Origin of the sequence: Microvirga sp. HBU67558 (assembly GCF_018069605.1) — a bacterium.
Taxonomy (GTDB): Bacteria; Pseudomonadota; Alphaproteobacteria; order Rhizobiales; family Beijerinckiaceae; genus Microvirga; species Microvirga terrae.
The window spans coordinates 1-46,494 of sequence record NZ_JAGPUP010000525.1 but is presented as its reverse complement, the minus strand read 5'-3'; the positions used below and the strand labels follow the sequence as shown (position 1 = coordinate 46,494).

The 46,494-nt window shown below is 65.6% G+C and carries 34 protein-coding genes, 1 tRNA gene and 1 pseudogene; 12 read left to right on the top strand and 24 right to left on the bottom strand.

The features are described 5' to 3' along the window. The first annotated feature begins 377 nt into the window (after window positions 1–377). The 3 genes from lipA to KBI52_RS16715 are packed head-to-tail and all read left to right on the top strand — an operon-like array spanning window position 378 to window position 2,375. Window positions 378–1,337 carry a lipoyl synthase gene (gene lipA / locus KBI52_RS16725; protein WP_173948249.1) on the top strand — a complete coding sequence of 320 codons (960 nt, stop codon included), beginning with the start codon at window positions 378–380 and terminating at the stop codon, window positions 1,335–1,337. 28 nt (window positions 1,338–1,365) lie between these two features. Beyond that, window positions 1,366–1,890, top strand: coding sequence for an AAA family ATPase (locus KBI52_RS16720; RefSeq protein WP_173948250.1), 525 nt, complete (start codon window positions 1,366–1,368; stop codon window positions 1,888–1,890). 2 nt (window positions 1,891–1,892) lie between these two features. Beyond that, complete coding sequence (locus tag KBI52_RS16715) at window positions 1,893–2,375, top strand: type II toxin-antitoxin system RatA family toxin (protein WP_210808810.1); 483 nt, start codon at window positions 1,893–1,895, stop codon at window positions 2,373–2,375. Here KBI52_RS16715 and KBI52_RS16710 read toward each other — a convergent pair whose 3' ends face one another. Together KBI52_RS16710 and KBI52_RS16705 are read right to left on the bottom strand one after the other, a co-directional pair. Beyond that, on the bottom strand, window positions 2,376–2,864 hold the full coding sequence (locus KBI52_RS16710; RefSeq protein WP_173948252.1) for a CinA family protein: 489 nt from the start codon (window positions 2,862–2,864) through the stop codon (window positions 2,376–2,378). It abuts the gene before it with no gap. Continuing rightward, window positions 2,861–4,054: a bifunctional 2-C-methyl-D-erythritol 4-phosphate cytidylyltransferase/2-C-methyl-D-erythritol 2,4-cyclodiphosphate synthase gene (locus tag KBI52_RS16705; protein WP_210808808.1), complete on the bottom strand. Its 1,194-nt coding sequence runs from the start codon at window positions 4,052–4,054 to the stop codon at window positions 2,861–2,863. Before KBI52_RS16705 ends, KBI52_RS16710 begins: the two co-directional genes overlap by 4 nt. Before the next feature lie 110 nt (window positions 4,055–4,164). On the opposite strand from KBI52_RS16705, the gene dusB reads away from it, so the two are divergent. The 7 genes from dusB to hflX all read left to right on the top strand — a co-directional run bounded on the left by dusB (window position 4,165) and on the right by hflX (window position 13,358). Continuing rightward, window positions 4,165–5,184 carry a tRNA dihydrouridine synthase DusB gene (gene dusB / locus KBI52_RS16700; protein ID WP_210808807.1) on the top strand — a complete coding sequence of 340 codons (1,020 nt, stop codon included), beginning with the start codon at window positions 4,165–4,167 and terminating at the stop codon, window positions 5,182–5,184. Beyond that, entirely contained in the window at window positions 5,181–6,284 is a 1,104-nt protein-coding gene (locus KBI52_RS16695; RefSeq protein WP_210808805.1) for a nitrogen regulation protein NR(II), read from the top strand. The genes dusB and KBI52_RS16695 overlap by 4 nt, the downstream gene beginning before the upstream one ends. 9 nt (window positions 6,285–6,293) lie before the next feature. Further along, on the top strand, window positions 6,294–7,760 hold the full coding sequence (gene ntrC / locus KBI52_RS16690; protein ID WP_173948256.1) for a nitrogen regulation protein NR(I): 1,467 nt from the start codon (window positions 6,294–6,296) through the stop codon (window positions 7,758–7,760). A gap of 116 nt (window positions 7,761–7,876) precedes the next feature. Continuing rightward, entirely contained in the window at window positions 7,877–10,108 is a 2,232-nt protein-coding gene (locus KBI52_RS16685; RefSeq protein WP_247654446.1) for a PAS domain-containing sensor histidine kinase, read from the top strand. Next, the gene (locus tag KBI52_RS16680; protein WP_173948258.1) at window positions 10,105–11,475 is read left to right on the top strand and encodes a sigma-54 dependent transcriptional regulator; all 1,371 of its coding nucleotides are present in this window, start codon (window positions 10,105–10,107) and stop codon (window positions 11,473–11,475) included. Before KBI52_RS16685 ends, KBI52_RS16680 begins: the two co-directional genes overlap by 4 nt. Window positions 11,476–11,707: 232 nt before the next feature. Then, window positions 11,708–11,962: an RNA chaperone Hfq gene (gene hfq / locus KBI52_RS16675; RefSeq protein ID WP_009491222.1), complete on the top strand. Its 255-nt coding sequence runs from the start codon at window positions 11,708–11,710 to the stop codon at window positions 11,960–11,962. A 1-nt stretch (window position 11,963) separates the two neighbouring features. Continuing rightward, window positions 11,964–13,358, top strand: coding sequence for a GTPase HflX (gene hflX, locus KBI52_RS16670; RefSeq protein WP_210808803.1), 1,395 nt, complete (start codon window positions 11,964–11,966; stop codon window positions 13,356–13,358). On the opposite strand, the gene mazG is transcribed toward hflX, so the two are convergent. Then, window positions 13,353–14,198 (bottom strand): nucleoside triphosphate pyrophosphohydrolase, encoded by an 846-nt coding sequence (gene mazG / locus KBI52_RS16665; protein WP_173948260.1) that lies wholly within the window; start codon window positions 14,196–14,198, stop codon window positions 13,353–13,355. The two genes, hflX and mazG, sit on opposite strands and share 6 nt — an antisense overlap. Window positions 14,199–14,333: 135 nt before the next feature. Here mazG and KBI52_RS16660 point away from each other — a divergent pair, with 135 nt between their 5' ends. After that, entirely contained in the window at window positions 14,334–14,777 is a 444-nt protein-coding gene (locus tag KBI52_RS16660) for an OsmC family protein (protein ID WP_210808801.1), read from the top strand. Window positions 14,778–14,802: 25 nt separating this feature from the next. After that, on the top strand, window positions 14,803–15,858 hold the full coding sequence (locus KBI52_RS16655) for a histone deacetylase family protein (RefSeq protein ID WP_210808799.1): 1,056 nt from the start codon (window positions 14,803–14,805) through the stop codon (window positions 15,856–15,858). 167 nt (window positions 15,859–16,025) lie between these two features. On the opposite strand, the gene KBI52_RS16650 is transcribed toward KBI52_RS16655, so the two are convergent. From KBI52_RS16650 to KBI52_RS16550, 21 genes and pseudogenes are all read right to left on the bottom strand, one after another. Further along, window positions 16,026–16,376: a hypothetical protein gene (locus KBI52_RS16650; protein WP_173948263.1), complete on the bottom strand. Its 351-nt coding sequence runs from the start codon at window positions 16,374–16,376 to the stop codon at window positions 16,026–16,028. 94 nt (window positions 16,377–16,470) lie between these two features. Further along, window positions 16,471–17,268: an MBL fold metallo-hydrolase gene (locus KBI52_RS16645; RefSeq protein ID WP_210808797.1), complete on the bottom strand. Its 798-nt coding sequence runs from the start codon at window positions 17,266–17,268 to the stop codon at window positions 16,471–16,473. Further along, window positions 17,265–18,074, bottom strand: coding sequence for a TatD family hydrolase (locus KBI52_RS16640; RefSeq protein WP_173948265.1), 810 nt, complete (start codon window positions 18,072–18,074; stop codon window positions 17,265–17,267). Before KBI52_RS16640 ends, KBI52_RS16645 begins: the two co-directional genes overlap by 4 nt. A 58-nt stretch (window positions 18,075–18,132) precedes the next feature. Continuing rightward, the gene (locus tag KBI52_RS16635) at window positions 18,133–19,464 is read right to left on the bottom strand and encodes a family 1 glycosylhydrolase (RefSeq protein WP_210808795.1); all 1,332 of its coding nucleotides are present in this window, start codon (window positions 19,462–19,464) and stop codon (window positions 18,133–18,135) included. A 47-nt stretch (window positions 19,465–19,511) separates the two neighbouring features. Continuing rightward, window positions 19,512–21,062, bottom strand: coding sequence for a methionine--tRNA ligase (metG, locus tag KBI52_RS16630; protein ID WP_210808793.1), 1,551 nt, complete (start codon window positions 21,060–21,062; stop codon window positions 19,512–19,514). Window positions 21,063–21,108: 46 nt separating this feature from the next. Next, a complete protein-coding gene (locus KBI52_RS16625) occupies window positions 21,109–22,173 on the bottom strand; it encodes a DNA polymerase III subunit delta' (protein ID WP_210808791.1) in 1,065 nt (354 codons plus the stop codon). Further along, the gene (tmk, locus tag KBI52_RS16620) at window positions 22,163–22,837 is read right to left on the bottom strand and encodes a dTMP kinase (protein WP_173948269.1); all 675 of its coding nucleotides are present in this window, start codon (window positions 22,835–22,837) and stop codon (window positions 22,163–22,165) included. The genes KBI52_RS16625 and tmk overlap by 11 nt, the downstream gene beginning before the upstream one ends. Then, complete coding sequence (locus KBI52_RS16615) at window positions 22,837–24,048, bottom strand: D-alanyl-D-alanine carboxypeptidase family protein (protein ID WP_173948270.1); 1,212 nt, start codon at window positions 24,046–24,048, stop codon at window positions 22,837–22,839. Before KBI52_RS16615 ends, tmk begins: the two co-directional genes overlap by 1 nt. 126 nt (window positions 24,049–24,174) lie before the next feature. Continuing rightward, window positions 24,175–25,218: a septal ring lytic transglycosylase RlpA family protein gene (locus tag KBI52_RS34180; protein WP_315974851.1), complete on the bottom strand. Its 1,044-nt coding sequence runs from the start codon at window positions 25,216–25,218 to the stop codon at window positions 24,175–24,177. Between the two features lie 404 nt (window positions 25,219–25,622). Then, window positions 25,623–25,712: transfer RNA gene (locus tag KBI52_RS16605), tRNA-Ser, on the bottom strand. 111 nt (window positions 25,713–25,823) lie between these two features. Continuing rightward, on the bottom strand, window positions 25,824–35,009 hold the full coding sequence (locus KBI52_RS16600) for an Ig-like domain-containing protein (protein ID WP_210808789.1): 9,186 nt from the start codon (window positions 35,007–35,009) through the stop codon (window positions 25,824–25,826). A gap of 8 nt (window positions 35,010–35,017) precedes the next feature. After that, the gene (locus KBI52_RS16595; RefSeq protein WP_210808787.1) at window positions 35,018–36,466 is read right to left on the bottom strand and encodes an HlyD family type I secretion periplasmic adaptor subunit; all 1,449 of its coding nucleotides are present in this window, start codon (window positions 36,464–36,466) and stop codon (window positions 35,018–35,020) included. Beyond that, window positions 36,463–38,652 (bottom strand): peptidase domain-containing ABC transporter, encoded by a 2,190-nt coding sequence (locus tag KBI52_RS16590; protein WP_210808785.1) that lies wholly within the window; start codon window positions 38,650–38,652, stop codon window positions 36,463–36,465. The genes KBI52_RS16595 and KBI52_RS16590 overlap by 4 nt, the downstream gene beginning before the upstream one ends. Continuing rightward, complete coding sequence (locus KBI52_RS16585; protein WP_173948275.1) at window positions 38,649–40,313, bottom strand: peptidase domain-containing ABC transporter; 1,665 nt, start codon at window positions 40,311–40,313, stop codon at window positions 38,649–38,651. Before KBI52_RS16585 ends, KBI52_RS16590 begins: the two co-directional genes overlap by 4 nt. 346 nt (window positions 40,314–40,659) lie before the next feature. Next, the gene (locus tag KBI52_RS16580) at window positions 40,660–41,622 is read right to left on the bottom strand and encodes a catechol 2,3-dioxygenase (RefSeq protein WP_210808783.1); all 963 of its coding nucleotides are present in this window, start codon (window positions 41,620–41,622) and stop codon (window positions 40,660–40,662) included. A gap of 66 nt (window positions 41,623–41,688) precedes the next feature. Continuing rightward, window positions 41,689–42,822: a 5-methyltetrahydropteroyltriglutamate--homocysteine S-methyltransferase gene (locus KBI52_RS16575; RefSeq protein WP_173948277.1), complete on the bottom strand. Its 1,134-nt coding sequence runs from the start codon at window positions 42,820–42,822 to the stop codon at window positions 41,689–41,691. Window positions 42,823–42,845: 23 nt separating this feature from the next. Further along, window positions 42,846–43,580, bottom strand: coding sequence for an ABC transporter ATP-binding protein (locus tag KBI52_RS16570; RefSeq protein ID WP_173948278.1), 735 nt, complete (start codon window positions 43,578–43,580; stop codon window positions 42,846–42,848). Next, on the bottom strand, window positions 43,573–44,325 hold the full coding sequence (locus KBI52_RS16565; RefSeq protein WP_173948279.1) for an ABC transporter ATP-binding protein: 753 nt from the start codon (window positions 44,323–44,325) through the stop codon (window positions 43,573–43,575). Before KBI52_RS16565 ends, KBI52_RS16570 begins: the two co-directional genes overlap by 8 nt. Window position 44,326: 1 nt before the next feature. Next, a complete protein-coding gene (locus KBI52_RS16560; RefSeq protein WP_210808781.1) occupies window positions 44,327–45,364 on the bottom strand; it encodes a branched-chain amino acid ABC transporter permease in 1,038 nt (345 codons plus the stop codon). Between the two features lie 19 nt (window positions 45,365–45,383). After that, window positions 45,384–46,238 carry a branched-chain amino acid ABC transporter permease gene (locus KBI52_RS16555; RefSeq protein ID WP_210808779.1) on the bottom strand — a complete coding sequence of 285 codons (855 nt, stop codon included), beginning with the start codon at window positions 46,236–46,238 and terminating at the stop codon, window positions 45,384–45,386. Window positions 46,239–46,296: 58 nt separating this feature from the next. Further along, a pseudogene (locus KBI52_RS16550) lies at window positions 46,297–46,494 on the bottom strand (ABC transporter substrate-binding protein); the annotation flags it as partial.

Sequence of the window (46,494 nt, the reverse complement as noted above, 5' to 3'; positions counted from 1 at the left end):
ACGCTCCCCCGTCATCCGACCCTCCCGCGTCATGGCCGGCCTTGTGCCGGCCATCCCGATCGGAAAAGCGCCGCACCTCAGACAAGCGGGATCACCGGCACAAGGTCGGTGATGACCGTGAGGGGGCCAGGGCCAGCCATTCCAATCCGGATAGGCACCCGCCTCGCAGCAGCGCGACCACCCGGACAAGCCCGGTGACGGCGGGAAACGGATGGGACCCGCCACTCCTTTGCACGCTCTGCATCAACAGCAAGCCGGTCACGGTCCAACAATGCAGGCAGACCTGCCATCTGAGCATTTGCGAATGTCCGCCAGACGCCTTAAATCAGCGGCATATCAGGAAGGGCAGGGTTTCCTCGCCCAGGGATTGTAGCTTCATGGCCGTCGTTCTCGACCTTCTCAACAAGGACCAGCGCCCCCGCCATCCGGAAAAGGCGCATCGGCCGGATCAGCCCGTCCAGCAGCGCAAGCCCGAGTGGATCCGCGTGAAGGCGCCCGGTTCGCCGAAATGGGCCGAGACCAACCGGATCGTGCGCGAGAACAAGCTCGTGACCGTCTGCGAGGAGGCCGGCTGCCCCAATATCGGGGAGTGCTGGGAGAAGAAGCACGCCACCTTCATGATCATGGGCGACACCTGCACCCGGGCCTGCGCGTTCTGCAACGTGAAAACCGGCCTGCCGCAGGCCCTTGACCCGAACGAGCCCGAGAGCGTGGCCAAGGCCGTGGAAAAGCTCGGACTGGAGCACGTGGTCATCACGTCCGTGGACCGGGACGATCTGGCGGACGGCGGCGCGCAGCATTTCGCCGACGTGATCCAGGCCATCCGGGCGCGCAGCCCGAAGACCACCATCGAGATCCTGACCCCGGACTTCCTCCGCAAGCCGGGCGCGCTCGAAGTCGTGGTCGCGGCCAAGCCCGACGTGTTCAACCACAACCTCGAGACCGTGCCGTCCAAGTATCTGAAAGTCCGGCCCGGGGCCCGCTACTTTCACTCCATCCGCCTGCTGCAGCAGGTGAAGGAGCTCGATCCGACGATCTTCACCAAGTCCGGCATCATGGTCGGCCTGGGGGAGGAGCGGAACGAGGTGCTCCAGCTCATGGACGACCTTCGTTCGGCCGATGTGGACTTCATGACCATCGGCCAATACCTCCAGCCCACGAAGAAGCACCACCCGGTGATCCGGTTCGTGACGCCCGACGAATTCAAAGCCTTTGAAACCACAGCCTACGCCAAGGGTTTCCTCCTCGTCTCCTCGACCCCGCTGACGCGCTCCTCGCATCACGCGGGAGAGGATTTTGCCAAGCTGAAGGCGGCTCGTCTGGCGAAGCTCGGCTGAAACCTGACGGGCACGATTCGGACTTGGCATGCAGCGCATATTGGTGATCGGCAGCCCGGGCGCGGGCAAGAGCACCCTGGCGAGCCGTCTCGCGAGGCGCCTCGACCTGCCGCTGATCCACCTCGATCGGGAATATTTCGGGCCCGGCTGGACCACACCGCCTAGGGCTGAATGGCGTGAGAGGGTGAAAACCCTTGCGGCCCGGCCGGTCTGGGTCATGGACGGCAACTACGCCAGCACCTTCGCCATCCGTGTTCCCCGGGCGACCGCCATCGTCTGGCTCGACGTGCCGCGCTGGCGCTGCGCCTCGAGCGTGCTCTGGCGCGTCGTGAGGAACTACGGCCGCTCCCGGGCCGATCTCGGCGACGCCGGGCCCGAGCGGTTCGACTGGTCTTTCATGCGCTGGATCTGGTCCTATCCCCGGACGATGCGGCCGAAAACCGCCCGGATGCTGGAGCGTCTGCGCCCCGATCAGCGGGTTTACGTGCTGCGCTCCCGCTCCGAGATCCCGGCCCTCGAGGCCGCGCTTGCAACCGTCAAAGAGGCCGCCTGAGCATGCCGACCTTTCGCACCACGCGCACCGTCCAGCATACCCCGGCTCAGATGTTCGCCCTCGTGGCCGATGTGGAGCGCTACCCCGAATTCGTCCCGCTCTGCGAAGATTTGCGGGTCATGCGCCGGGTCCAGAGCGGGGAGGGCATTGAGTCGCTCGTCGCCACGATGTCGGTGGGATACAAGGCCATCAGTGAGACCTTCACCACCCGCGTGACCCTGGACGACCCGCGCCGGAAGATCACGGTCGAATACGTGGACGGACCGTTCAAGTATCTCGAGAACCGCTGGACCTTCCGCGAGGCACCGGGCGGATGCGAGGTCGATTTCTACATCAACTACGAGTTCAAGAGCTTCGCGCTCGGGCTTCTCATGGGCAGCGTCTTCGACAAGGCGTTCCGCAAGTTCACCGGAGCCTTCGAGGCGCGGGCGGACGAGATCTACGGGGCGCCGTCCGCATCCCGGGCCGGCGCCAAGTCCGCCTGATCAGCGCAGGGCCTGCTCCAGCAGGGACAGGGCGTCCTCGACGGCCCGACGACGCACGGTCTCCCGGCCGAGATCGCCGTAGCGGCGCTCGAGGTGCACCGTCCCGGCGCCTTTCCGCGCAAGGCCGAAATGAACGAGACCCACCGGCTTCGTGAGCGTCCCGCCGGTCGGACCGGCGACACCCGTGATGCCCACCGCCACGTCGGCCCGCGAATGGGCGAGGGCGCCCTCCGCCATGGCCCGTGCGACCTTCTCGCTCACGGCGCCCTCCGAGGCGATCATTTCGGCCGGAACACCGATCAGCTCCGTCTTCGCCTCGTTGGAATAGGTCACGAATCCGCGCTCCACCACGGCGGAGGAGCCCGAGATCTCCGTCAGCAGCGCCGCCACGAGGCCGCCGGTGCAGGATTCCGCCGTCGCGATCTTAAGGCCCCTCCCGCGATAGGCCTGCAGGAGCGCAGCGGCGCGGTTCATCAACTCAGGGATCATGCGTTCACCTCCGGCAGGCGGATCGTGGCGGCCGCCTGGGCGGCGATGCCCTCGCGGCGACCCGTGAAGCCAAGTTTCTCGGTGGTCGTCGCCTTGAGCGAGACCTGGTCGAGACGGAGGCCGGCGATCTCCGCGATCCGCTGCCGCATCGCCTCCCGATGCGGACCGAGCCGCGGCCTCTCGCACAGAAGGGTCGCGTCGAGATGGTCGACCATCCCGCCCCGGTGACGGACGAGTTCCACCGCATGAGCCAGGAACCGGTCGGAGGAGGCACCGCGCCATTGCGGATCGCTCGGCGGAAAGTAGGTGCCGATGTCACCGTCGGCCAGGGCCCCGAGGATGGCGTCCGTCAGAGCATGAAGGATCACGTCGCCATCGGAATGAGCGATGACGCCGCGGTCATGAGGAACCTTGATTCCCCCAAGCCAGACATGATCGCCCTCACCGAAAGCATGCACGTCGAAACCGGTGCCAAGGCGGGTCAGGTATGTCGTCTCTCGGCTTCTCATGCGCCGCTCGGCCTCTTGGAAATCGCCCGGATGGGTAAGCTTGATATTGCCGGGTTCCCCCTCGAAGACGTGAACCTTCAGCCCGGCCCATTCTGCCAGGGCACCATCGTCGCTAAAACTGTGAAGGTCCGCATCGGCCGCAGCACGGTGTGCCGCGAGGAGGAGCGGAAACTTGAAGGATTGCGGGGTCTGCACCGCCCTGAGGGCTGAACGATCCGGCGTGGAGACTACCTCGGACCGATCCCCGACGATCTTGATCGTATCCGTCACCGGCGTCCCTGGAACGGCCGCGCCCCAGAGATCGCCGGCCTCGATGGCTCTGTCGATCAGGTCGGAGCTTGCAAAGGGGCGGGCCGCGTCATGAACGAGAACGATCTCGGGGTTCGAGGCGGCCAGCGCGTCCAGTCCGTTGCGAACCGAATCCTGCCGCGTCGTGCCGCCATGGACGCATGGCAGAACTGTCGATTCGGGGGATGGCAACGCGCGAATCGCTGCCTCATAAAACGCCCGGTCGTCAGGATGGATCACAACTACGGTCCGGCTGATCCGCGGATGAGACGCAAAGGCGAAGAGCGTTCGTGCAAGTACGGATTGCCCTTGCACCAAGCGGTACTGCTTCGGGATTCCCTCACCCGCTCTCGATCCACGTCCTGCAGCAACGATGAGGGCGGCAACTGACATCCGGGCGAGCTCTCCGCGACGAAGGTTCTCCTAAGCATGAGGGGACAGGAAAGCAAATCCCCGTGAGAGGGGCTTGCACGGCCGGCCGAAATGGCTATTGATTAGGCACAATGGAATTTGATCAAAAATTAGGCGCAAAAGGTTTCCACATCGGTCCCCTCCGGATCGATCGGGCCGCCATTCTCGCACCTTTGTCGGGCGTCACGGATGTCGCTTTCCGGCGCATCGCCAAGCGCCTGGGGGCCGGGCTGGTCGTGTCGGAGATGGTGGCGTCGGACGAGCTGGTGCAGGGCTCGGAGGAGGCGCAGCTGCGCGCGGAAGGTGCCGGGATCGAGCCGCACGTGGTTCAGCTGGCCGGCTGCGAGCCGCGTTGGATGGCGGAGGCCGCCCGGGTGGCCGAGGGGGCAGGTGCGCGGATCATCGACATCAACATGGGCTGCCCGGCCAAGCGGGTGATCGGAGGCCTCGCGGGATCGGCCCTCATGCGGGATCTGGATCATGCCGCCCGGCTCATCGAGGCGACCGTGGCGGCGGCGAGCGTTCCCGTGACCGTCAAGATGCGACTCGGCTGGGATCAGGACACGATCAACGCCGCCGACCTCGCCCGTCGGGCTGAGTCCCTGGGCGTGAAAGCCGTGACAGTGCACGGCCGGACGCGGCAGCAGTTCTACAAAGGGCGGGCCGACTGGAAGGCCATCGCGGCCATCGTCGATGCCGTGAGCATTCCTGTCATTGCCAACGGCGATATCGGGTCGTTCGAAGACGCCAGGAATTGCCTGTCGGCCTCGGGGGCCACGGCCGTGATGGTAGGGCGCTCCGCGGTCGGGAAGCCCTGGCTCGTCGGCCAGATCGGCGCCGCCCTCCAGGGCGTGACCATCCCCGATCCATCCCCTGAGGCAATGACGGAGATCGCCGTCGAGCATTACGAGGGGTTGCTGTCGCTCTATGGCGAGAAGGTCGGCGTCCGGCACGCCCGCAAGCACCTGGCTGCCTATGCCGACGTGGCTGCGGCCGCAGGCTTCCCCATCGCGGCGAACCTTCGCACGGCTCTGGTGACCTCCGAGGAGCCCCGGACCGTGCTCGCGCTGCTGCGCTCGCTCTATGAGCATCGGGGCCGGGAGGCGGCATGACGGTGATGGCCATCAACGACCTCATCATGAACGCGCTCCCGATTCCGGTTCTGACCGTCGGGCCGGAGAACCGGATCGTCCATGCCAATGCCGCAGCCGAGTCCTTCTTCGAGATGAGCCTGCGCATGATGCTGCGCCAGAGGCTCAGCGACCTGCTGCCCTTCGGCTCGCCCGTTATGGCGCTGGTGGAGGATGTCCGCCAGCGGGGCTCCAGCGTCAGCGAGCACCGGGTCGATATCGGCAGTCCGCGCCTGGGAGCTGAACGCATCGTGGACGTCTCGGCCAGCCCACTCGGCGACGATGCCGACAGCGTCATCCTGATGCTCCAGGAAAGGACGATCGCCGACAAGATGAACCGCCAGCTGACCCACCGCGGCGCCGCGCGGTCGATCACGGCGCTGGGGGCCCTGCTAGCGCACGAGATCAAGAATCCGCTCTCCGGCATCCGGGGCGCGGCGCAGCTCCTCGAGCAATCGGCGAGCGAGGACGACCGCCTCCTGACGCGCCTGATCTGCGACGAGACCGACCGCATCGTGAAGCTCGTGGAGCGCATGGAGCTGTTCGGCGAGGAGAGGCCGGTCGAGCGTGGACCCGTGAATATCCACGGGGTGCTCGACCACGTGAAGCGCCTCGCGCAGTCGGGCTTCGCCCGGCACATCCGTTTCGTCGAGAATTACGACCCGTCCCTTCCGCCGGTGCTCGGCAACAGGGATCAGCTGATCCAGGTCATCCTGAACCTGGTGAAGAACGCCGCCGAGGCGGTCGGAATCGATACCCCGGACGGCGAGATCATGTTGTCGACAGCCTTCCGGACCGGTGTCCGGCTTCAGGTCCCCGGTTCCCAGGAGCGGGTCAGCCTGCCTATCGAACTGAGCGTCATCGACAATGGTCCCGGCATTCCCCCGGAGCTGATGAGCGACCTTTTCGATCCTTTCGTCACGACGAAGGTCCAGGGCAGCGGCCTTGGTCTCGCACTGGTGGCGAAGATCGTCGGGGATCACGGCGGCATCGTCGAATGCGAACCGGCACCCAGACGAACCACGTTCAGAATTCTCCTGCCTATGCACCGCGCCGGCGACGGCCGCGGGTCCGATTTGTGAGATTAAGCGATGCCGAGCGGACAGATCCTTCTCGCCGATGACGATGCAGCCATCCGGACCGTCCTGAACCAGGCCCTCTCCCGGGCAGGGTACGAGGTTCGCTCCACCAGCAACGCCGCAACTCTCTGGCGGTGGGTATCCCAGGGGGAGGGCGATCTCGTCATCACGGACGTGATGATGCCCGACGAGAATGCCTTCGACCTTCTGCCCCGCATCAAGAAGATGCGGCCGGACTTGCCGATCATCGTCATGAGCGCTCAGAATACCTTCATGACGGCCATCAAGGCCTCCGAACGCGGAGCTTACGAGTACCTGCCGAAGCCCTTCGACCTCAAGGAGCTCGTGGCGGTGGTCGGCCGGGCACTGTCCCGGCCCCGGAACGTTCCCACCGGGGCGAACCCGTCGCCGGAGAACGAGGACATCCCGCTCGTCGGCCGCTCGCACGCGATGCAGGAGATCTACCGCGCGCTCGCCCGTCTGATGCCCACCGACCTGACGGTGATGATCACGGGCGAGTCGGGCACGGGTAAGGAACTCGTCGCAAAGGCGCTGCACGATTACGGCAAGCGCCGGCAGGGCCCGTTCGTGGCCGTGAACATGGCGGCCATTCCCCGCGAGTTGATCGAATCCGAGCTTTTCGGTCACGAGAAGGGCGCCTTCACCGGGGCCACCGCCCGCAGCACCGGACGCTTCGAGCAGGCCGAGGGCGGCACCCTGTTCCTCGACGAGATCGGCGACATGCCCATGGAGGCCCAGACGCGGCTCCTGCGGGTCCTTCAGCAGGGCGAATATACGACGGTCGGCGGCAGGGTGCCGATCAAGACCAATGTCCGGATCGTGGCTGCCACGAACAAGGACCTGCGCGTGCTGATCCAGCAGGGCCTGTTCCGGGAGGATCTCTATTTCCGCCTCAACGTAGTTCCCCTGCGCCTTCCGCCCCTGCGCGAGCGCGTCGAAGACATCCCGGATCTGGCGCGTCACTTCTTCATGCTGATCGAGAAGGAGGGGCTCGCCCGCAAGCAGCTCGACGTGGAGGCCATGGACCGGCTGAAGCGCTATCGTTGGCCGGGCAACGTCCGGGAACTCGAAAACCTCGTGCGGCGCCTGGCGGCCCTCTATCCTCAGGATACGATCACCGGTGCCATCATCGACGCGGAGCTCGATTCCCAGCCGTTGCTGCCGCCGCAGCCTGCCGGGAAGCCGTCCCAGACATCCCAGCAGAGTTCGGAGGGGCTGTCGGAGGCCGTGGAACGGCACCTGAACGAATATTTCTCCGGCTTCCGGGACACCCTTCCGCCGCCGGGCCTCTATCACCGCATCCTCCGCGAAATCGAAGGTCCCCTGATCGGAGCGGCCCTCGCAGCCACGCGAGGAAATCAGATCCGGGCGGCCGAGCTTCTCGGAGTCAATCGCAACACCCTGCGCAAGAAGGTCAGGGATCTCGAGCTCATGGTGGTCCGATCCAATCGGGGCTGAGTGCTCCCGGCTGTAATAATTTGACCACAGTGTTGTGTTGGTGCATCACCCAGTGACGGGGTGCTGAACGGAAAGCGCCCCCTTGGGGGCCTCGGATCTTGACCGACCAGAGCACGATGGAACAGCACCGTTCGTCTGAAACGGGCCATAACTGGCTGATCTGGGTCGGTTATGTCGCCGTGCCGACGGCCCTTGCGTCGGCGCTGGTCACGTTCCTGATCCTTGCCGGGGCGACGCCGATCCCTCCCACGAACAGCATCGTCCAATGGGTTTTCATCCTGAACGGAGTTCTCATTGCCCTGCTGCTCGGGATCGTTGCCTGGCAGTCGCAGAAGCTGATTCGGGCAAGAATCCAGGGCGCGGCGGCTGCAGGACTTCATGTTAGGATCGTCGGACTTTTTACCCTCGTGGCTGGGGTGCCGGCTATTCTCATCGCGGGCGCAGCGTCGGTGTCGTTCGAACGAGGGCTCGACTCGCGATTAACGAGCAACATCAAAGATTTGATGACGAACACGGTTGCGATTGCTTATTCGTACCGCGAGATCCAATGCCGGACCCTTGCCCGCGAAACACAATTATTGGCCGCGGATTTGAGCCGCGCCATTGCGTTCTATAATACCGACCGCAACTTTTTCCGCGATTTCATGAGCTCGCGCGCCCGCTTTCTTGGACTCCCTGTCGCAATGGTCGTCGAGGCTAACGGCACAGTTCTGGAGAGGGCCCTCGGTAAACCGCTTCCGGATCTTCCCGAGCCGACCCAGGCGGACATCGAGGACGCCAATACTCAAGAGGCTCTCTGCCTCCTCCCCGGGACCGGCAACATTCTGCGCTCGGTCCTCAAGCTGAACGACGGAAGCGGTCGAACTCTATACGTGGCCCGGGAGGTTGACCGCCAGGCGATCGAGTTCCCGGCGGTCGCCGAAAACGGCGTGGCCTTTTACGCGGCTCTCGACCAGAGAAAGGCCGGGCTTCAGTTCGCCTTCGCGTCCATGTTCACGCTGATTGCGCTGATCGTGCTGCTGTCCGCGGTCTGGTTCGGGCTCAACTTCGCCAACCGTCTCGTCGCTCCCATCCGGCGCCTCATCCATGCGACCGACCAGGTGGCGACCGGCAACTTCTACGTCCAGGTTCCTGTCCGCCGGGGCGAGGGCGATCTTGGCCATCTGGGCGAGACCTTCAACAAGATGACCTCCGAGTTGCGCCGCCAGCATGACGGGCTGACAGCCGCCAGTGACCTGATGGATCGCCGGCGGCGGTTCACGGAGGCGGTTCTCGCAGGCGTCTCCGCAGGCGTGATCGGCGTCAACGCCCGGGGCCAGATCACCATCGTCAATCCGTCGACGGAGGCGCTGCTCGGCACATCCCACAAGGAATTGCTCGGCCAGCCGATCACCGCGGTACTGCCGGAGGTCGCCTCCCTGGTCGAGGAGATGAACCAGGGGCGTCAGCGCCTGATGCAGCAGCAGATTCACATCGCCCGGAAGGGCAGGGAGCGCACCATCAACGTTCGCGTGACCAGCGAACAGGCGCGCGGAGGCCTGAGGGATCTCGTCATCACTCTCGACGACATCACGGATCTCGTGGTCGCGCAGCGCACCTCTGCCTGGGCCGACGTGGCGCGGCGCATCGCGCATGAGATCAAGAATCCCCTGACGCCCATCCAGCTCTCGGCGGAGCGCATCCGCCGCAAGTACGGCAAGGTGATCACGACGGACCGGGAAGTGTTCGATCAGTGCACGGATACCATCGTGCGGCAGGTCGACGACATCAAGCGGATGGTCGACGAATTCTCGTCCTTCGCCCGCATGCCGAAGCCCACCATCGGCGACGAGGACCTGACGGAGACGATCCGACAGGTGGTCTTCATGATGAAGATCGCCCATCCGGAGATCGCGTTCATCGATCGGGTCCCGGCCGGCTCCCTGATTGCTCCCTTCGACCGGAGGCTCGTGTCGCAAGCGGTGACGAATATCGTCAAGAATGCAACGGAAGCGATTGCGGCGGTGCCGGAGGATGAGCGAGGCCAGGGGCAGATCTCAGTGCTGCTCGACGACACCCACCCGGATTATCTGATCCTGGCGATCACGGACAACGGCAAGGGGTTTCCCGTGGAAGGCCGCCAGCGCCTTCTCGAGCCCTACATGACGACGCGCGAGGGCGGAACCGGACTGGGGCTGCCGATCGTTGCCAAGATTCTGGAAGACCATGGAGGTGGCATGGAACTGGCCGACAATCCCGAGGGCAGGGGCGGGCAGGTTCGCATGTGGATCCCCAAGACGAAGCATGTTGCATCAGAAGAGGCATCGGCCGCTTCCAGCCGAAATGACTCTCGCAGGGCAAGCCAATGAGCGCTGATATTCTCGTCGTCGACGACGAAGTCGACATTCGTGAGCTGGTGGCCGGCATTCTCGAGGATGAAGGACACCGGACCCGGACTGCCGGCACGTCCGATGACGCCCTGGCGGCCATCGAGACTCGCCGTCCTCACCTGGTCTTCCTGGACATCTGGCTCCAGGGAAGCCGGCTCGACGGGTTGCAGGTTCTGGAAATCATCAAGTCCCAGCACCCGGATCTGCCCGTGGTGATGATCTCCGGCCACGGCAACATCGAGACGGCCGTGTCGGCCATCAAGGCCGGGGCCTATGACTTCATCGAAAAGCCCTTCAAGGCGGACCGGCTCGTCCTCGTTGCCGAGCGGGCGCTGGAGGCCTCGCGCCTGAAGCGCGAAGTGCGCGATTTGCGCTCGCGCTCGGTTCAGGCGAGCCGGATCGCCGGACGATCGATTGTCATTAACCAGCTCCGCCAGGCGGTGGAGCGAGCCGCGCCGACCAATGCGCGCATTCTGATCACCGGAGCACCCGGCTCGGGCAAGGAGCTGACGGCCAGGACCGTGCACGGCCTGTCCACACGTGCCAACGGTCCCTTCGTCGTTCTCTCGGCCGCGACGATCACGCCCGATACGATGGAAGCGGAGCTTTTCGGTACGGAAGGCGGCGAGGGCGGAGGACGCCGTGTCGGCGCGCTCGAGGAGGCCCATGGCGGCACCCTCTACATCGACGAAATCGCCGACATGCCGCGCGAGACGCAGAACCGGATCCTGCGCGTCCTGGTCGATCAGAACTTCCAACGGGTCGGCGGAACGACTCGGGTTCATGTGGACGTGCGCATCGTGTCCTCGTCCAGCCGTGACCTGCCTGCAGCCATTGCGGCGGGCCAGTTCCGCGAGGATCTCTTCCACCGGCTCGGCGTGATACCGATTCGCGTGCCGTCGCTCGCCGAACGGCGCGAGGACGTTCCCGAGCTGATCGAGTTCTTCATGGAGCAGATTTCGTCCACGACCGGCCTCCCGAAACGGCGCATTGCCGAGGACGCCATGGCGGTCCTGCAGTCGCACGACTGGCCGGGCAACGTGCGCCAGCTCCGCAACAACGTCGAACGTCTGATGATTCTCACCTCCGGCGACCCCGATGCCGAGATCACGGCCGACATGCTGCCAACCGAAATCGGCGCCCTGGTTCCGAGCACCCCGGGCGGGGCCGGGGGCGAGAAGCTCATGAGCCTGCCTCTGCGCGAGGCACGAGAGATCTTCGAGCGCGAGTATCTCCTCGCGCAGATCGCCCGCTTCAGCGGCAACATCTCGCGAACGGCGGAGTTCATCGGCATGGAGCGCTCGGCGCTGCACAGGAAGTTGAAATCCCTTGGGATCGGAAGCTGACGGGCTTCACTGTTACAGGGTGTGGCGGGCTCCCGGAGGTCGAGAAGAACCAAAACCTACAATCCACGGGAAAATATGCTCCGAGGGGGTAGAACTGTTGCGCCCCCCTTGCCGAACGCTGCCGTTCGCCCTGTAATAGATCTGCCGGTCACCGACCGCACGAAAGCGGACAACCATATTCAGGCGGCCCCATAGCCAAGACCGGCGGCGATGGGCTGGCGAGGCAACTTCAATGGCGGGCGATCGCGCGCAGAATCTTCAGGACACATTTCTGAACTATGTTCGGAAGCAGAAAATTCCCCTGACGATCTTTCTCGTGAACGGGGTGAAGCTTCAGGGCGTCGTGACCTGGTTCGATAATTTCTGCGTCCTTCTGCGCAGGGATGGTCATTCGCAGCTGGTTTACAAACACGCCATTTCCACCATCATGCCAGGACAGCCCGTGCAGTTGTTCGACCAGATCGACGAGGCTGGCGAGAAGGCTTGAGGTGACCGAACCACGCAGCCCGGGGGAAGAACGTCTCGCCCAGCTTGCCGAACCTGAAAAAGAGGTTGCAGCCGGCACAAGAACCCTTGTGATCGGCCCGTATCTGACTCGCAGGCGGCGCGCTTCGGTCGAGATGGACGGGGAGGGTGGCAACCCACGCTCTCCCGAGGCTCGCCTCGATGAGATCACCGGTCTCGCCCTTGCCATCGATCTGACCATTGTCCAGTCGCTGATCGCGCCTCTTGCGTCGCCGCGCCCCGCCACGTTCATCGGCAGCGGCAAGGTCGACGAACTGGCCGGTCTCATCCGGGCCGAAGAGATCGGGCTCGTGGTGATGGACTGCGCCCTCAGCCCGGTGCAGCAGCGCAACCTCGAGAAGGCCTGGAGCGCCAAGGTCATCGACCGGACCGGCTTGATTCTTGAAATCTTCGGACGGCGGGCCCGCACGAAAGAGGGCACCCTCCAGGTCGAGCTGGCCCATCTGTCCTACCAGAAGGGACGTCTGGTCCGTTCCTGGACCCACCTCGAGCGCCAGCGCGGCGGCTTCGGCTTCCTGGGTGGCCCGGGCGAGACCCAGATCGAGGCCGACCGGCGCCTGATCCAGGAGCGCATGACCCGGATCGAGCGGGATCTGGAGAGCGTCGTGAAGACACGCTCCCTGCACAGGACGAGCCGGCGGCGGGTTCCCTATCCGATCATCGCCCTGGTCGGCTACACCAATGCGGGGAAATCGACTCTGTTCAACCGCATGACCCAAGCCGATGTTCTGGCCGAGAACATGCTGTTCGCCACCCTCGATCCGACCTCTCGAGCCATCGAGCTGCCGCACGGGGAGAAAGCCATTTTGTCGGATACCGTCGGCTTCATCTCCGATCTGCCGACGATGCTCGTGGCCGCCTTCCGGGCCACCCTGGAGGATGTGGTCGAAGCGGATGTCCTGCTCCACGTCCGGGATGTATCCCACGGAGAGACCGAGGCTCAGGCCGGGGACGTCGCCGTCGTCCTGCGAGAGCTCGGGATCGATCCGGATGACACGAAGCGTGTCGTCGAGGTCTGGAACAAGGCGGATCTCCTGTCGCCCGAGGACCGTGAGCGGCTGGCCGCCACATCCCACCGAACGGACGAGGAGAGGCGGCCGATCCTCATATCGGCTCTGACCGGCGACGGCATTCCCGAACTCCTCGCCACGATCGAGCAGCACTTGGCCCTGGGGCGGCTGACCTACGAGGTCGACGTGGCTCCGGAGGACGGGCAGGGGCTTGCCTGGCTGCACGAGAACACGGAGATCCTGGAGCGCCGGACGAAGGAGAATGGGCACACCATCCTCCAGGTGCGGCTTGTTTCCGGCAAGGAACCCCGGTTCCTGAACCGGTTTCCCGAGGCGCGGGTCCTATAAGGCCGGACCGGATTTGCGCTCGGCGAGCTTCGCCGCCACCCAGAGCCGCTCCATCTCGTCGAGCGAGGCTTCATCGAGGCTCCTTTCCTGCGCCTCCAGGGCCTCCTCGATCGCCTTGAAGCGCCGCTCGAACTTGGCGTTGGTCCGCCGCAGGGCGCGCTCGGAATCGATGCCGAAATGCCGAGCCAGGTTGGTCACGGAGAAAAGCAGATCCCCAATTTCGTCTTCGATCCTGTCCCGGTCGCCGGATGAAGAAGCGTCCTTAACCTCCTCCAGCTCCTCGTGAATCTTGTCGATCACCTGCGTGGCTTCGGGCCAATCGAACCCGACCTTGGCGGCCTTGGACGTCAGCTTCTGGGCTCGCGTCAGAGCGGGCAGGGCCGTGGGAACTCCACCGAGGAAGCCCGCCTCGTGGGCCTCGGGCGAATGCCCCATTGCCTCACGGTCGGCGCGCCGCTCGGCCTTCTCTTCCGACTTGATCCTGTCCCAAAGGCGTTTCACATCCTCGGGCGACAGCTCCTTGATGTCTCCGAAAACGTGAGGATGACGCCTGATGAGCTTTCGCGTGATGGCTTCCACCACGTCTGGAAAGGCGAACGCACCCTGCTCTTCCGCCATGCGGGCGTGGAAGACGACCTGAAGCAGCAAATCGCCGAGTTCATCCCGCAGATCGGCCAGATCGCCGCGCTCGATGGCGTCGACCACCTCGTAGGCTTCCTCGAGCGTGTAGGGGGCAATCGATGCGAAGTCCTGCTCCAGATCCCAGGGACAGCCGGTCTCGGGCGTGCGCAGGGCCGCCATGATCTCGATCAGCCGCGTGATATCCGTGGAAGGCTTCATGATGGAATCCCTGGTCGTTGCGGCCGTGTCATAGCCTGAGGACAAAACGCCCGGCTAGCTGGAATTGCCCCATTGCCCTGCGTTAGCGGTATAAGGTGAGCAGGACACTTCAAGCACAGCAAGGACGAAAACCCAATGAGAGCGCGGGTCAAACTGGTCGACGGGATGATGTTCGTGGGTGAATCCGGCAGCGGCCACGCCGTGGTTATGGACGGAGCGCCGGAATATGGCGGCCGCAATGTCGGCATCCGCCCCATGGAGATGCTTCTGATCGGGTTGGGAGGCTGCACGGCTTTCGATGTGGTCCAGATCCTCAGGAAGGGCCGCGAGAAGGTCACGGATTGCGACGTCGAGGTCACGGCCGAGCGTGCCGAGACGGACCCCAAGGTCTTCACGGCGATTCATCTCGATTATCGGGTCAAGGGGAGGGACCTTGCGCCGGCCAAGGTCGAGAGGGCGATCGAACTCTCCAAGGAGAAGTACTGCTCTGCCTCGATCATGCTCGGCGCCGTCGCTAGGATCACCTATTCCTGGACGGCGATCGAGGAAGTCGGGGAGATGCAAGCCGCCTCCTCCTGAAACCCTCCTAATTCGAGCCACGAACATGAAGCTGTTCTTCTCGGAAGCCCAACTGGCTCATCAGCCCCGGCAATACATGGTGCACGGGAGGATCGTTGCGCCGTTCGAAAATCCGGACCGGGCGACAACGCTTCTCGAGGTTCTGGCAGCGCAGGGCCTGATCCCGGCCGATCCGGGCGATCGCGGCCCGGAGCCGATTCTTGCCGTTCATGCCGACCATTACGTGGATTTCCTTCAGAGCGCTTATGATCGCTTCCTGGAACTGCCGCATCATGGTCCGGAGGTGCTGCCGAACGTCCATCCCTATCGAGGCTCAGGCAGCGACCTGGAAGAACGCGGCAGGCCACGCCCGACCGGGATTCTCGGCCAGGCCGGCTGGTATGTGGGCGATATGTCCTGCGCGATCATGGCAGGTACCTTCCAGGCGGCCTACGCGTCCGCCCAAGCGGCAATTGCCGCAGCGGAAGCGGTGCTGGCCGGCGAGCGCGCTTCCTTCGCCCTCTGCCGCCCGCCCGGCCACCACGCCTATGCGGACCGGGCCTCGGGCTTCTGCTTCTTCAACAATGCCGCGATCGCGGCCACGCTGCTGCGCGGCCACTTCTCCAAGGTCGCGATCGTGGATTTCGATACGCACCACGGCGACGGGACGCAGGCGATCTTCTATACCCGCCCGGACGTCCTCTACGGCTCCGTCCACACCGATCCCACGGCTTACTACCCGCATTACGCGGGCTATGCGGACGAAACCGGAGCGGGGCCCGGCGAAGGCGCCAATCACAACCTGCCGCTCGCGCCCGGCGCCGATGACGAAGCCTTCATCGATGCCAACCAGCGCCTGGCGCTGGCCGTTCAGGCCCATGGGGCGGAGGCGCTGGTGCTCTCGGCCGGCTGGGACGCCCACCGGGACGACCCGTTGTCGAAGCTCGACGTCACGACGGACGCCTTCGCCAGGATCGGAGAGATCTGGGGCAAAATCGATTTGCCGACCCTGATCGTCCAGGAGGGCGGATATTCGCTTACCGCAGCGGCTGAGGCCGCGCCGGCTTTCATGGCCGCATTCCGAGCCAATGGCGCTGAATAGATCCGAGGACACGCATGAGGACACGCACTTCAGCCAGCGCCGACCAGCCGGCCATTCTCGACCATTAGGCTCAAGGGAAGGGCACGCGACGACGAGCCTGTCACCCCACATCTGTAATTCGCATAAGATATATTATGGAACTAACAACGATGCTCCTCGGGTCTCGACTACCGATCGGTATGTGAGTTCGCGCCAAGGGAGAAAAACCATTCAGCATATGGCGTATCGCGTACCAGCTGGCGATTGTAATCGGGCGCGCCGTCATCCCACCACACCGGACCACGCTCGCCGAGTGCCCGCTTCGCGGCATCGACCTGGGCACGCACGCCGGCCAATGCCACTGGATCGCCCCTGACGCTGCGGACTGCCCGCCGCGCCGTCATCAGCTCGCGGACAAGGCGTTCGCGCTCCTGAGGCTCCAGTTCCGGATTGCTCAGCCGCCACAACCGGCCGCGAACCACGAAATAGCGACCGTCCGGAGTTCGCGGATACTGAGGGTCTGATGGCGCACGACCCACTGGTCACCCCAATGAGCTGGCAGCATGGGAAGCTAGGGTGAAGTCCGCCAGTCCCGTCGTCACGGGCCGAGCCTCCGTCCTTGCAGCCCCACCATCACGTTGCCTCGATCTGGAGCCCATCATAGGCCGGTTCGATGTGCGGCGGCAGCTCGCGGCGGAGAGTCTCGTAATCCAGATCCGTGTGCAGGTTCGTCAGGATGGCCCGCTTCGGCCGAACCCTCGCGATCAGCTCCAATGCTTCCGAGAGCGAGAAATGCGTCGGATGCGGGGTGTAGCGCAAGGCGTCCAGGATCAGAACCTCCAGGCCCTCCAGGACCGACAGGCTCTCGTCCGGCATCTGGCTCACATCCGGCGCGTAGGCGATGCCGCCGAACCGGAATCCGAGGGCGTCGATGTCCCCATGGATCATCCGGAACGGCAAGGCTTCGACAGCGCCGCCGGCGCCCGGAACCGCGACCGGGATCCCGGGCTTCAGCCCGCGCATCTTCAGGATGGGCGGATAGCTGCTGCCGGCCGGCGTTTCGAAGCAGTAGCCGAATCGCATCTGGAGCAGCTCGCTGGTCATCCGGTCCGCGTAGACCGGGATCCGCTGATGCTGAACGATCGCAAGCGGCCGCAGGTCGTCGATTCCGTGGATGTGGTCCGCGTGCTCGTGGGTGATCAGAACGCCGTCGAGGCGCCGCACGTCGGCCCCAAGGAGCTGGTCGCGCAGATCCGGACCCGTATCGACCAGGACGGTCGTGACGCCATCCGGCCCGGTTCTTTCGACGAGAACGGAGCAGCGCCTGCGCCGATTCCTCGGATTGTTCGGGTCGCAGGCTCCCCAGCCGACTCCCACGCGTGGGACGCCTGCCGAGGATCCGCAGCCGAGAATCGTCAATCTCAATGTCATGATGCGAGCGCCCGCCCGGATGCTGCATCGGCGGAGGCCGCCTTGGAGAACAGGCGATAGAAGTTGGCTGTCGTCAGCGAGGCGACTTCCTGCTCGCTCACACCAACGACTTCGGCAAGAACCCGGGCCGTATGCGCCACGAAGGCCGGTTCGTTGGTCTTTCCACGATGCGGCACGGGAGCGAGATAGGGGGCATCCGTCTCCACGAGCAGGCGATCGTGCGGAACGGCAGCGGCGATCCGGCGGATCTCCTCCGAATTACGGAACGTCAGGATACCGGAGAAGGAAACATACAGGCCGAGTTCGACCCCGACCTGGGCGAGCGTCTCGCCCGACGAGAAGCAGTGGAGAACAGCGTCGAAGCGCCCTCGCCTCATCTCGTCGGTCAGGATCCGGATCATGTCCTCGTCGGCGTTGCGCGCATGGATCACCAGGGGCAAACCGGTTTGCTGCGCGGCCTCGATATGGGTGCGGAAAACCCGCTGCTGCACGTCGCGCGGGCTCTTGTCGTAATGATAATCGAGTCCGGCTTCGCCGATGGCGACGCAACGCGGATGTTCGGACAGCTCGATCAGCCGTTCGGCCGGGACATCCGGCTCGGCGGCCGCATTATGGGGATGCGTTCCGACGGTGCAGAAGATGCTGTCATGGGATTCGGCCAAGGTCCGGTATGTCTGGAAGCGCTCCACATGGGTCGAGATGGTCACCATGCGACCGACCCCGGCGGCCGTGGCAGACGCCAGAACCTCGGGGAGGCGGCTCTGAAAGTCCGGGAAGTCCAGGTGGCAATGGCTATCGACCAGCATCGGTGAAGGCGCCCTCCTCTATAGTGGCTTGCTGCATAAATCGGTTCAAAGCCGGCGTCTAGCGACGCACCCCCTGGGCCGTCGTCTCCGGCTCGTCATCTTCCTTCGATTCCTTATGGCGCATCAGGCGCAACCGCTCCTGCTGCCGGGAAACGGGAGCCTCGTCACATTCCTGCGGCCGAACCACGGGGACCGCCAGGCACACGCTCTGGGCCGGAAGAACATTGCACCAGTCATGGATCAGTTGCTTGTAGCAGCGTCCCACGGGCCGGATGTTGCGATCCAGGTCGTACAACCCAACCGGCGTGACACGGTTGTTCTCCTCGCGCAGCGCCGTGTCCCAGTCCATCTGGTCCGTGAGCGAATACCAGGTGAACCCGACGATCGGCACGCCGGTGTTGCGGACCCTCAAAACGTTGGCCCATTGCTTCCAAAGCCAGTTCACGGCTTCGTCGCCATTCGGCCCCTGCATCAGGTTCGTCTCCGTATGCATGACCGGCAGCCTGTAGCGCTCGTAATATTGGCGGGTGATCTCGTCGTAGCCGAAGACATCGCCAGCCGATCTCGTCAGACCGTCGGCGCTGACCCGGTGCTCATTGGTCACGTAATAGTCGTTCCCCATGATGCAGTGATGACGCAGCGAGGAGCGGCTGAGGAAGAAATGGTACTCGTCCCGGCTCATGCCGCTATCCATCAGGAACTCGTACATCTCGGAGTCGATCCGGCGGCCATAGTTCAGATCGAGGGACAGGAAGCGCCGGGCGTTCATGATCTCGGCCGGCTTGATCGCCGCCGGGTTCTCGGCATGAAAATACTCGGACGACTCGCTCTGGATGAAGAGCGCGTCCGGCCGGACCTTGAGGATCCGCTCCATGGCCAGGACGTTGGCCTTCACGATATGCTTGAGGGCGGTCACGAAGGCTTGGTCGGTGGTCAGCTGCTCGTTCCACCAGCCGTAGGCGGCGGAGAACTGGGCGCAGATGAACATCTCGTTGATCGGGGTATAGAGCTGCACCCAGGGGAACCGGTGCGCGAAGTCTTCCGCATAGGCTGCAAAGAGATCCGGAAAATCCGGATTCTGGAAGTTGCCGATCCAGTCTGGGACGCCGAAGTGGCAGAGATCCACGATGGGAATGATGTTGCGGCGGAAGATCTCGCCGAAGGTCATGTCGGCGAAGGACCAGTCGTAGCGGCCCGGGCCGATGAACGTCTTGTGCAGAGGTGGACCGTAGCGCAGGACCTGGATGTCGAGATCCTTCAGAAGGTCGAAATCCGTCTGCCAGTGGGTGTAATGGCCGCATTTCTCCATCTGGTCGATGCGGGTGCGGCCATTGTTGATGGTCGGGATGCTGTTCTCGATCCCGGTCGCGAACATGAAGCTGGTGTACATTGCGCGCTTCCGCTGAGGGCCTCGGAGGGCCGTTCAAAACGGACGCGTTAGGACGCCTCCGCCTCGATATAACGCGGGAAAATCGGCCCAGGTTGCGGCAGGGCCATGCCGGCCGCCAGACGGTGCTCCGGTCCGACCGCCGCGAGCACCCTGCCCTCCGGTGGAACCGCCAGCAGATCCAGCAGCTTTGCCGCGGCCGTCGGAACGAAAGGCTGAGCCAGGATGCCGACGGCGCGGAGCACCTCGGCCGTCACGTAGAGCACCGTATTCATGCGCGCCGGATCGCTCTTGCGCAGAACCCAGGGCTCCTGAGACGCGAAATACCGGTTGGCCTCCGCCACGACGGCCCAGATCTCAGCCAGGGTCGTATGCACGGAGAAATCCTTCATGGCCGCCCTAGCCTTTCCGGGCAAAGCGTCGGCCAGCCAGAGAATATCCTGATCCGCCTGGGTGAATTCGCCCGGCTGCGGGACGGCGGCGTCGCAGTTTTTGGCGATCATCGAAAGCGATCGCTGCGCCAGATTCCCGAGATCGTTCGCCAGGTCCGCATTGATGCGGTTGACGATCGCCTCGTGGGAGTAGTTCCCGTCCTGCCCGAAGGGCACCTCGCGCATGAAGAAGTAGCGGATCTGGTCGACCCCGTAAGTGTCGGCAAGGTCGAAGGGATCGACCACGTTGCCGACCGATTTCGACATCTTCTCGCCCTTGTTGAGCAGGAACCCGTGCCCGAAGACACGCTTCGGCAACGGCAAATCGGCCGACATCAGGAAGGCCGGCCAATAGACCGTGTGGAAGCGCACGATGTCCTTGCCGATGATATGAACATCGGCCGGCCAGTAGTGCCAGCGCGGATCGCTCGCGTCGGGGAATCCGCAGCCCGTGACGTAGTTGTTCAGGGCATCGATCCACACGTACATGACGTGCTTCGGGTCGCCCGGCACCGGCAGACCCCAGTTGAAGGTCGTCCGGCTGATCGAGAGATCCTGCAGCCCAGACCGCACGAAGCTCGTGATCTCGTTACGGCGGGTCTCCGGACTGATGAAATCCGGGCTGGCCTCGTAGAGCGCGAGGAGCCTGTCCTGATACGCGGAGAGACGGAAAAAGTAACTTTCCTCCTCGATCCATTCGACCGGAGTGCCGGTCGGCGCGCGCCAGCTGCCGTCCGGCTGCTTCGTCAACTCGCTCTCGTCGTAATAGGCTTCATCCCGCACCGAGTACCAGCCGGAATACTTCGACAGATAGATGTCGCCCTTCTCCTGCATCCGGCGCCAGAGTTCCTGGGTCGAGGGCAGGTGATCGGAATCCGTGGTCCGGATGAACCGGTCGTAGGAGCAGTCCAGCCGGTCGGCCATGGCCTTGAACTTCGTGGCCATTTCGTCGACGAAGGCCTTCGGGGTCGTGCCGTTCCTGTCGGCCGTCTGCTGGATCTTCAGGCCATGCTCGTCCGTACCGGTCATGAAGAAGACATCATAGCCGTCGATGCGCTTGAAGCGGGCGATCGCGTCGGACGCCACGACCTCGTAGGCATGACCGATATGGGGAGCCCCATTCGGGTACGAGATAGCCGTGGTGATGTAGAATTTCTGCTTGTCGGCCATGTCGGATCCTAAGCCCTGAAATCAAAAACCTTCGAGAAACGAAGCTTCAAGCCGCTCGCCGAACCGCATCGGCGAGATCGTCGAACATCTTCAGGATGAAGGGCCGGCGGTCGAGGTTGAACACGTCGATCTCCCGCGCCGAACGGCCGATCTTCTCACATACCTCTACCAAAGGCGCAAGGCGGGACGCGCCGAGACCCGCCTGCTCGTGGAGGCGCTCGGAGACCCAGCGCTCCACTGTTTCGAGGGCCAGCGCGTAGCTGTCGTCCGCATCCCGGCGGGAGAGGGATTCCGCGAGCGCGAGGACCTGTCTGGCATCGGTCGTCGGCAATCCGTTCAGGAGACGGGTGACCTGGTCGATGAAAGCGACTTTCTCGGCGTCGAGCAACTCCAAGGTGCGCCGGACGGAGCCCTCGCCGTAAGGCAGGGCCTGATCCACCAGATCCTGCGGGATATCGCTCCAGGGCGAGCCAAGGGACCCTATCGCCGCCCGGATGTCGCGATCCTCCAGGGGGCGAAGGAGAAGCCGGCGGCAACGGGACCGAATGGTGGGAAGCACCCTCTGGGGCGCATGACTGACGATGAGGAAGAGCGACCGCGGCGGCGGCTCCTCGATCACCTTGAGCAGTGCATTGGCACTCGAGATCGTCAGATCCTCGGCGCTGTCGACGATGCAGACCCGGTATCCTCCGTCGGCCGCAGTCGAGCCGAACATGGCGAGCGCCCGTCGGACCGCGTCGACCGGGATGGTCGCGGACGGCCCCTTCTTGTCCGTGGCGGGCGCCCTTCTCAGAACCGATAGGTTCGGGTGGGACAGGGCCGCCACCTGGCGTGCCGCATGCGTGCTATGGGGCACGTCCAGGCTCGCAATGGCGCGATCGCGGCTCCGCTGAGGATCGAGGACGGTGCGGGCGACCCGGTAGGCCAGAGTGGCCTTGCCGATCCCCTGAGCGCCGCCGATGAGCCAGGCATGATGAAGTCGGCCGCTGCGCAACCCTTCCAGGAAGGCCTCCTCACCTTCCCTGTGGCCGAAGAACGCGAACTGCTCCCGGGGATGAGGGGCTCCCTCGAGCTGATCGGGCTCAGCGCCCCCTTGAACGTCACGCGACATCGAGCGACCTCGCAGGCGGTTCCGTCACCTGGGGAAGGCGCTCGCGCAGTGCTGCCCAGATCGCAGCCGCGACCTCGTCCGGATTCTGATCCGCGTTGATCACGGCGCACCGTTCCGGCGCGGCCCGGGCGATGGACAGGTAAGCCTGACGGAGAGACTGATGAAAGGAGAGATCCTCTTTCTCGAACCGGTCCGCGCCCTCACCCTTACCGGCCTGCCGCGCTCCCGCCCGGGCGAGCCCCGTCTCCGCCGGCAGATCGAGAATGAGCGTCAGGTGGGGCTTCACGCCCCGGAGAGTGATGGTCTCGAGCCGGTCGATCAGCCCCTTGTCGATATTGCCGAGGGAGCCCTGATACGCCCGGGTTGAATCGGCGAAGCGATCGCACAGAACGTGGGTTCCGCTCGTGAGTGCCGGCACGATCGTCTTGTCGAGATGGTCGATCCGGGCGGCGGCAAACAGGAGGGCTTCCGCGAACGGCCCAAGATGCTTGGCATGGCCTTCCAGGATGAAGGCGCGGATCTCCTCGGCATGGGGAGATCCGCCGGGCTCGCGGGTCACGAGAACGGGCTGTCCCATCTCCGACAGCCGGGCCTTGAGCCTCTCGATCTGTGTCGACTTGCCAGCGCCCTCCCCGCCTTCGAAGGTGATGAAGCAGCCTGCCATCAAATGCCTTCGATCACGCTCGTGAATGCGCGGCGGACCCAGCCGGTGCTGAATTCCAGCAGGCCGTCCAGGGCGCGCTGGCTCAGCGTGCCTTCCTGAATGTCCTCGTTGGCGTAAAGCGGCATGTCGAGAGCCTGCATGTCCCCGCGGTTGACCTGGAGCCGGGCCACCTCGGCCCCTTTCTGAACGGGGGCTTTCAGGGGGCCGGTGTAGATGATGCGCGCGGTCACCCGTTCGCCCTCTCCACGAGGCACAAGTACACGAACCGGCTTCTGCGACACAAGCGGCAGCGAGCGCCGGCTCCCGCCGAAAACCTGAGCTTCCCCAACGACCTGTCCCTCGGCGAACAGTTGCTGGGTTTCGAAGGCCCGGAAGCCCCAGTCCAGGAGCTTGCGCGACTCCGCAGCCCGGTCCTTGGCCGTCTTGAGGCCGTTCACGACAACGATGAGACGCTGGTCGTTCTGGACGGCCGAGCCGATGAGACCGAAACCCGATTCATCGATATTGCCCGTCTTCAGCCCATCGGCCCCGATATCGAGGAACAGCAGTGGATTGCGGTTCTGCTGGCGGATCTTGTTCCAGGTGAACTCGCGCTCTCCGAAGATCTTGTAGAGATCGGGATAAGTTTCGATGATGTGGAGGGCGAGCTTCGCCAGGTCGCGGACGGTGGTCTTCTGCTCAGGATGCCCGTAGCCCGTCGCGTTGCGGAACGTCGTCTTGGTCAGTCCGATCTGCTTGGCCCGCTCGTTCATCATGCGGGCAAAGTTGTCTTCCGTACCGGCAACGCCCTCGGCGATCGCGATGGCCGCGTCATTGCCGGACTGGATGATGAGACCGCGCAGCAGATCCTCGAGTCGGATCGAGGTGTTCACCCTGGCGAACATGGCTGAGCCGCCCGATCCCCCTCCCCCTTTGCGCCAGGCATTCTCCGAGATCGTGAACTCGCTGTCGAAATTCAGCCGGCCATTCTTGATCTCGTTGAAGACGACCTCGGCCGTCATGGTCTTGGCCATGCTGGCCGGCACAGTCGCCTCATCGGCATTCTTCTCGAAGAGAACCGCATGGCTGCCGGCATCCATGAGGATGGCCGTAGGCGCCATGGTCTGAAAATTCTGGGCTTTCGCGGCCTGCGGCCATGCGGCCGAGAGCGAGATGGCACCCCATGCCAAACCAATCGCCGCCAAGCAGCGGGCGACCTTAACGTGACGCATCGTCAAATTCTCCAGGATCCTCCCTTAGGAGACCCCGAATCTGTGGCGCGTCAACAACAAATCAACGTCCGGCTACGCTGCTCTGTGCGGCATGTTACGCGGATCAGGCCGGTCGAAGGCGATCTGCTACCGCAGCACGAACTTCTCCGGGTTGGCGGGCGCATAGGCGCCTGCTCTCTGGAAACCGGATTGCGCATTGCCGGCCGGCGCCTCATAAAGACTCGCGACCACCGGACGCGATGCAGGAACGGTCCCGGGAGCCGCCGAGCTGATCCGCGCGACCGGGCTCGCCGCACTCGGGATCGTCCCGAGGTCGAACGGGCGCTCCGGCGGAAGCGGCACGTTGCTGGCCATTGCGGCACCGGCAGCCTGGGCCGGACGAGCTGGGGTGGAATAAGCCTCGTCGTCAGGCTCGTAGGTGCGGAGGGCGATGGCCTGGCGGGGTGCGTTCGGCTGCGGCGCCGCCCGGGCGATCATGGTCGGGGCCGACCCGGTCAGGGTCGCCGGCGTGCCGTCCGTCCTGAGGCTGGCCAGGAGAATGCGGTCGTCGCTGCCGTTGGTGGAGGCGCGTCCGACATACTCGACCCGAACCCGCGCCGTCCCCGACTGCCGGAAGCCCAGGGCCGCGGCGGCCCGCTCGGACACGTCGATGACCCGGTTACCGTGGAAGGGTCCGCGATCATTCACGCGAACGATCATCGAGTTGCCGTTCTGCAGGTTCGTGACGCGGGCGTAGCTCGGCAACGGCATGGTCGTATGGGCGGCGGCAATGGAATCGCGGTCGAAGACCTCGCCGTTGGCCGTCATGCGGCCGTGGAAGTTCGAACCATACCAGGAGGCAAGTCCCTCGCTGGCGCGTGGGGTCTCGTTCGGAACGTAGGTGCGGCCCGCGACCACATAGGGCTTGCCGACCATGTCGCGGCCGCCGCCCTTCGGGATCGGCTGCCCGTCGGCCACGACCTTCGGGCTCGGGGCCACGCCGTATTTGGGATCGATGCCGCCCCGAACATTCGAGGAGCAGTTGGCTGCCGTCAGGGCGATCGCGGTCACACCTGCGATGCGGAGGAGAGCCCTTTGATTGAAGGACGAGGCCCGTCCCTTCACTCCGGTCTTCGCTTCAGCCCGATCACAAGCCATATCGTCTCGCATCCTATCGTCTGTTCGGCCCATGGGGTCTCCTCCCATGCGCGGACATCAAGCCAAAGTGCTTATCAAGTCCTTAAAAGGAGGTTAAACCGCTCCGCTTGTCAATGGCAAAGCTGCCATATCGGCAACATTAAAACAAGTCGAAAAAAGCTTTTGTTTTGCAGGGCGATAGACGCGATCCTTAATCAACCAGATTAGCGATCTCGATGCCACGCAGCCTTAGCCGGCAACGCGGCAAGGAGCATGGAATCGACGAGCGTCGGCACCGGCAAAATCAATTTCTCCACCGTTCGCAGAAGCTTAGCCGATGATGCTCGCAACAGACGTCACGACGCGACTCTCCCGAAGACAGCGGACCACATTTGCAAGGAATTGGTTAACAAAGCCCTTCCCATTGCGTGAGGCGGCGCCGAAGGACCCGCGGAGAATGGCGGAGGGGGTGGGATTCGAACCCACGGTGGGCTTGCACCCACGGCGGTTTTCAAGACCGCTGCCTTAAACCACTCGGCCACCCCTCCGGATGCGGGAAAAATCCGCACCGGCACGCATCCTTCTCTAAGGCCGCTCGACCGGATACGTCAACCGAGATGGCCCGATCCCCGGGCATGAGCCCTCCTCGCACACCCTTCTCACGACCAATGCGTGCGCGCCGTATCGATGTGGAGATCGTCGATGGGCTGAATAGTGTCCGCGACAGGCTGATCGAGCCCCGGCGACGGATGAGGCCCGGCCTGATGGGAATCGCCTGCATTGATCTGATCCGTCCAGGCGCTCGAGGCGTCGTGGCCGGGATCGAGGACCCCGTCCGCCATCAGCAGGAGGATGTCCGATCCGGCGAGCTCCTGGGTCGTTCCGGAATCCGCCCCGGCGGCGAGGCCGTGAACCTCCGGTGCTGCCGGCGGGGGCTCGTCCACGACGATTTCGACGGATCTCGGCGTAGAGGTCGCGCCCTCGCTGTCGTGCAACGTGACCGAGATGCTCCTGGATCCGGCCGCGAGCCCCGCGGCATCGCTGCTCTCGAGGACGAGAGACTGAAGCACCGCAGCATAGGTCTCAGGCTTGGCGTGGCCGCTCAGCGTCAGGGCCCCGGCCACATAGCCGCCGCCGACCACCTCGATGCCCGTATCGCCGATCATCAGGTGCCCGTTCTGGTCATGGAGGGCATAGCCGTCGAAGTCGAGACGATCGTTCGGCTGCCCGCCGGACAAGGTGATGGTCGCGCCACCGAGCTGGGTGCTGTCGATGTCGCTCGCCTGGGCCGCCCCGATCGCGTGGGCCTGATGCGCGCTCGCGCCCGCATGGGCCGGCGCGGTCAGGGTCAGCTCGGGAGCGTCGTTCACCGGCTCGATGGTCACCGTGAAGGGAGTCGTTGTCGTCGCGGTCTCGCCGGTCGCCTCGGTGCTCGTGGCCTGAAGGGTGAGATGCAGCGTCCCGTGCCAGTCGTCGGCGGGGATGAGCTGGAGGCCCGTCAGAGCCCCCGCAGGAACCCGCCATGCGCCGCCGGCGAGCGCCTCGCCCTGCGAGAGCCTGCAGTCCGCGGGAATTCCCAGAATGGTCACCGAGAGGGTCTCGGAGCCGTCGGTGTCCACAAGGGCGGCGGACAGGTCCAGTGCGATCGCATGATCCTCCTGCCCGAGCACGTCGCGGGCGGTCACCTCGGGTGCGTCGGCTACCGCAGCAACGGTCACCAGATGAGTTCCGGTGACGTCGCGGGTCGAAGTGACGCCGTTGCCCGTGTCGGTGATGGTCGCTTTGAGGGTCAGGGTGAAATCCGCATCGCTGTGACCCGAGAGCTGAACCGATACGAGACCGGCCCGCAGGTCGGACGTGGAGACCAGCCAGGTGCCGGGCGCCTGCTGGGAGCCCACGGTCAGGCTCGCGCCGGCCGGAAGGCCCGAGACCTGGGTGAACTCCGACCAGGCCTCGGATCCGTCGTTGTCCTGGAGGGTGAAGGTCGGCTTGATCAGGATCGAAGTATCCTCGGCTCCCGCGCTCATGCCGCCGATCGTCCCTGCATCCGCGACAGGGTTGAGGCTCACCGTGAAGTCCGCCGAGGTCCGGGCAGTCGACCCGCCGGTTTTTTCCGTGGCCACCCCGGTCAGCGTGAGGGTGAACTCGCCCGAGAACTGCGCAGGCGGGGTCAGAGTCAGACCGGTCAGCTGCGCGGGCGTCAGCAGCCAGCTGCCGTCTGCCTGCTTCATGCCTGCGTTGAGGCTGGCCCCCGCAGGCACGCCGCTGAGCACGAACTCCAGGGTCTCGGACCCGTCCGTATCGCGCAGGGAGCCGCCCAGGCCCGCGAGGCTGACCGTCGTGTCCTCACTGCCGGTGGCATCGGACACGATCACCTCGGGAGCATCCGCAACGGCACCGACCTGAACGCGGAAGCTCGCCTCGCTCGTAATGGGCACACCCGCGCTCTCCTGAGCCGTGGCCCGTATGGTGAGCGAAAACGTCCCCGAGTAGTTCTCAGGCGGAGTGACTTCGAGGTGCGGCAGGTCGGCTGGCGAAACGATCCATGTGCCGTCACCCTGAGGCGAGCCATGGGAGAGTCGAGCTCCGGCCGGCATGCCCGAGATGACAACCGTCAGCACCTCCGAGCCGTCCCGGTCCGTCAGGGCTGCCGAGAGGTTCAACGCTATCGGCTGATCCTCGAGACCGGACGCATCGCGGGCGCTCACGACCGGCGCGTCGCTCACGGCATCCACCTGCACCTGGAACGTGCCGCGGGTGGTCGCCACGGAGCCGTTGGACGTCTCCCGCGCGTGGGCCAGCAGGGTCAGGTTCATGGTCCCGCTCCAGTCGCCCGGCGGCGTGACGGTGAGACCGGCGAGCTGGGAGGGCGTGAGCGTCCAGCTGCCATCGCCGTTGTTGATGCCCGTGGACAGGCGCGCCCCTTCGGGCAGCCCCTCGATCACCACGGAAAGCACCTCCGAGCCGTCGGTATCCGTCAGCTGGGCCGAGAGGTTGAGACTGATGGTCCCGTCTTCGTTCCCCGCCGCATTGTGCACTTCGATCGTCGGTGCATCGGCCGCAGGCGCGACCGAAACGGAAATCGTCCGGCTCGTGCTCTGCGTGACGCCGTTGCTCCCTTCCTGAGTCGTCGCCTCGACTTTCAGTTCGAAGGTCCCGTACTTGTCCGGCGGCGGCACGAAGCGCAGGCTCGCGAGATCGGCGGCTTCGACCCGCCACTTTCCCCCTCCGAGATCGATGAGTCCCGTGCCTTCCAGGCGTGCGCCCGCCGGAAGATTGGAGATGACGATCGACGTGACGCTCTCGCTCCCGTCGCGGTCGCTCGCCGTGACGGAAAGGTTGAGCGGGACTCCCGTGTCCTCGACGCCCGCGGGAGGATTGGCGCCGATGACGGCATGGTCCGCAACGGGGGTGACGTCGACGTTCAGCGCGGCGATCGTGCTCGTCTGGCTGCCTGTGGCCTCGGTGGAAACGGCCGCGACCTTGAGCGTGATCGTTCCCGAGAAGTCGGCCGGGGGCGTCAGGGTCAGTCCGGTCAACTGATCAGGGCGAAGCACCCACGCGCCGGTCGCCGGGTCCCGCACGCCGGCCGACAGGTACGCGCCGGCGGGAACGCCCTCGATGCGGATGCCGAGGGTCTCGCGACCGCTATCCGTGTCGTTGGTATTGGCATCGATGGACAACACAATCGCGTTGTCCTCGTTCGTGACCGCATTGTGCACCGTCAGGCCGGGAGCCTGCGCGACCGGCGCGGTGCCGGGCGTGGTGCCCGATCCGCCGCCACCGGTGCCCTCGCCGCCACCCACAGGAGCGGTGACCGTCACCGGGACGATTTCGGTCCGGTCGGCCTGATCGCCCTCGCGCTCCACCCCGACGGCGGTCACAGTCAGATTGAAACTCCCGGTGAACCCGGCCGGGGGACGGATCGACAGCGTCGGCAGGGACTCGACCGGGACCAGCCACAGCTTTTCGCCCGCCGGGATGCCGGCCGACAGAACGGCGCCGTCGGGCACATTCCGGACCCAGATATACAAGGTTTCCGAGCCGTCGTTGTCGCCGGGGAGCGCCGTAATGTGAAGCGGGATCCGACCGTCGTCGGGATTGATGCTGGTATGGCCTGTGCCGGTCGATTGTTCGAAAGTCAGGACCGGCGTGTCGGCATCGCCGAGCGGATCCACCACCATCTGACCGCCGATCGTCGCCCGCACGCCGCCGCTGTCCTCGATCATCATCGTCACGTGGAGGGTGGCCGCCCGGTCGCTGTCGTGCGGCATCGTGAGCGTGATCCCGGTCATGTCCTTTGCGGCGATCCTGTAGACGCCGTGTTCGTCCGGCGTGACGACGCTGTCATCCGCCAGGCGCAGAACGGCTCCGTCGGGAACCCCGCTGATGAGAATGTCGCCGACGACCTTCTCCGAATTGTCGCTGTCCGTGAGGCCGGGATCGAGGCGCAGCGCGATGGGCCGATCCTCGGTTCCGTGCATGGCCCCCCAGTTGCCAGAGACCCCGTCGAGACCGCCGACGGCGGGTACGTCCACCACCGCTTTGACCTCGACCGGGAACGTGACGGGCGTCCTGGCCTCGTCGCCTCCCCGCTCCTCCTGCGAGACCGCCGTCACGGACAGATTGATCGTGCCGGAAAAATTGGCCGGCGGCAGCAGCGTGACCGCCTTGGCCTCCGCTGCCGTCAGCGACCAGACGCCGGGGCCGCGATAGGTACCGTGGGACATGATCGCGCCATCCGGCACGCCCCTGATCACGAAGCTCAGCGCCTCGGACCCGTCGCTGTCCGGAAGGGTCGCCGTGAGGTTGAGGGCGATCGGAGTATCCTCCAGGCCGCTGGCGCTGGTGACATCCATCACCGGAGCGTCCGCGACCGCCCGCACCGTCACCGGGATGTCGCGCGGCTCGCTCTCGGCCGTACTGCCGTTGGGCTCGGCCGAGACCGCCACCACGCGCACGGAGAAATCCGCGTCCGATTGAGCAGGCGGCGTGATGGTCAGGCTGTTCACCTGCGCCGGATCGACCAACACGCTCCCGTCGACCGCGACCAGTTCCATGCCACCGGCGCGGACGGTCGCTCCATTCGGAATGCCCGTGATCCTGAATTCGACGATCTTTTCCGAACCGTCCCGATCGGTGGTCCAGGCCGTCATGTTCAACGGAATGGCCGTATCCTCGTCGCCGAAGGCCGGCGCGACCCGCAGCCCCGGTGCATCCGCGACGGCGTTGACCGTGACCTGGAAGGACACGTCGCGCATTTCGGTCCTGCCGGTCGATGTCTCCTTGGCGGTCGCTTCGAGCCTCAGATCGATCGTTCCCGAAAAGTCCGCCGGAGGCTTCAGGGAAATGCTCGAGAGATCCTTTGCGTCCACGAGCCAGGAGCCGTCGGACTGAGGTGTGCCCTTCGTCAGGGAGGCGCCGCTCGGGACGCCATAGATCCTGACCGCAAGGGTTTCCGAGCCATCGGTGTCCACCAGCGAGGCCGAGAGGTCCAGCGCGATCGCCTGATCCTCCTTTCCGGACACGTCCGAAGCGCTCACGTTCGGCGCGTCCGTCACGGCCAGGACCTTGACGCCGTAGGTGCCCGTCACCTCCTCGTGGACAGTCTTTCCGTTGCCGGTGTCGCTCAGAGTCGCCTTGAGAGTCAGACTGAAGTCCTCATCGCTGTTGACTGGCGGTTTGACGTACACCCGCCCGGCCTGCAGATCCGCCGTGGACACGGTCCACACGCCGTCCGCGAGCGTCCCTCGGCTGAGGGTAGCGCCTGCCGGAACTCCGATGATCTGAGTCGTTTCGGACCACTGTTCCGATCCGTCGACATCGGGCGTGCCGAATGACGGTTTCAGGCGGATCCACGTGTCCTCGTTGCCCCTGCCCGATCCGCCAATCGTTCCCGTGTCGAGAACCGGGTCGAGATCCACGGTGAACGGCGCCGAGTTCTGAGCGGCCGGGGCGCTCGGGTCGCTCTCGGTCGCAACGGCCGTGAGCGTCAAGGTGATCCTGCCGGAGACGTTCGGCGGCGGCGTGAGGATCACCCCGTCGAGCTGAGCCGGGGTGAGAAGCCAGCGTCCGTCCGCCTGCTTGACGCCCACATTGAGGGTTGCACCGGCCGGAACGGTCAGGAGAAAGCTCAGGCTCTCCGAGCCATCGAGATCGCGCAGCGCTCCGCCGAGCCCCTTGAGGACGACAGGCTCATCCTCGCGTCCGGAGAAGTTCGCCACGGTGACGTCGGGCGTATCGGCAACCGCGCCGACCTCGACGCGGAAAGCGGCGGAGCTGGTCCGCGTATCGCCGTTGCCTTCTTTCGCCGTCGCCTCGATGCGCAGGGTCAGCACACCCGAAAAGTCCTTCTGCGGCATGAGCGAAAGGTGCGGGAGATCGGCGGGAGACACGCTCCAGCTGCCGTCCTGCTGCCGGGTGCCGTGGGACAGGCCGACATCGGCCGGCACGCCGAAGATGGCGACGGACAGCACTTCAGATCCGTCCCGATCCTTCAAAGTCGCGGACAGATCGAGCGCGACCGGCGTGTCCTCGAGACCCTTGACGTCGTGAACCACGATTTGCGGAGCATCAGCGACCGCCTCGACCTCGACCTTGAAGGGAACCCGCGTCGTCGCGGTCGATCCGTTCGACGTTTCCCGCGACTGAGCCACCAGGGTCAGGGCCATGGTGCCGCTCCAGTCGGCGGGCGGCGTGATCTTGAGCCCGGTGAGCTGTGCCGGAGACAGGCTCCAGGTGCCGTCGCCGTTGTCCTTGCCAGCGGACAGCTGGGCGCCCGGCGGCAGGCCTTCGATCACGAACGACAGCACTTCCGAACCGTCGGTGTCGGTCAGAGCGCCCGAAAGGTCGAGGCCCACGGGCTGGTCTTCCTCGGTGGCCGCATCGTGGGCGCCGGCCTGCGGGATGTCGGCAACGGCCTCCACATGCACCCGGAAAGGAGCATCGGTCGTCCCCGTCGAGCCGTTTTCGCTCAACGAGACCGCGCGCAGGGTCAGACTGATCGTGCCGGAGAAGTTTTCCGGCGGCAGGATGGAGAGGTTCGACAGATCCGCCACATCCACATGCCAGCTGCCGTCCGCTGCGCGGCTGCCGCGCGACAGCGAAGCCCCAGGCGGAACGCCGAGGATGCTGACCGACAGAGTCTCGGAACCGTCGGTATCGGTCAGAGCGGCGGAGAGGTCGAGAGCAGCCCATCGGTCTTCGGGTCCCGACGCGTCATGGACGCTGACCGCCGGAGCGTCGGAAACGTTGTCGACCTCCACCTGGAAGCCGGTGCTCCGGGTCGCGGTCGAGCCGTTCGACGTCTCGCGGGTGGTTGCCTCGAGGGTCAGATTGATCGTGCCGGAAAAGTCCTTCGGGGCCGTAATGGTGAGATGCGCAAGGTCAGTCGGCGGCACGCTCCAGCTGCCGTCGGCCTGGCGTACACCGTGCGAGAGTGATGCGTCCGCCGGCACGCCGAGGATGCGGACCGACAGGACTTCCGACCCGTCGGCATCGACGAGAGCAGCCGAGAGTTTCAGCGGGATCGGGCGATCCTCGTCCCCGGTCACGTTGGCCGCCGAGATCGTGGGGGCATCGGCGACGGCTGACACCGCAACCGTATGTGTTCCGGTCACGACCCGGCTCGCGCTCCGGCCATCCACACTGTCGATCAGCGTCGCGGTCAGGGTCAGGGCGAAATCTTGGTCGCTGTGCTCGGCCGGTCGAACCGCGATGAGCCCGGCCTGCAGGTCGGCCGTCGACACCTGCCAAACGCCCGGCGCGATCTCGGTGCCGCGGTTGAGCGAGGCGCCGGCCGGCAGACCCGCCACTTGGGTAAATTCGGCCCAGCTCTCGGATCCGTCCCCATCCGGAGTGACGAAGCTCGGCTGGAGCAGGATCGCCGTATCCTCCGGTCCGGCGCTCGTGCCTGAAACGGTACCGGCGTCGGCGACCGGATCGACGATGACGTTGAAGGTCGTGGTGCTGCGAGCGCTCGGAACGCCGGGCTCGCTCTCGGTGGCGACGGCCGTGAGAGTGAGGCGGATCGTCCCGGAGAAATCCCTGGGTGGCGTGATCGACAGGACTCCGAGGTCCGCCGGAGACACGCTCCAGCTGCCATCCGACTGGCGCGTGCCGTGCGACAGCGAGGCGCCGTCCGGGACACCGAGAATGCTGACAGACAGAACTTCCGACCCGTCGGTGTCGACGAGCCGGGCGGACAGGTCGAGCGGAATCGGCTGGTCCTCGTCGCCCGATACGTCGGCGGCGGCGATCGAAGGGGCATCGGCGACGGCTGTGACGGTGACGGAATGCGTTCCGGTCACGACGCGACTGGCGCTCGTGCCGTTGGCGCTGTCGATCAGGGTCGCGGTCAGCGTCAGGGTGAAATCGGCATCGCTGTGGGCGGCGGGCCGGATGGTCACGAGCCCGGCCCGCAGATCCGCGGTCGCGACCTGCCACAGGCCCGGCGCGATCTCGGTGCCGCGGTTGAGCGAGGCGCCGGCTGGGAGGCCCGCCACCTGGGTAAATTGGGCCCAGCTCTCGGATCCATCCGCATCCGGACTCATGAAGGTCGGGCGAAGCAGGATCGGGGCGTCTTCCGATCCCATGCTCGTCCCGCTGATCGTGCCAGCATCCGCCACCGGATCGACGACGACGTTGAACGTGGCCGAGGTCCGGGCGCTCGGGACGCCCGGCTCGCTTTCGGTCGCGATGGCCGTCAGAGTCAGGGTGAACGACCCGGATGCCCGCAGGGGTGGAGTGAAGGTGAGGCCTTCGAGTTGTGCCGGCGTCAGGGCCCAGCGGCCACCACCGAGCGCCGTGCCGGCGCTGAGCGTGGCTCCTTCGGGCACTCCGCTGAGCACGAAGCTGAGGCTCTCCGAACCGTCCGTATCACGCAACGCGCCGCCGAGGCCAGCGAGGCTCACGGGAACGTCCTCGTGTCCGTGAGCGTCGGCGACCGTCACGGCCGGCGCGTCGGCCACTGCATGGACCTGCACCCGGAACGGCGCATCGACGAACGACGTCCCGCCATTCACCTCCTGCGATGTGGCTCGCAGGGTGAGGCTGACGGTGCCGGAGAAGTTCTCCGGCGGAACGAATCCGAGATGCTGCAGATCGGCCGGCGACACGGTCCAGCTGCCGTCCGGCTGGCGCGTCCCATGGGTCAGCGATGCGCCTTCGGGAACGCCGAAGATCGTGATCGACAGCGCCTCCGAGCCGTCCGTGTCGCCCAGGATGGCCGTGAGGTCGAGCGCGATCGGCTGATCCTCCTCGCCCGACGCATCGGCGACCTGGACGCGTGGAGGAGAGGCCATCGTATCGCGTGGCTCCTCGGGCTGAGGCTCCCCGGGCGTCGGCTGGTCTACGGAAGGCGGCGCCACGACGGCCTGGTCCTCACGCTCGGAGGGACCCACGGTTGCGAATCCAGGCTCAAATGAGGACCCGGTCGAGGAAGGCGGCGTGCTGGAGGATCCTGCAACCGCTCCCGCCTTCGCAGAGACGGACGATCGCACGAGGGTCGAAGCAACCTCCGGAGCATCGGCAATGACTCTCCGGATATCGATCGGCAAGCCGGACAGAGACGGCGTCTCCAGCCTCCCGAGCGCCACGTCGATCGGTCTGGCAGCCTGGGTTTCTGCTAGCGGCGCGATCCCAGCGGTTGCCGCGGAGCCGCCTCCCGTCGGGGCTCCCGGCACCATGCCGAAAGCCGCCACCGCCTCCGTTCCACCAACGAGATTGCCGCTGGCACCGCCATCGCCGACGGGAACCGCCCGCTGCACGGCGCGCAGGGCCCGCAGGGCCTCCTCGTCGACCACGCTGGCATCGAATGGAATGGTCAGATCAGGTTGCTGGGTCATGGATGTGCTCAGCGCTCGTGAAAGGATGCCGCCATGGCGGAGTAGATCGGCTTCAGCAGATACTGCAGCACCGTCTTGGTGCCGGTGGTGATGTCCGCCTGGACGGTCATGCCGGCGACGAGCTGCGCGTGACGCGGGTCATGGCCGACATGCTGCTGCTTCAGGGCGATGCGGGCGCGGTAGTGCGGCTGCCGCTGCTCGTCGAGGAAGGTGCCGGCCGAGATGCGCTCCACCGTCCCTTCCACGGAGCCGAAGCGCGCGTAGTCGAAGGCCTGAACCTTCACATGCACCGGCTGGCCGACCTCGATGAAACCGATATCGCGTGGCATCAGGCGGACGTCCGCCACGAGCTGCGCGTCCTGCGGCATGATTTCCGCGACCAGTCCGCCGGGCGGCAGCACCGTTCCCGGGCGATGGACGGCAAGCCCGCGCACGACGCCGCCGATCGGCGCGCGCAGCACGATCCGCTCGGCCCTGTCTTCCAGCTTGTGGACCAGGTCACTCGTCTCGGCGACCTCGAGGGCGACGCGAGCCGCCTCCTGCCGCGCCTCGTCGACCGCCGCGGACCGCGCCTCGACGACCCGGGCTTCGGCCTCGGCGAGACTACGCTGCGCTGTGGCACGCTGACTGGTCAGCCGCTCGTGCTCGGCCTTGGCGCTCATGAAAAGGCGCTGCGCTTCCAGCACCGAGAGACGCGTCGTCAGGCCATTGCGGGCGAGGTCCTCACGAATTCCAAGCTCCTTGGAATGCAGCTCCATCTGTTCCTGAACGGACGTGATCTGTCCCGCCAACGTTGCCAGATCGCCGCGCCGCTGCGCCACCTGCTCCTGCAGAACCGAAACGCGGTCGCCCAGGGCCTTCAGGCGTGCGGTCAGGGCCGCGCGCTGCGGCTCGAGGAACTTCCCGGAGGCAAGGGGCGGCAGGGTCTCAGCCTCTCCGCCCGCATGAGCAATGACCCCGGCCAGCTGCCCCTGACGCCCACGAAGGTCGAGAGCCACCATGTTGCCCTCGGCAGCTGCAGCAAGGCGCTCCGACTGCAATTGGAGAGATTCGAGCCTATGACGCGCCTGCGACAGCTCCGACTGCGCGATCGCATCGTTCATGCGCATGAGAGCCTGCCCCTCCTCGACGGATTCGCCCTCGTTCACGAGCACCTCGGCGACGATCCCGCCCTCGAGATGCTGAACGGGCGCGGGCGCCACGGTCGGGGCGATCTCGCCCACGCTGACGGCGACTTCCGGCACATGGGCAAGCGTCGCCCAGGTCAGTCCTGCGGCGACCAGAAGCCCGGTTCCGAGGACGACCGTTCGTTCGAGCCCATGCACCCGCAGCTCTTCGAGGGCAAGCACATGGCCGTCGGGACGCGGCTTGCGGCTTGCACGCGGCAGGACATGACGGTCCGCCATCGGCGGGAGGATTTCGCCGGTCGTGGCGGAGAGTGCGGTCTTGCTCATCATGCAACTTTCGAGTTGTTGGCGGCAGACAGATGACCGAAGGCGGCGTTCGCCACGGACGGGCCGATCGGAGCTCTCGTCGGACGGGGGCCGACGGGAGGAGCCGTCTGCTGGTCGAGTTCTTCCACCTGACCGTCACGCAGGCGCAGGACGCGGTCGGCCAGCCGGATGTGGCTCGGCCGGTGGGTTGCCATCAGGATCGTGCAACGGCCGCGGCGCGAGGCGATGACGTCGGTGAAGGCTTTCGCGCAGGCGTCGTCGAGACCCGCGACAGGTTCATCGAGCAACAGGATCGGCGCATCACGCAGCAAGGCGCCCGCAAGGGCGATCCGTTGCAGGATGCTGCGCGGCAGGCGGCCGCTCTGGTTGTCGCCCACTCGGGTGTCGAAGCCCTGCGGCAGCGCCTCGATGGCCTCAAGGACACCGGCTTCCGCGGCCGCGTCGCGGAGCTCCGTGTCCGACGCGCTGGGGCGGGCGAGACGCAGGTTCTGCGCCACCGTGCCGTAGAGAAGACCGGGCGATTGCGGCACCCAGCCGATGCTGCGACGAAGCACGGCGGGGTTGAAGGAGCGCACGTCGTGGCTGTCGATCCGAACGAGTCCACCCTGAGGCCTGTAGAGCCCTGCGATCAGCAGAAGCAGGGTCGATTTGCCACTTCCTTCCGCACCCGTCACGGCAACGACCTGACCGGGCTGGATGGCGAAGCTGGCACCGGCGAGAACCGGTTCGGATTGCGGAAGATAGCGCAGGGTCACGCGCTGGAACACGATGGCGCCCTGCTCCGGCGGCGCCATGCGCGCCTCGAGCGGCGGAGGCCGTTCCGTCTCCAGGGCCATCAGCCCGTCGACCTGCCGGATGGAGGCCTGTGTCTGCTCCCAGCGCGACAGCATCACGAAGCAGGTCTGCAGCGGGCCGAGAATTCGCCAGATCAGCATCATCCCGGCAATCAGCGCACCTGCGGTCATCGAGCCGCCCAGAACCGCGAGCACTCCCATCACGACGGCGGCGAGACCCGACAGGGTCACGAGAGCTTGGCTCGTGGCGAGAACCGACCCGGACAAGGTGCTGACCCGGGCCGAGGCGACGGCCGCGGCAGCCGCTGCGGCGGAATAGCGATCGATCCAGCGCTCCTCAGCCCCGACGAGCTTCAGGGTCCTGACGGTTTCGAGAGCTTCGACAGCGAGCGCTTCCCGCGCCTGATTGGCCCGAGCGGCCTGCTCAATCGCCAGTCGCATCGGGCCGCGGGACACGAGGTAGAGGGCGACGAACCCGATGGCCGTGCCCACCGGAACCACCGCAATCCAGCCCCCCAGCAGCACCATGAGGATGATGACGAGCAGCGTGAAAGGCATGTCGAGAAGAGCGACGGCGAAACTGCCCGTGAGAAACTCACGGATCGCCGCGAAATCGCGGAGCCGCGAGACTTGGGAGGCGGTTCCGGCTCTTTCCACCAGGGCCGTCGGCAGGGACATGAGCTGCGTGAAGACGGCGCTCGGCACGGTCCGGTCGAGCCGTTCCGCGATGCTGAGCAGAGCCCGCTGGCGAATGGACCGGAATGCGACCTCAAGGAGGATGGCGATTGCCGCGCCAACGACCAGCATCGGCAGGGTCTGCGGGCTATAGCCGGCGATCACGGTGTCGAACACCGACATGGTGAATACGGGCACCGCGAGCCCGAGCACCGCCATCAATCCGCTGATGCCGAGCAGCGCCGGCAGATCGCCGCGGAACCGCCGGGCGATTCCGCTGAACCACCCCTGACGCGACGCTCCTGCATCCGCATCGATGACGAGCATCAAGGTCCCGCGAAGCGTCTCCGGGCTGCAGGGCTCCACGTGGCCGGTCGCCCCGTCGAGGAGAAGGATTCTCCCCTCTTCGTCGCGATAGACGATTGCCGCTGCGCCGCCCGTCGGGAGCAGGATCGCCGGCAGCCGCCTCGGGTCGAGGCTCCCGCGCGACAGGCGCTCCATGCGGGTCGGATAGCCCAGGATGGCCAGAGTGTTCCGCACGTCCGTGATGTCGAGGTCCGGTTTGACATGCGGCAGAGCCGACAGCAGATCGTCCGCGCTGCCGGACCATTCCATCAGCCACAGCATGGACGTCAGGCAGCGGGCGAGATCGGATGGCGCAACCAGATCCTCCGGCAGTTCCAGCGGAAAGCGCGAACGGTCTTCCTTGGCCAGGTTCATGACACGCGCTCCAATCGGCTGTCCCGGATCGCGTAGACCCTGTCGGCGATGTTCAACGTGGAGGGGCGATGCGTGACGATCACCACCGTCACCCTGCCCCGCAGGTCCGCCAGGAGACGGGCCAGTCGTGCATCGCTGTCGCCGTCGATCTGCGACGTGATGTCGTCCAGGAGCAGGATGCGCGGTTCCTCGACGAGTGCACGAACGACACCGATGCGCTGGGCGGCGCCGCGCGGCAAGGGCGTGGCGGCCACACCGACCTGGGTGTGCCAGCCGCCCGGCAAGGCGCTGGCAACCTGGTCGAGACCGAGTTCCGTCGCCAGGCGCAGGGCCAGACCCTCGCGCTGCGGCTGATGCATGGTCATGTTCTGCAGCAGGGTGCCCCGGACCAGTGCCGGATCCGGCGGCACCAGAGCGACGAGCCGCCGTGCCGGCCCGACATCGACCTCGGCGAGATCCTGCCCGTCGATCTGGACCTGTCCGCTCGTCGCCTTGAGGTCTCCCGCGATCAGGCGCAGCAATGCGGAACGGCCGGATCCGTTGGAGCCGGTGATGCCGACGATCTCGCCCGGCAGGGCTTCAAGGTCGAGACCGTCGAACAGCCATTCGCTATAGCGCGGGGTCCGGAACCGAACGTCCTGCAGAAGAACGTGACCGGCAGGGACCTGCAAGGCGGGCCGCCCGGCGCTGCGCTCCTGCGGAAGCGCCCCGATCTCGGCGACGCGCCGCTTGCTCTCTCTGAGCGATTGCAGGCGCGACCACAGGGCGACGCCGCCGAGGAGAGGCTGCATCGTGCGACCGACCAGCATGGTGCAGGCGCCAAGCCCGCCGACGCTGAGCTGTCCGCTCAGAACCATGTGGCACCCGAAGGCCGCGACTCCCACCGTGGCGACCTGGGCCAGCAGCATGCCGCCTTCCTGACCGGACGAAATCCGATGCGACAGCTTCCGACGCAGTTGCGCGGAGCCGTTCTGCAGGCGCTCGTAGCGCCTCTCCAGCAAGGGCTCGGCGCCCAGCACCTTCATGGAGTGAATGCAGTTCAGCGTGTCGAAGAGAAAATTGAAGCGACGCTCCTCGGCCATCGCGAGCTCATGTGCCGCGCGGCGAACACGGTGTCCGGTCAGCGCAGCCAGAAGGCCGACGCCGGCCAGAAGCGTCAGGGGCACCAGAACCAGGGGACCTGCCAGATACCAGATGCCGAGGAGGTAGAGCAGCGCGAAAGGAAGGTCGAGCATCGCCTGCAGGGCGGGACCGGACCAGGCCTCGCGCAGGGTGCCGATCGCCGAGAGGCGCTCGGCGTAATAGCCGTTGCCGTGGGCCTCGAGTTCGGACAGAGGGGCATTCAGCAGGCATTGCATGGCCTGGCGATGGGCCTGGGCCTCCGAGGTTGCCGCGACACGGGCGAGCACCCGGCCGCGCACGTGGCGCAGCAGCGCCTCCAGAAGGACCGCGATGGCCACCGTCGTGGCAAGCACCGCCAGGGTCCCGATAGCCTTGTTCGGCAGGATCCGGTCGTAGACCTGAAGCAGCGCGACGGGAAGCGCCAGCGCCAGCAGGGTGATGAGCAGCGTCGCCTCTATCACCGGGATCAGGAACCCGATCCCGAAGCGGCCGATCAGGCCTCTGAACGGGCGCGTCAGCCAGGGGCCGGCGGACACCATCGATGGTGCCGCGGTAGAAATGGCGGACCGATCCATAACGCTACCAATGGCCTTTCGGCCGAAAGAACAAGGACGATGTCTTTGGTGAAATATACCGGGCTCTCACCGGTATGGCGGGGCGGCATCATGCCTTTGAGCCGTTCTCATCCGAGTGAGAGCTCAACCCGCCATGGGCTTCAACATATAGCTACAATAGAATTCGGAAATATTTTCTTATGAGTCAACGCAATGGTGTGACCGGTTCGGCGTTAATGCTTCGGTAAAGTTAACGCCGGGTCCCGCTCGCGCCGCCAACACGAGCCTGAGATCCAGCAAACGCCTGACCGTTGTCCCGGAAGGATCCGTCCTAGTCGTCGATCTCGACTGGAGGCGTCCCGTAGGTGTGGAACGACTCGACGGTCTTCATGCCCCAGGCCTGGCCTTTCCTACGCTCCTCCTCGGTCCAGACGACCGGCTTCCAGTCCGGGGCCAGGATGAGCCGGGCGCCGGCGTTGCAGACCTCGACCCGGTTGCCGCCCGGCTCGTACACATACAGGAAGAAGGTCTGCTGCACCGCGTGCTTGTGCGGCCCGGACTCGATCGGGACGCCGGCCTCCAGAAAGATGTCGGCGGCTCTCAAGACGTCTTCGCGGCTGTCGAGCGCATAGGTCAGGTGATGGAAGCGGCCCCTCGCGCCGGTATGGTCCCGCGTGAAGGCGAAGTCGTAGCTCTTGTTGGTCAGCGTCATCCACATGCCGGCCTCGTTGCCGTCGTCGAGGACGATCTGCTCGGTCAGGCGGCACCCGAGATAAGTCTCGTAGAAAACCCGGTTGGCCCGGATGTCCGAGGCAAGGCAGTTCAGGTGGTCGAGCCGGCGGACATTGACGCCACGGGCCGGAAAACGCTGCGCCTGGTTCTTCAGGGCCGGCTTCAGCTCCGGCGGAGCCTGATACCACTCGGTTTCGTAATAGAGCTCGACCACATGCCCGTCCGGATCGCGGCAGAGGAAGGCCGGCCCATGACCGAGATCGCCATCCGTCCAGCCGATCTCATAGCCCGACCCTTCCAGGGCGGCCACGCGACGCTCCAGAGCCTGCGGGCTCCGGGCACGGAACGCCATGTGGCCCATGCCGGGCTTCTTCGACGCCGTGAGCTTGAGCGAGTGGCGCTCGTAATCGTCCCAGCCCCGGAGATAGACGGAGTCTCCCTGGCGCCCGCTCTCCGTCATGCCGAGCACGTCGACGAAGAAGCGCAGGCTCTCCTCGGGCTTCGGCGTGAGCAGTTCAAGGTGGCCGAGATGGGCCAGGTCGAGCACCGGTTCGTCTTGCATCAGCATGTCTCTCGCATGTGACGGGAATGGCGAGGGAACGCAGGGTCCGTCCCCTCGCCTGCCCGATCAGGCCGCCTTCTGGGCTCCGGAGCCAGGGCTGCCCCACACCTCTTCGGCGATCTCGACGATCATGCGCAGCTTGGCCCATTGCTCGTCCTCGGCCAGGGTGTTGCCCTCCTCGGTCGAGGCGAAGCCGCATTGAGGCGAGAGGCAGAGCTGATCGAGATCGACATATTTCGTCGCCTCGTCGATCCGGCGCTTGATGTCGTCCTTCTTCTCGAGGATCCCGGTCTTGGAGGTCACGAGGCCGAGAACGACGGACTTGCCCTTCGGCAGGAACCGCAGGGGCTCGAAGCCCCCGGCGCGGTCCGTGTCCCATTCCATGAAGTAGCCGTCTACCGGCATGCGGTTGAACAACACCTCCGCGACCGGCTCGTAGCCGCCCGACGCGATAAAGGTCGAGCGGAAGTTGCCGCGGCACAGGTGCATGGTGATCGTCAGATCCTCCGGCTTGTCCCTCAGCGCCTCGCGCACCATGCCGGCATAGATCTCGGGCTGCTTTTCCGGATCGTCCCCGCGCTGGCGCAGCATCTCGCGCTGCTCCGGATCGCAGAGATAGGCGAACGAGATGTCGTCGAGTTGGAGATAGCGGCAGCCGGCATCGTAGAAGGCGTGAACGGCCTTGTTGTAGGCCCGGCCGACATCCGCGTAGAAGTCGTCCATGTTCGGGTAGACGCCCATGTTCATCATCTTCCGCCCGCCGCGGTAATGGAGCATGCTCGGTCCCGGAATGGTCATCTTGGCGACCCGGTCCGTGTTGTCCTTCACGAAGCGGAAATGGTCGATCATCGGGTGATGGCCGGAAAAGCCGACCTTGCCGGTGATCCGCAGCGCCTTCGAAATGCCGACGCCTCCCTTGAAGTTCATGCCGGAATCGGCCTCGACGGACGTCACGCCGTCGAGATGCTCCAGAAAGTCGAAGTGCCAGAAGGCGCGGCGGAACTCGCCGTCCGTCACTGCCTGCAGGCCGATCTCCTCCTGACGCTTGATCAGGGCCCGGATCTCGCGGTCCTCGACCTCCTTCAAGGCCTCGTCCGAGATCTCGCCGTCGTGATGCTTGTGGCGCGCTTCCTTCAAGGCAGCGGTACGGAGCAGGCTGCCGACCATGTCGGCGCGGAAAGGCGGTTTGGTGCGTTGCATGGGCGTTCCTCCAGATGAAAAATCTAACGCGCGGCCACCCGGGCCGGCTTCTTCTTGGCCGTCACCCCGAGATGCTGTTCGAGAGCCGCCGGGTCATCGATCAGCGACCGGCTTGTACCGGCATGCACGATGGTGCCGCGGTCGAGGATGACGGCATTGTCGGTCACGCCGAGGATCTTCTGGGCATGCTGCTCCACCACGATGGCGGACATCCCCTCCTGACGGATGATCCGGTTCAGGGCCGCCAGCAGCTCCTCGATGATGATGGGTGCGAGACCCTCGGTCGGCTCATCCAGCAGCATGAGCTTGGGATTGAGCACGAGCGCGCGGGCGATGGCCAGCATCTGCTGCTCGCCGCCGGAGAGCTGGTTGCCGAGATTGGAGCGACGCTCCTTCAGGCGGGGAAACATCTCGTAGGCGCGGGCCAGCGTCCAGGGTCCGGGGAGCGCCACCGCGGTGATGTTCTCCTCCACGGTCAGGGACTTGAAGATGTTGCGCTCCTGCGGCACCCAGCCGATCCCGGCGAGCGCCCGCCTGTCCGGGCGGATTGCCGTGACGTCCCGGCCGTCGAGCCGGATCGAGCCGCCGCGCAGCCGGGTCACGCCGATGATCGTGTTGAGCAGGGTCGTCTTGCCGGTGCCGTTGCGGCCGAGCACCGCCAGGGATTCCCCTGGTTTGAGCCGGAGGTCGATGTTCGAGATCACGACCGCCTCCCCGTAGCCGGCGGAGACCTGGCTGAGTTGCAGAAGATCACTCATCGATGCTCTCCCCGAGATAGACCGCCCGAACCCTCGGGTCGGTCGAGACCTCGTCGACGCTGCCTTCGGTGAACAGCGCACCGTTGACCAGGACCGAGATCCTGTCCGCGAAGCTGAACACCAGATCCATGTCGTGCTCGATCAGGAGAACTGACACATCCCGCGGCAGAGCCGCCACCGTGGCGAGCAGTTCGTGCCGCTCGGCCTCCGGCACGCCGGCGGCCGGCTCGTCGAGCAGGAGCACCCGCGGCCGGCAGGCGAAGGCGACGGCGATCTCCAGCAGACGCTGCTTACCGTAGGCCAGGTTCGATGTGCGCTCGTCGAGCACATCGGTCAGGCGGAAGCGCTGCGCGATCTCGACGATCTCGTCGACGATCTCGCGCTTGCTGCCGATCACCCGCCACCAGTCGCGCCCTCCTCCCATGCGCTCGGAGACCGCCAAGCCGAGCGTTTCGAGGGGCGTCATGGCCGGGAAAAGCTGGTTGATCTGGAACGTTCGGGCAAGACCGCGCTGGACCCGCAGTTCGGGCCGCAGGCGCGTGATGTCCTGACCTTCCAGCAGGATCTGCCCCGATGTGGGGGCGAGCACTCCCGTGAGGAGGTTGATGAACGTGGTCTTACCGGCGCCGTTCGGCCCGATGAGGGCGTGGCGGGCGCCCTGCTCCAGCCTGAACGTCACGTTGTCCGTGGCCACGAGGCCGCCGAAGCGCTTGATGAGGCCCCTGGTTTCGAGAGCGGGCGCCATGTCAGACCTCCCGGGCTTTCGTCGTCGGCAGAGGCTGCGAAGCATCCGCCACGAGGCTGCGCCTCGAGCGCGGCCACAGGGCCCGGATGCGGTCCGTCAGCCGCTCGCGCCCTGCCAGCACGAGAAGGACGAGGATCAGGCCGATCCAGAACTGCCAGTATTGCGGCGTCCAGGCGGACAAGACGTCCTGCAGCACCTTGAAGAACACGGCCCCGATGAGCCCGCCGTAGAGATAACCGACGCCGCCGATCACCAGCACGAGCATCACGTCCGCCGAGCGGTGGAAGGCGAGCACGTCGAGGGACACGAACTGGGTGGTCTGCGCCAGCAGGGCGCCGGCAATCCCTGCATAGGCGGCTGCCAGCGTGTAGATCGCCACGAGGCGGCGGTTGACGGGGATTCCGACCGCCCTGGCCCGCAGGGGATTGTCGCGGATCGAGCGCAGCGACAGCCCATAGGGCGATACGACGATCCGGCGTGCCAGGACGAACAGCACGAAGGTCACCACGAGGCTGTAGGTGTAGGCGACCGTGCCGAAGATGTCGAACTCGAACAGGCCGAGGATCGGCCCCATGCTGATGCCCTGGAGACCGTCCGCGCCGCCGGTGAGCCACGACATCTGGTTGGCGAGTTCGCCGAGGACGAGAGCGACGCCGAGCGTCACCATGAGCTTGGTCAGGTCCGATCCGCGCAGGACGAGGAAGCTGGTGACGAACCCGAGGATCGCCGCGGCGAGTGCCGCGACGGCCAGGCCCGAGAGGGGATCGCCGATTCCGTTCCTGGCGAGGATGCCGGCCGCATAGGCGCCCAGGCCGAAGAACGCGGCATGACCCAAAGATACGATGCCCGCATAGCCGAGGATCAGGTCCAGAGACAGGGCGAACAGGCCGATGATCGCGACCTCGTTCAGGATGAGGTGGCGCTCGGGCAGGAAGAACAGGGTCGCGGCCGCCATGAGCCAGAAGGCGATCTCGCCCCAGCCCCATCGGCCTCTCCGGCCCAGGGCCGCCCTTACGTTATCGGCAGTATTCGACTGCATCGGCTTGTTTCCTGTCGGTTCAGCGCGCACGGGCGAAGAGCCCCTGTGGGCGGAGAACGAGAACGACGATCATCAGCGTGTAGATGACGAAGGCGCCTAGGCTCGGCACGTAGTACTTCCCGGCCACGTCGGCGATCCCGAGCAGCAGGGAGGCCAGGAAGGGACCGGTGATGCTCGTCGTCCCGCCGACGGTCACGACGATCAGGAAGTAGATCATGAACTTGAGCGGGAACGTGGGGTCGAGCCCCAGGATCTCGGCCCCGAGGGCGCCGCCCAGCCCCGCGAGGCCGGACCCCACCGCGAATGTGGCGGCGAAGATCACGCTGACGTTGATGCCGAGCCCTCGCGCCACGCGGGGATCGTCCACGGCGGCCCTCAGGCGGCTGCCGAACCGGGTCCGGGTGAGAATGAATTGCAGGGCCACCACCAGAACGCCGCAGACCGCGATGATGAAGCTGCGGTAGAGGCCGACCTGGATCCCCAGGATCTCGACCCGCCCCTGCAGCCAGGTGGGGATGCGGATCATCTGCTGCTGCGATCCCATCGTGTAGTCGACGGCGGCCACCGCCATGAACACGAGGCCGATGGAGAACAACACCTGATCGAGATGGCTGCGCGTGTAGAGCTGCTTGTAGAGGGTCCGTTCGAGCACGAGACCCGCGAGGGCCGGGACGAGGAAGGCCAGCGGCAGCGTCAGGAGGAACGGAACCCCGTAGCGGTTCATCAGGACGGCCGTCACATAGCCGCCCGCCATGGCGAAGGCCCCGTGCGCCAGGTTGACGAAGTTCATCAGCCCCAGGGTCACGGCAAGCCCGCAGGCCAGCACGAACAGCAGCATGCCGTAGGCGATACCGTCAAAGAGAATGGTCAGCACCGGTCTCTCCAGGAAACGTAACGCAGGCGCCGTCATGCGACGGCGCCTGCCACTGCGATCAGTTGGACTTGGCGGCTTTCACCGGGTCCTTGACGTTCGGGATCGTGGCGAACTCCACGTTGTAGAGCTCCCCGTCCTTCCGTTCGACCTTGCGCACGTAGATGTTCTGCACGATGTCGCGGGTCTGCGGATCGATGGAGACCGGGCCGCGCGGGCTCGTCCAGCTCATGCCCTTCATGGCGTCGATCAGCGCCTG

What these genes read in the sequence shown, in the direction of transcription:
- lipA (WP_173948249.1), top strand. Translation starts at nt 378, where the DNA reads ATGGCCGTCGTTCTCGACCTTCTCAACAAGGACCAGCGCCCCCGCCAT.
- KBI52_RS16720 (WP_173948250.1), top strand. Translation starts at nt 1,366, where the DNA reads ATGCAGCGCATATTGGTGATCGGCAGCCCGGGCGCGGGCAAGAGCACC.
- KBI52_RS16715 (WP_210808810.1), top strand. Translation starts at nt 1,893, where the DNA reads ATGCCGACCTTTCGCACCACGCGCACCGTCCAGCATACCCCGGCTCAG.
- KBI52_RS16710 (WP_173948252.1), bottom strand. Translation starts at nt 2,864, where the DNA reads ATGATCCCTGAGTTGATGAACCGCGCCGCTGCGCTCCTGCAGGCCTAT.
- KBI52_RS16705 (WP_210808808.1), bottom strand. Translation starts at nt 4,054, where the DNA reads ATGTCAGTTGCCGCCCTCATCGTTGCTGCAGGACGTGGATCGAGAGCG.
- dusB (WP_210808807.1), top strand. Translation starts at nt 4,165, where the DNA reads ATGGAATTTGATCAAAAATTAGGCGCAAAAGGTTTCCACATCGGTCCC.
- KBI52_RS16695 (WP_210808805.1), top strand. Translation starts at nt 5,181, where the DNA reads ATGACGGTGATGGCCATCAACGACCTCATCATGAACGCGCTCCCGATT.
- ntrC (WP_173948256.1), top strand. Translation starts at nt 6,294, where the DNA reads ATGCCGAGCGGACAGATCCTTCTCGCCGATGACGATGCAGCCATCCGG.
- KBI52_RS16685 (WP_247654446.1), top strand. Translation starts at nt 7,877, where the DNA reads ATGGAACAGCACCGTTCGTCTGAAACGGGCCATAACTGGCTGATCTGG.
- KBI52_RS16680 (WP_173948258.1), top strand. Translation starts at nt 10,105, where the DNA reads ATGAGCGCTGATATTCTCGTCGTCGACGACGAAGTCGACATTCGTGAG.
- hfq (WP_009491222.1), top strand. Translation starts at nt 11,708, where the DNA reads ATGGCGGGCGATCGCGCGCAGAATCTTCAGGACACATTTCTGAACTAT.
- mazG (WP_173948260.1), bottom strand. Translation starts at nt 14,198, where the DNA reads ATGAAGCCTTCCACGGATATCACGCGGCTGATCGAGATCATGGCGGCC.
- KBI52_RS16660 (WP_210808801.1), top strand. Translation starts at nt 14,334, where the DNA reads ATGAGAGCGCGGGTCAAACTGGTCGACGGGATGATGTTCGTGGGTGAA.
- KBI52_RS16655 (WP_210808799.1), top strand. Translation starts at nt 14,803, where the DNA reads ATGAAGCTGTTCTTCTCGGAAGCCCAACTGGCTCATCAGCCCCGGCAA.
- KBI52_RS16645 (WP_210808797.1), bottom strand. Translation starts at nt 17,268, where the DNA reads ATGACATTGAGATTGACGATTCTCGGCTGCGGATCCTCGGCAGGCGTC.
- KBI52_RS16640 (WP_173948265.1), bottom strand. Translation starts at nt 18,074, where the DNA reads ATGCTGGTCGATAGCCATTGCCACCTGGACTTCCCGGACTTTCAGAGC.
- KBI52_RS16635 (WP_210808795.1), bottom strand. Translation starts at nt 19,464, where the DNA reads ATGTACACCAGCTTCATGTTCGCGACCGGGATCGAGAACAGCATCCCG.
- metG (WP_210808793.1), bottom strand. Translation starts at nt 21,062, where the DNA reads ATGGCCGACAAGCAGAAATTCTACATCACCACGGCTATCTCGTACCCG.
- KBI52_RS16625 (WP_210808791.1), bottom strand. Translation starts at nt 22,173, where the DNA reads ATGTCGCGTGACGTTCAAGGGGGCGCTGAGCCCGATCAGCTCGAGGGA.
- tmk (WP_173948269.1), bottom strand. Translation starts at nt 22,837, where the DNA reads ATGGCAGGCTGCTTCATCACCTTCGAAGGCGGGGAGGGCGCTGGCAAG.
- KBI52_RS16615 (WP_173948270.1), bottom strand. Translation starts at nt 24,048, where the DNA reads ATGCGTCACGTTAAGGTCGCCCGCTGCTTGGCGGCGATTGGTTTGGCA.
- KBI52_RS34180 (WP_315974851.1), bottom strand. Translation starts at nt 25,218, where the DNA reads ATGGGCCGAACAGACGATAGGATGCGAGACGATATGGCTTGTGATCGG.
- KBI52_RS16600 (WP_210808789.1), bottom strand. Translation starts at nt 35,009, where the DNA reads ATGACCCAGCAACCTGATCTGACCATTCCATTCGATGCCAGCGTGGTC.
- KBI52_RS16595 (WP_210808787.1), bottom strand. Translation starts at nt 36,466, where the DNA reads ATGATGAGCAAGACCGCACTCTCCGCCACGACCGGCGAAATCCTCCCG.
- KBI52_RS16590 (WP_210808785.1), bottom strand. Translation starts at nt 38,652, where the DNA reads ATGAACCTGGCCAAGGAAGACCGTTCGCGCTTTCCGCTGGAACTGCCG.
- KBI52_RS16585 (WP_173948275.1), bottom strand. Translation starts at nt 40,313, where the DNA reads ATGGTGTCCGCCGGCCCCTGGCTGACGCGCCCGTTCAGAGGCCTGATC.
- KBI52_RS16580 (WP_210808783.1), bottom strand. Translation starts at nt 41,622, where the DNA reads ATGCAAGACGAACCGGTGCTCGACCTGGCCCATCTCGGCCACCTTGAA.
- KBI52_RS16575 (WP_173948277.1), bottom strand. Translation starts at nt 42,822, where the DNA reads ATGCAACGCACCAAACCGCCTTTCCGCGCCGACATGGTCGGCAGCCTG.
- KBI52_RS16570 (WP_173948278.1), bottom strand. Translation starts at nt 43,580, where the DNA reads ATGAGTGATCTTCTGCAACTCAGCCAGGTCTCCGCCGGCTACGGGGAG.
- KBI52_RS16565 (WP_173948279.1), bottom strand. Translation starts at nt 44,325, where the DNA reads ATGGCGCCCGCTCTCGAAACCAGGGGCCTCATCAAGCGCTTCGGCGGC.
- KBI52_RS16560 (WP_210808781.1), bottom strand. Translation starts at nt 45,364, where the DNA reads ATGCAGTCGAATACTGCCGATAACGTAAGGGCGGCCCTGGGCCGGAGA.